This is a genomic window from Mesorhizobium sp. WSM4906, assembly GCF_029674625.1.
GTDB lineage: Bacteria > Pseudomonadota > Alphaproteobacteria > Rhizobiales > Rhizobiaceae > Mesorhizobium.
The window spans coordinates 1008359-1063898 of the sequence record NZ_CP121355.1; the positions used below are offsets into that span (position 1 = coordinate 1008359).

Consider the following 55540-nt stretch of genomic DNA (forward strand, 5'->3'; position numbering starts at 1 on the left):
GACGGCGACGACGAAGCCGCGCACGACGCCTTGCGGCACGCGCTTGGCCATCCACACCCCGGCATAGCCGCCAAGCGCCACGCCCGGGATCATGACGATCGCCTGCGGCCAGGCGACGACGCCTCCGGAAACGAAAACCAGGATGGCGACAATCGCGATCACGATGGACAGCATGTTCTTCAACGCGTTCAGGCGGTGATAGTCGCCGGCCTGGGTGATGCCGAGGGTGGCCAGCATCATCACGCCCATGCCGGCGCCGAAGAAGCCGCCATAGACCGCGGTTGCGAACTGAGCGAGCGAACCGGCAAGCGAGCCGACCGAGGCCTGATGCTCCGGCCCGGCCGCCGGCTTCAGCCATGGCCCGGCGGCAAACAGGGCGGTGGCGGCGATGAGCAGCCACGGCACCAGGGCCCGGAACGATGGATTGTCGAGCGCCAGAAGGATGAGCGAACCGGCCAGCGCACCGCCAGCCGAGATCAGGCAAAGCAGCAGGGCGCCGCGCCAGAAATGCCGGATATCGGTCCAATAGGCGAGCGTCGAGGTGATGTAACCCGGCAGCTGCGTCACCGAGGAGGTGGCGTTGGCGACGATCGGCGGCAGGCCGACCAGCGTCATGGCGCCGAAGGTGAGGAAGGTGCCGCCGCCGGCGACCGCGTTGGCGGCGCCCGAGGCAAAACCCGCGAGGAAGAGCAGGACGGCATCGAAGAACGTCATTGAGGGGAGGCCCAGAAAGATCACTTTTCCGGCTTAGAAAGCTCGCTGGCTTCGCGCAACCCGGCAGGGCGGCAATAAGATGGTGCCATGGCCGCAAAAAATACGCCTCAAAGGCGTGACAAAGCGGCGAAATAGCTGTATGTCGCCGTCCGAACCGGAAGAACGATCTTCTGGACCCGTCAACAATGGCGGTGTAGCCGTCCCTGCCCAATGCCTGCGGCAAAGGGCATAGCCGAGCGGTCATTGGAACTGCAAGGCGAGCCGAGGACGCTCTGACTGTCGGAAGAACAAGAAGTGGATATTTGAGATGGATCTCATCCGTCAGCTCGAGGCCGAGCAGGCCGCCAAGATCGAAGCCAAGCGCAAGCTTCCCGAATTCCAGCCCGGCGACACCGTGCGCGTCCAGGTGCGCGTCACCGAGGGCAGCCGCACCCGCGTCCAGGCTTATGAGGGCGTCGTCATCGCCCGCTCCGGCTCCGGCTTCCAGGAGAATTTCACCGTCCGCAAGATTTCCTACGGCGAAGGCGTCGAGCGCGTTTTCCCCGTCTACTCGCCGATGGTCGAGGGCGTCGAGATCGTGCGCCGCGGCAAGGTGCGCCGCGCCAAGCTCTATTACCTGCGCGACCGTCGCGGCAAGTCGGCCCGTATTTCGGAAAACACCGGCGTGCGCGCCCGCAAGCTGAACGATGAAGAGCGCGACGCGCTGAACGCCGAACGCGCCCGCATCGAGGCCGAGAAGGTCGCCGCCGCCGAGGCGCTGGCCGTCGAGAAGGCCGCGCAGGACGCCGCCGAGAAGAAGGCCGCCGAGTCCGCGTCGGCCGAGTAAGGTTCTTCAACAGACATGTTTTGGAAAGGCGGCTTCGGCCGCCTTTTCATTGTGCGGTACCCAACGTCGTCATTCCAGGGCGAAGCAGCAGCGAAGCTCCGTCGCGGAGACCCTGGAATCCATTCCGTGACCATGATCGTAGAGTGCAGCGGAGCAGAATTCTGCACCGTTGCGGCGTTTCGAAGTCACGGCATGGATCCTCGGGTCTGCGCTGCGTCGCTTCGCTCCTTGCTCCGCCCGTGGATGACGAAGACAGGTTGACAGCCGTTTAGCTTGTACACTAAATAATCGCGTACAAGATATATGGAGATCGATATGTCCGCACTCTACACTACCCAGGCTCGCGTCGTCGGTGGCCGCGCGGGCCATGCCGAGACCAGCGACGGTCTACTCAAACTCGATCTGGCGATGCCGAAGGAGCTCGGCGGGCAGGGTGGCGCCACCAATCCCGAGCAGCTTTTCGCCGTCGGCTATGCCGCTTGCTTCGAAAGCGCCATCCGCTTCGTGGCGCGCAAGAAGAAGCTGCCGCTCGAGGACGCGGCGGTGACGGCCACCGTCAGCCTCCATCCGAACGACCAGGGCGGCTTCAGGCTGGGTGTCGCGCTGGCGGCGGAGACGAAAGGCCTTGATCAGGCGAGCGCGGAGGCGCTTGTATCGGAAGCGCACCAGGTCTGCCCCTATTCCAACGCCATCCGGGGCAACATCGACGTGGCGCTTTCCACGGTGGCGCTTGCGGCAAAGGCGGCATGACGACGAAGATCGAAACCAGACCCGGGGATGTCCCGGCGGATACCGCCGGGACGATTGCCGTTCCGCGTCTCGACCAGCAGCTCTGCTTCGCGCTCTATTCGGCAAGCGGGCTGATGACCAGGCTCTACCGGCCGCTGCTCGATCCGCTCGGCCTCACCTATCCGCAATATCTGGCGATGCTGGCGCTGTGGCAGCGCTCACCCATGACCGTCGGCGAGCTCGGCGAGGCGCTGGGTCTCGATTCGGCGACGCTGACGCCGCTGATCAAGCGGATGGAGGCGGGCGGCCTCGTCACCCGCCGGCGCGATGCCGCCGACGAGCGCCGGGTGCTGGTCGAACCGACCGCCAGGGGCCAGGCGCTGCGCGCCAGCATGAAGGATGTCCAGGCGGCGCTTGCCTGCAGCATGCCGCTGGAACGCACCGAGCTCAAAGCGCTGCACGGCACGCTTACCCGGCTGGTCGCGGGATTGCGCGAGGCCGCCGCCGATCAGGACTGATCCCGGCAACGTCCGTTCTCGAATTCACCTCTCGGAAGCACTGGGATCCACATCGACGCGGGAATGCGCAGCGGACCGGCTTGCAAGGCGCTTGCGGCAAGCTAAAGTCGGCGCCGGTTTTTCTCTTGGCGCACCGGGATCGTGCGGCCAATCACGTTCGGGGAGTTTGTCATGATCAAGTCGAAACTGCTTCTGGCCGGCCTGCTGGCCTGCCTTCTCGCGCCTGTCGCCGCGCTCGCCGATACGCTGCCCGATCTCGGCGGCAAGAAGGTCGTGGTGGTGACGGAGAACGCCTATCCGCCGCTGCAGTTCATCGATAAGAAGACCGGCAAGCAGATCGGCTGGGAATATGACGCCATGGACGAGATCGCCAAGCGGCTGAACTTCAAGGTCGAGTACCAGAACACCTCCTGGGACGCGATGATCCAGGCGGTTTCCGACAACCAGTACAACATCGGCATGACCGGCATCACCATCAAGGATGACCGCAAGCAGAAGGTGGACTTTTCCGACCCCTATATGCGCTCGGAACAGTTCATGCTGGTGCGCGGCGATGAAAATCGCTTCACCGACGCCAAGACTTTCGGCGCCTTCAAGGACGGGCTGATCGGCGCCCAGCCGGGCACCACGCCCTTCTACACCGCGGTCTACAGCGTTCTCGACGGCAACGAGCAGAATCCGCGCATCAAGCTGTTCGAGACCTTTGGCGCGACCGTACAGGCGCTGAAGTCCGGCGACGTCGACGTGGTGCTCACCGACGGCACCGCCGGCAAGGGTTATGTCGACGCCTCCGAAGGCAAGCTCAAGCTGATCGGCGGGCCGCTCGGCACCGAGGATTTCGGCTTCATCTTCCCGAAGGGCTCCGACCTGGTGAAGCCGGTCAACGCCGCGATCGCCGCGCTCAAGGCCGACGGCACGCTGGACGCGCTGAACAAGAAGTGGTTCCTTGACTACAAGATGGGGCAGTAGGCGCTTTTGCTGGCGGCAGTGGTTGTGCAGGAAATCGCGCCGGCTTGGCGCTTGAGCACCCCCCTCTGCCCTGCCGGGCATCTCCCCCTCAAGGGGGGAGATCGGACGTCGCGCCGGCTTTCGCCAATCTCCAACGCTGCAGAATGGGCAGTGAGGCCGAAGCTGCCAATCTCCCCCCTTGAGGGGGAGATGTCCGGCAGGACAGAGGGGGGTCTCATAGAGCGCTGCCGCCGCAAAAACGGCCGCGATTGCATCGCCTGATGCCAGCGCCCGCATCCACCGCCAAACCCGAATTCCCCTGGTGGCTGGCGGTCGCGGCCGTCCTCGCCTTGGCCGCGGCGCTGGCGATCGCCGCGAGCAACCTCTATGCCGAGGTGTTCGCCACCGTCGCCAAGGGCATCGGCATCACCGTCTTCGTCACGGTGGTTGCTTTCGCGCTGGCCTCGGCGCTCGGGCTGGGCATCGCGCTGATGGCGTTGTCCGGCTCGCAGTGGCTGCGGCAGATCGCCCGCTTCTATGTCGAGATCATCCGCGGCGTGCCGATCCTGGTGCTCCTGTTCTGGATCGCCTTTGCCGGCGCGCCGGCCTTCGTCGCGGCGTGGAACGCGTTGACGGCGCCGCTGCAAAGCGCGGGCTTCCTCGGCGAGCTTCTGGTGCGCGACATCTCGCTTCTGTGGCGCGCCATCATGGCGCTGACCATCGGCTATTCGGCCTTTATCTCGGAGGTGTTCAGGGCCGGCATCCAGTCTGTCGAGAAGGGTCAGATCGAAGCGGCCAAGGCGCTCGGGCTGACGCGCGTCCAGCGTTTCCGGCTGATCGTCTTTCCGCAGGCGATCCGCACCATCCTGCCGCCGCTCGGCAACGACTTCGTCGCCATGGTCAAGGATTCATCGCTGGTCTCGGTGCTGGGCGTCGCCGACATCACCCAGCTCGGCAAGATCTATGCCGCCGGCTCCTTCCGCTTCTTCGAGACCTACTCGATCGTCGCCTATATCTATCTCATCCTGACCGTCGGCCTGTCGCTGGCGCTCAGGGCGCTGGAGCAGCGGCTGCGCCGGCAGCATGAGGAATAGCCGTCGGGCAAAGACCGCGCTACTTTTGGTATGGCATGCATGCGGCGGGGAGGAGCCGACCCATGAATTTGGACAAGGCCAATGCGGCGCTCGATTCCGTCTACACGGCCGAGACGCCGGAAGCGCTCGCCAAGGCCTATGCCGAATGGGCGGCGACCTATGACAGCGAGACCGCCTCGCTCGGCTATCTCCTGCCTTTCCTCATCACCGCCTGGGTGGCGCGCCACGTGCCTTCGGACGAAGGCCCGTTGCTCGACGCCGGCTGCGGCACCGGCCTGTCAGGGCCGTCGCTCAAGGCGCTTGGCTATGGCGCCATCGCCGGCCTCGACCTTTCCGACGACATGCTGAAGCTCGCCGGCAGCCGCCAGGCATATGACGAGCTGAAGAAGGCGATGCTCGGCGGCCCGCTGCCCTGGCCCGACGGGCATTTCCGTGCCTTCTTCTCGACCGGCGTCTTCACCATCGGCCACGCGCCGGCCGCCGGCCTGCACGAGCTGGTGCGCATCACGAAGAGCGGCGGCCACGCCATCTTCACCGTGCGCGACCAGGTTTTCGAGAGCGGCGGGTTTCAAGCGGTGTTCGACGAGTTGGAGCGTGCAGGGAAATGGCGTCTCGTCGAGCAAAGCCCGTGGTTCCGCTGCTACGCGATCGGCGACCCGGAAGCGCTGGTGAAGACGTTTGTGTTCGAGGTGATGTGAGCGGTGGCCTTTCCTTCCCCCCTTGTGGGGGAAGGTGGATCGGCGCGATAGCGCCGAGACGGATGAGGGGTGTTCCAGCGGAGTGAGACGTTGGCATTCCCTGGAGCACTCCTCATCCGTCGCCTTCGGCGACACCTTCTCCCACAAGGGGAGAAGGAGGGCGCGCTGCGCTAATTGCCGAAAAGCCAAAACATTGCTATCTACCCCGCCATGGAAGAGCTTTTCGGCGATCCGGCCTATAAGGGTTTCGTGCTGCAGGACAGGAAGCGCCTGCCGTCGCGATTTGCCGCGCGCGTCTGCGGCGCGCTCACCAGCCGACTTAGCTGAGGCCGACTGATCAAGTCGCTTCGCCAGCTTTCAGCCCCGGCGCCAGCTTTTCCCATTCTCGTATCGACGGATTTACGCACATGAGCGCACCGCGCACCCTCTACGACAAGATCTTCGACGACCATGTCGTCGACCGCCAGGACGACGGCACCTGCCTGCTCTATATCGACCGCCATCTCGTCCACGAGGTCACCAGCCCGCAGGCCTTCGAAGGCCTGCGCATGAGCGGCAGAAAAGTCCGGCATCCGGAAAAGACGCTCGCCGTGGTCGACCATAACGTGCCGACCTCGCCCGAGCGCAAGTTCGGCATCAAGAACGAGGAAAGCCGCATCCAGGTCGAGGCGCTGGCCAGGAACGCCAAGGATTTCGGCATCGACTATTATTCCGAGAACGACGTCCGCCAGGGCATCGTCCATATCATCGGGCCGGAGCAGGGTTTTACGCTCCCGGGCATGACCATCGTCTGCGGCGACAGCCATACTTCCACCCATGGCGCGTTCGGAGCGCTGGCGCATGGCATCGGCACGTCGGAGGTCGAACATGTGCTGGCGACGCAGACGCTGATCCAGCGCAAGGCCAAGAACATGCTGGTGCGCGTCGACGGCCAGCTTCCGGAAGGCGTCACCGCCAAGGACATCATCCTCGCCATCATCGGCGAGATCGGCACCGCCGGCGGCACCGGCTATGTCATCGAATATGCCGGCGAGGCGATCCGCTCGCTGTCGATGGAAGGCCGCATGACGATCTGCAACATGTCGATCGAGGGCGGGGCGCGGGCCGGCCTGATCGCGCCGGACGAGACCACCTTCGCCTATGTGAAGGACAAGCCGCGCGCGCCGAAGGGCGCTGCCTGGGATGCGGCGATGGCTTATTGGAAGACACTGCATTCCGACGAAGGCGCGCATTTCGACAAGGTGGTCGTGCTCGATGCGCAGAAGCTGCCGCCGATCGTCTCCTGGGGCTCTTCGCCCGAGGATGTCGTCTCGGTGCAGGGCGTGGTGCCCAATCCGGAAGAGATCGCCGACGAGAACAAGCGTTCCTCGAAGCTGCGCGCGCTCGACTATATGGGGCTGACGCCGGGAACCAGGATCACCGACATCGCGCTCGACCGCGTCTTCATCGGCTCCTGCACCAATGGCCGCATCGAGGACCTGCGCGCCGCCGCAAAGGTGGTCGAGGGCAAGAAGGTCAATCCGCGCGTCAATGCGATGATCGTGCCGGGCTCCGGCCTGGTGAAGGAACAGGCCGAGGCCGAGGGTCTCGACAAGATCTTCGTCGCCGCCGGCTTCGACTGGCGCGAGCCTGGCTGCTCGATGTGCCTGGCCATGAACGACGACCGGCTGAAGCCGCACGAGCGCTGTGCCTCGACCTCGAACCGCAATTTCGAGGGCCGGCAAGGTTTCAAGGGCCGCACCCATCTGGTGTCGCCGGCCATGGCGGCAGCCGCCGCGATCGCCGGCCACTTCGTCGACATCCGCGACTGGAAGTAACGGCCAGCCTGGAATACAGGAAATCAGCGCAGGCGCTGGAGAATAGCTGAAGCCGCCCCAACCTCGTCATCCCAGGGCGAAGCAGGAGCGTAAGCTCCGTCGCGGAGACCCTGGGATCCATGCCGTAACCTTGATCGAAGGGTGCAGCGGAGCAGAATTCTGCACCGTTGCATCGCTCGTATTTCACGGAATGGATCCTCGGGTCTGCGCCGCATCGCTTCGCTCCTTGCTTCGCCCGAGGATGACGATCGCGATGGCCGTTCCGGCTAATCACCAAGGCGTGCGACCTGCCAACGCAAACATACCCCGACCTGTCGAAATTTCTCGCCAGGGAACTTATCTCTCTCCCCTTCGGATGATCTGATGGAACTCCTCGCGTCGGCCGGGCTCGTCCGTGGCGACCACCAGCGCCAGTTTCTGCTCGTCGAAAATCCTGAACCATTCGTCCCATTCGACCAATTCGTAGCCGCCGGCGTTGAACGGCCGCTCCGGACGATCGTTGTCTTCATAGGCGGTCTGGCCAAAAACCAGGCGCAGCATGGGTTGCGTTCCGGCCTCGGGCGACACGTCGACGACGGCCGGAAATCCGGCGCGCGCGGCCGCCCAGGAACGGATCGCATCGTGATCGGTCAGGGTGATCGTACCGGCCATCGGCGTTCTCCTTTTCGTTGAAAACGCCGGCCTTGCGGAGCCGTTCCGTAGCCTGGCTTAACGGCTTGTTTGCGCTTGCGTACTAGCATCTCCCCCTGGGTAAAGTTGGGGAAAGTCGCAGTCGTTTGGACACCGGTCTGCTCATAGCGCTGCTCAATCCCACGATAGCGCTGGCGCTCGGCGCTGCGTTCCTCGTGCTGTGGTTTCATCAGCGCCACCGCCCGTATCTGGCGGCGCTGGCGGCGAGCTATTGCCTGTCGGCCGTGGGCTTCCTGCTGCAATATTTCACGCTTCCGGTCGGCGTCGTGGCGACCAAGCTGATCTCCAACATATGCTTCACGATCGCCGCCTGCTGTCTTTCCAGCGCGATCGTCGTCCGCTACGGCCGGCGTGTGCCCTATATCGGCATCGGCATCATGACCGGCGGCGGGCTCGCCGCCTTCGCATGGTTCATGTTCGTCCAGCCGGATCTCACCTGGCGCGTGCTCAGCATGAATTTCGGCTTCGGCGGCTTGAGCCTGCTCGTCGCGGCCGAGCTCAGGCCGGTGCGCAACAATGGGCCGACCGAAAAGATCCTGTTCGTGCTGTCGTTGCTTTCGGCGCTGAACTTCACCGCCCGGACCCTGATCGTCGTCATCGCGCATGGGCCGTTCCCGAGCTATGTCGGTTTCTACGGTTCGTCCTACTGGACGACGGCGCTGCTGTCGCACGCGCTTTTGTCGCTCCTGATCGCGCTCTGTCTGTTCACGGCGGCGGCGCTCGACGTGATGAAGGCGCTGAAGGCCGAGACCCAGACCGACCCGCTGTCGGGGCTCCTCAATCGCCGCGGCTTCGAGGATCGGGCAGCATTTCTGCTCGATCGATGCGCCAAGGCGGGATCTCCCGTTGCGCTCGTGCTTGCCGACCTCGATCATTTCAAGGCGCTGAACGACCGGCACGGGCATGAGGCGGGCGACAGGGTGATTGCCGATTTCGCCGCCAAGCTGCGTTTCGCCACGGGCACGCGGGGCGCTGCCGGCCGCATCGGCGGCGAGGAGTTCGCCGTCCTTCTGCCGCTCAGCGATCTCGCCTCGGCGCGCCTGTTTGCCGAAGCGATCCGCAGCTACTATTCGGCTGGCGCGATCGACGGGCTTCCTTCCGGCGTCAGGGTGACCGCGAGCTTCGGCGTCGCCGCCCGCACCGGGAATGAAGGCCTGGCGCCGCTGATGCGGCGCGCCGACGAGGCGCTCTACAAGGCCAAGAGGAACGGTCGCGACAGCGTCCGCCTCTCCTACGAGCGCCCCGAAACCGTCTTCGTGGCTGAAGCGGTCAGCGTCGGCTGAGGCGGGCTGACCCCCCGCGACTTCGTCGTCCTCGGGCTTGACCCAGGGCTTGACCCGAGGATCCATGCCGTGTCGACTGCCTTAGAATGCAGCCCATCAGATTCTGCACCGTTGCGGCGCTCCAAAGTAACGGAATGGATTCTAGGGTCTGCGCGCGTCGCTCCGCTCCTTGCTCCGCCCTAGAATGACGACCGAACGGGCCTTGCAGCTAATCGCCAAGGCCTGCGGTTCCGCACCATAGCCCGCGTTAACGTGTTTTTCGCTCGTCGATGGTTTTCTGTCCGGGGGACTCAAGGAACATGGGCAGCGCTGATTTCATCCTGGTGATCAATCTGTTCGTCGCCGGGCTTCTGGCGGCGGCCTTCATGGCGATCGCCATCTATGACGTCGGGCGTGTGCCGGCGCGCTGGCTGGCCTTCGGCTATGTGCTTGGCATGGCCTATTTCGCCATCGAATTCAGTATCCCCGCCTTTGCCGATGCCCGGCTGCCGGTTGTCGTAGCCTTCGCCGTCTTCCTCGGCGCAACCATCGCCTTCAATGGCGGGCTTGCCCACAAATACGGCGTGACGCCGCCTTGGGCGCCGATGCTGTTCTTCCTGGCTGTGTCCTCGGTCGCCGTCTATTTGGTGCAAGACCTGCCGCGCCAGTCGCTCACCCGCATGATGGCCTATCAGCTTCCCTATGCCGCCATGCAGTTCACCGCTCTCGGCATCGTGCTGTCCTCCAGGCAGAGGCTCGGGCGGCTCGACCACATATTGATGCTCGTGCTCGCGGCGAGCGCCGCGCAGTTCGCCTCGAAACCTTTCATCGCCGGCGCTTTGGGCGGCTGGGGTGCCAATCCGCAATCCTATGTCGGGACGAGCTATGCGCTGGTGTCACAGTCGCTCGGCACCGTGTTCGGCTTGGCGGTGGCGCTGCTTGCGCTCGCCATACTGGTGCGCGACGTGCTCGCCGAAGCCACGTCGAAGTCGGAAACGGACGCGCTGTCGCGGCTCTTCAACCGTCGCGGCTTCGAGCGGCATGCCGCACTTGCGATGCGCGACGCCGTGCGCCAAGGCGTTCCGGTGGCGCTGCTCATTGCCGACCTCGACTACTTCAAGAGCATCAACGACAGCTACGGTCATGCCTGCGGCGATCGCGTCATCGAGACCTTTGCGGGCTTCCTGCGCGAGGCAGCGGCCGAGCACCATGTCGCCGGCCGCATCGGCGGCGAGGAATTCGCCATCATCCTGCCCGGCACCAATCTTGCCGCGGCGCGGCTGTTCGCCGAGGGTGCGCGCAGCGCGTTCAGCGCTCTGCCGATCGACGGCCTGCCCGTCGATCATCGCTGCAGCGCAAGCTTCGGTGTTGCCGAGCTTGCCGCGGATGAGAGTTTTTCAGATCTTCTTCGTCGCGCCGACGATGCGCTCTACGCAGCCAAAAATGCCGGTCGCGACTGCGTCCGGGTCTCGACCGGGCGAGGCCGGCGGCAAGGTCCGGTGCTGTTCAACGGCAGGGGCTGAGATTGGGCATCTCGCCGTCGGAAAGCCCGTACATATAGGAGCGGCCCTTGACGAAAACCGGCGGCTGATAGCAGCCGGGCGCGCCGGCATCGTCCGAATCGTAGATCACGTCGGGCTGCCCGGCGCCGGTGTAGTCGGAAAGCTGCTTGGCGAGCCTGCCCTGGCCGACGATGATGCGCTTGTAGCCGGCGGCGCTGTCGATAACGAGATTGCCGAAGGAATCGGCATAGACGCGGTCGTGATGGCGCAGACCTGCCTCGGCCGGCGTGGCGATCGCGATGGCAAGAGCCGCCAGAGTCACGGCGGCGAAGCTTGCCCGCGCTGATTTCGAACGCATGTCGCTCTCCCTTATGCGCGCGACCCCTGGATCGCGCCCCAAACGTGGTTCGAATCAGAAATTAACCCTTTCTTAACCTTTGTTAAGGGGCTGACGCCCTGCAGGGCCGGAACTTAATGAACATGGTTAATTTCGGCGGCTGTTCTGCGCATCGCCCCCCCCAGGCCAATCCAATCGTCTCCAGGCGAGCTTGATCTTGGCGCATCGCGTGGCTGGAGCGGTTCACCGTTTTCCGGAAACGGTAACCCGCTCTATCTCTTTGTTTTCACGCAATTCCGGACGGAAAACCGTTTCCACTTTTCCTGGAATTGCTCTAGCGTGCCGCGCACGAAAGGGGCAGCGCATGAGGTTTGACCGCGCGGTTCGGGTGTCGCTCGTTATTCCGGTGCTTTTAGCGGTCGCTGCCTGCGTGCCGCAGGACGGCGCGCCGAACGCGGCGAACACGGTATCGCCGGCAGTCTCGCCTGGTCCAACGCAGCAACCCGCCGCGCCAGCCGCAGGAACTGCTGCAACGCCCAAGACACCCACGACCAAGATCATCACCGACTTGACCGCGCCGCGATCCGGCGTCGGAACGGCCACCTACAAATGCGGCAATGGCGGCATGATCACCATCCAGAATCTCGGCACGTCGCTGCGTGTGGTTGGGGCGGATGGCGGGACCGAGGAGTTCGCGGCGTCGCCCGCCAACCAGAGCAGCCGCTACCAAGCGGCGACGCATGACGCGATCGTGATCGACGGACGCGAAGCGCTGGTGATGAAGAAGGGGTCGACGCCGCAGACCTGCGCAAGATAACCTCAGCCTATCGCACTGCAGCGACGTTGCGCCGGCTTCGCGCCGCCCGCTAATCGATTGAAGCGAAATTTCCCCTTTTTGTCAGACTAAATGACGTTTCCAAAACGATTTTCCGGCTTTGACGCGGTGCAAAAAGCGCATTAGAAACCGCCTATCCGAAGCCATATATGGAGACGGCAAATGCCGCACCTGTCGCAGCTCCGGAACGCCGAACTGGGGGAGCCATGAGCAAATCACCAGCCACCCGCGCAATTGCCAGACATGAGCGGCCGCTTTCGCCGCATCTGACGATCTACCGGCCGCCGATCACGATGACGATGTCGATCATCCATCGCATCACCGGCGGCGCGCTCTATTTCGGCACGCTTCTGGTGGCGGCATGGCTGATCGCTGCGGCAAGCTCGCAGGCCGCGTTCGACTGGGTCGACTGGGCTTTCGGCTCCTGGCTCGGCCGGCTGGTCCTGTTCGGCTACACCTGGGCGCTCATGCACCACATGCTGGGAGGAGTGCGCCATCTCGTCTGGGACACGGGGGTGGGCCTCGAAAAAGGCACCGCCTCGAAGATCGCCTGGGCGACGCTCGCCGGCTCGATCGTGCTCACGCTCTTGATCTGGATCGCCGGCTACATGGCGCGGGGAGCTTTCTGATGAGCGCGAAGAACACCGACATGCGCACGCCGCTGGCCAAGGTCCGCGGCCTGGGCTCGGCCCGCGAGGGCACGCAGCATTTCTGGCGGCAGCGGCTGACGGCGATCGCCAACATCCCGCTCATCCTGTTCTTCGTCGGCTTCCTGATAGCGGTCAACGGCCACGGCTATGCCGACGTGCGGGCTTCGCTCGCCAATCCCTTCGTGGCGCTGGTGCTGGCGCTGGTGCTCATTTCCGGGCTCTACCACATGCGGCTCGGCATGCAGGTGATCATCGAGGACTATGTGCATGGCGAGGGCATGAGGCTGGCGCTGATCGCGCTCAACACATTCTTCACAGTGGCTGTCGGCGTCGCCTCGCTCTTCGCCCTGCTCAAACTGGCATTCGGAGGCTGAAGTCTTGGCCAAGGACGCATCGACCGCCAAAGCGGCTTCCGCCTATACCTTTATCGATCACAAATTCGATGTGGTGATCGTCGGCGCCGGCGGCGCCGGCCTGCGCGCCACGCTCGGCATGGCCGAGCAGGGACTGCGCACCGCCTGCATCACCAAGGTGTTCCCGACGCGCTCGCATACCGTCGCGGCCCAGGGCGGCATCGCCGCCTCGCTCGCCAATATGGGGCCGGACAATTGGCAGTGGCATCTCTTCGACACCGTCAAGGGATCGGACTGGCTGGGCGACATCGACGCGCAGGAATACATGGTGCGCGAGGCGCCTGCGGCGGTCTACGAGCTGGAGCATTACGGCGTGCCGTTCTCGCGCACGGAAGAGGGCAAGATCTACCAGCGGCCGTTCGGCGGCATGATGATGAATTTCGGCGAAGGTCCGCCGGTGCAACGCACCTGCGCGGCCGCCGACCGTACCGGCCATGCCATGCTGCACACGCTCTATGGCCAGTCGCTGAAGAACAACGCGCAGTTCTTCATCGAGTATTTCGCGCTCGACCTGATCATGGAGCCTGACGGCACCTGCACCGGCGTCGTTGCCTGGAACCTCGACGACGGCACCATCCATCGCTTCTCGGCCAAGATGGTGGTGCTGGCGACCGGCGGCTATGGGCGCGCCTATTTCTCGGCCACCTCGGCGCATACCTGCACCGGCGACGGCGGCGGCATGGCCGCACGTGCCGGGCTTGCGCTGCAGGACATGGAGTTCGTGCAGTTCCACCCGACCGGCATCTATGGCGCCGGCTGCCTGATCACCGAAGGCGCGCGCGGCGAGGGCGGCTATCTCGTCAATTCCGAAGGCGAGCGCTTCATGGAGCGCTATGCGCCGTCGGCCAAGGATCTTGCCTCGCGCGACGTGGTCTCGCGCTGCATGACGCTGGAGATCCGCGAAGGCCGCGGCGTCGGGCCGAAGAAGGACCACATCTTCCTGCATCTCGACCATCTCGACCCGGCCGTCCTGCACGAAAGGCTTCCGGGCATTTCGGAATCGGCAAAAATCTTCGCCGGCGTCGACCTGACCAAGGAGCCGATCCCGGTGCTGCCGACGGTGCACTACAATATGGGCGGCGTGCCGACCAACTACTGGGGCGAAGTGCTCAATCCGACGGCAAGGAGCCCGGATCGCGTATCGCCCGGGCTGATGGCGGTGGGCGAGGCCGCCTGCGCTTCGGTGCACGGCGCCAACCGGCTGGGCTCGAACTCGCTGATCGATCTGGTCGTTTTCGGCCGCGCCGCGGCGATCAGGGCCGGCGAGGTGATCGACCGCAATTCGCCGATCCCTTCGCCCAACGCGGCTTCGGTCGAGAAGATCATGGATCGCTTCGACCGGCTGCGCCATGCTAACGGCTCGACGCCGACGGCCGTACTGCGAGAAAAGATGCAGAAGGCGATGCAGGAGGACGCGGCGGTGTTCCGCACCCAGGAATCGCTCGACAATGGCTGCAAGCGCGTTTCCGCGATCTGGGGCGAGCTCAAGGATCTCAAGGTGTTCGACCGCTCGTTGATCTGGAACTCCGATCTCGTCGAGACGCTGGAGCTGGAGAATTTGATGGCGAACGCCATCACCACGGTCCACGGCGCCGCGGCGCGCAAGGAGAGCCGGGGCGCGCACGCGCGGGAAGATTTCGCCGGCCGCGACGACGCCAACTGGCGCAAGCATACGCTGGCCCGCGTCAGCGAGGATGGCAAGGTGACGCTCACCTACCGGCCGGTGCATACCGACACGCTGCTGCCGGAAAAAGACGGCGGCATCAGCCCGGCCAAGATCGCGCCGAAGGCCAGGGTGTACTGACCATGGCGTCGGCGGCGGCAGGATATTCCGGCACGCCCCTTCCGGCCAAGCTCGGCCTGAAGGACGGCATGATCGCCGCCTTCATCGCCCTGCCGCCGGAGCTCGACGAGCTTGCCAGGGCCATGGCCTTCGCCAAGGTCGATCGATTGCCCGAATGGGCGGCAATCTCCGGCACCGGGAAATACGATGCCGTGCACGCCTTCACTCGCCAGCGCGCCGAGATCGAGGATCGTCTTGGCGATATCGAGACCGCGATCAAGCGCGACGGCATGGTCTGGGTCTCCTGGCCAAAGAAGGCATCGAAAGTGGCGACGGACGTCACCGAAGACGTCGTCCGCGCCGAGGCGCTAAAGCGCGACCTCGTCGACGTCAAGGTCGCCGCTGTGAACGAAATCTGGTCCGGGCTGAAGCTCGTCATCCGAAAGGACCGCAGGTAATGGTCGAACTTACGCTTCCGAAGAACTCGCAGATCAAGCAGGGCAAGACCTGGCCGAAGCCGGAGGGCGCGACGAACCTGCGCGAATACCGGATCTACCGCTGGTCGCCGGACGACGGCGAGAACCCGCGCATGGACACCTATTTCGTCGACATGGACGATTGCGGGCCGATGGTGCTCGACGCCCTGCTCTGGATCAAGAACAAGATCGACCCGACGCTGACGCTGCGCCGCTCCTGCCGCGAGGGAATTTGCGGTTCCTGCGCCATGAACATCGACGGTTCCAACACGCTGGCCTGCACCAAGGGCTGCGACGACATTTCAGGCGCGATCAAGGTCTATCCGCTGCCGCACATGCCGGTGGTCAAGGATCTGGTGCCCGACCTCACCAATTTCTACGCCCAGCATGCCTCGATCGAGCCGTGGCTGAAGACGGTCTCGCCCGAGCCGGCCAAGGAATGGCTGCAAAGCCATGAGGACCGCGAGAAGCTCGACGGGCTCTATGAATGCATCCTGTGCGCCTGCTGCTCGACCTCCTGCCCGAGCTACTGGTGGAACGGCGAGCGCTATCTCGGCCCGGCGACGCTGCTGCAGGCCTATCGCTGGCTGATCGATAGCCGCGACGAGGCGACCGGCGAACGGCTCGACAATCTCGAAGACCCGTTCCGGCTCTACCGCTGCCACACCATCATGAATTGCGCGCAGACCTGCCCGAAGGGACTCAATCCCGCGAAGGCGATCGCGGAGATCAAGAAGATGATGGTGGAGAGAAGGGTCTGAGGCCTGGCGGCTCAGCTTCGTAAGCAGCGATCCTTCGCGCCCCCCTCTGTCCTGCCGGACATCTCCCCCACAAGGGGGGAGATTGGCTGTTTCGCTGGCGGCGCTCGTCCTTCAACATTGGAGATTGGCGAAAGCCGACGTGACGTCCGATCTCCCCCCAAGTGGGGGAGATGTCCGGCAGGACAGAGGGGGGCGCTGTCCCGCCGACTTTTCGAAGGTTCTGCCTTGTAGCACTGCTTCGATGTCTGCCAAAATCGCCGTTCAGAGAACCGACAGAAATAGCCCAACCCAATGACCGATCTCCCCGTCCTCTCCCCCGCCGAAGCCCGCGTGCTCGGCTGCCTGATCGAGAAGAAGGAGCTGACGCCGGACGTCTATCCGCTGACGCTCAACGGCGCGCACGCCGCCGCCAACCAGAAGACGGCGCGCGAGCCGGTGATGGCGCTGGAGCTGACGGAGGTTCGGCGGGCGCTGAGCTCGCTCGAGCAGAAGGGCCTGGTGCGGCAGGCGTTTGCCTCGCGCGTCGAACGCTACGAGCACCTGATGGCGCAGCGCTTCTCGCTGACCACGCCGCAGATCGCGATCGTCGGCCTGCTGCTCCTGCGCGGCGCGCAGACCGCGCATGAGCTGCTCGCGCGCTCGGAACGCATGGCGCGCTTTGGGTCGATCGAGGAGCTTCGCGACAATCTCGACCTGATGATCGGCCGCCGGCCGCCGCTGGTGCAATTGCTCGAACGCGCCCCCGGACAGCGCGAGGAGCGTTATGTGCATCTGCTGAGCGGCCCGGTGGAAATGACGGCGGTCGCGGCACCGTGGCAGCCGCCGGCGACATCTTCGGATTCCGGACTTGAGGCCCGCGTTAAAGCACTGGAGGAAGAGGTTGCGGCGCTGCGGGCGAAGATCGAGGCGCTGGCTGGGCTATAGCGTTTCAGCACGGTCGGGATAATTGCCAAAGCCGGCGCTGCCCCTCATTGCCCTGCCGGGCATTTCTCCCCGTATAGTGACGGGGAGAAAGAGCTGGCCGCAACGCTGGCGCCATTTCTGCCACGCAGATGGTTGGCGAAACCGACGATGAGAGCGCCCCTCTCCCCGTCACTATACGGGGAGAGGATGCCGGCAGGCAGGTGAGGGGCGGCGCCGACGCCAGATCAGGATGCCAATCACCCAAGCTTCGCGTCGAGCGACACCTTGATCGCGCCGAGCGCCTTCGAGACCGGGCATTCGGCCTTGGCTTTCTCGGCCAGCTCCTTGAATTTCGCCGCATCGATGCCCGGCACCTTGCCGATGAGCGTGATGGCGCTGCCGGTGATGCCGGTGCCGGGCACCAGCGTCACGACCGCCTTGGCGTCGAGCTCGGCGGCCGGCGTGCCGTTCTCGGCCAGGAAATGCGAGAGCTGCATGGCGTAGCAGCCGGCATGGGCGGCGGCGATCAGCTCTTCCGGATTGGTGCCGGATTTGCCGCTCTCGTCCTCGAAGCGCGCCTTGAAGGAATAGGGCGTGCCCTTCAAGGTGCCGCTCTGCGTGTCCAGCGTGCCTTGGCCCTCTTTCAGATTGCCTTTCCAGACGGAGTTTGCGGTGCGGTCCATGAAGTCCTCCTGGCTTGTCGGGGTTCGCCGGCGGGGCGCCGGCGTTCTTCTGAACTATAGCGCGGGCGCGCGGGAAGACCATGGCGCGATGTTATCCGCCCAGGCGGCGCCTGCGAAAAAATTCCCGAAAAAAATGCGCGTGCAAAAATGTCGACTTCCAGAGGGCCTGACCGTCCTGCGGGCGGCCACGGAATTTGCGGCCGATGGAGGTTCAGGATGGACAATCTGTTTTTCGCACTTTGGAGGCGCCCCGGCCACAGGGCGCAGCAGCTGGAAGAGTTCTGGCTGGAACCGCCGCCACTCGGCGTCGGCCGGCTGGTGGCGGCGGTGGCCATCATCGACGTGGCGGCATGCCTGCTCGACCATGCGGCGGCCGTCAGAGGCAAGGCTGACAGCGTCGCTGTCGCCCCCTATGGTTCATCACAGGAAGGGAACTGACAATGAGATATGTCCTGCTGGTCTATGGCGAGGAGAAAGACCTTCTCGCGCTCACGCCAGAGAGATCGGCCAAGCTCGACGCCGACTCGCTCGCTTACGACAGATTGCTCGACCAACAGGGCAAGCTGATCATCGCGCAGGCGCTGCAGACGGTGAAGAAGTCGAAGTCGCTTAGGCGGCGCAAGGGCAAGCGGCTGGTCACCGACGGCCCGTTCGCCGAGACGAAAGAGCAGCTTCTCGGCTTCGTCATGGTGGAGGCTGCGGATCTCGACGAGGCGCTGGCGATCGCGGACGGCATTCCGCTGGCCGAGCTCGGCACCGTCGAGGTCAGGGCGATCTACGACATACCGGGGTCATGATGCCGTCGTATGGCGATCAGGCACATTAGGGGTTTCTTCATCGCCGCAATTGTCGCGTGTTGAAGCGATGCTGCACTTCTCCTATCGTTGCCGGGATTCGGGGGAATTCGGCATGCCTTTCTTGATCGCTGTCCTTGGCGTGCTGGGCGCCGCGGCCATCTGGTGGTACCGGATGAAAGCCATGAACGAGGCCGCGCGCGAGGTCGCCGATGTCGTCGGGCGCGTGCAAGGCAATATCCGCCGCAAGAAGCTGCGCAAGCAGGCAGCGCTCTCGCCGCTGACGGCGATCGACGAACCCGTGGTGGCGGCGGCGACGCTGATCACCGCGATCGTTTCGGAACATGGCCCGATCCTGCCGCGGCGCGAGGCCGTCATCCGCGAGGTGATCGCGCAGATTGCCGAAAGCCAGAAAAAGACCGACGAGGCCGTCGTCTACGCCAAATGGGCGGCGTCGCAGATCGACGACACGACGATCGTCATCGACAAGCTGGCGCCGTTCCTGCGCGAACGCCTCGACCCGCACGAGCGCGACGATCTGCTCAGGATGCTGAGCCGCGTCGCGCAGGGCGGCGAGCAACGGCTGCGGATCGCCGACCAGCGGATGGTGAGGCTGAGGCAGAAGCTGGGCTTCGAGGTGAACTAAAGCGCGTCGCGTTGAGATGGACTCAGGCGACGCGCTTTAAGTTCTTGTTTTGATGCATGTCGTTTTCCCAAAACCGCTACGCACTTTTGGGCGACATGCATTAAGCTGAAGCTGTGGCAGCCGGATCGCCTGCCTTCGTGATCAGCCGAAACGCCCCTCACGTCGTCATTCTATGGCGGAGCAAGGAGCGAAGCGACGCGGCGCAGACCATAGAATCCATTCCGTTACCTGTAAGCGTTGCGGCGGTGCAGAAATTTTGCTCCGCAGCACCCTACGATTGACGCTACGGAATGGATCCTCGGGTCTTCGCGTCCGCTTCGCTCCCGCTCCGCCCGTGGATGACGACGTCATGCAGGCCTCGGCCAATCGCCAAGCGCTAGATCGCCTCGCCCTTCAATAGCCGTGGCGTGTCGCCGGACAGGCCCGACGCCTGGCGGATGAAGAAATCCTTCAGTTTCGGCATGCGCTCGACAAGGCCGAGGCCGATATCGCGCACGGCGCGCAGCGGGCCGATGTCGTTCGAAAACAGCCGGTTCAGCACGTCGGTGGTGACGCCCATCTGCAGCGTGTCGAAGCGGCGCCACTGCTGGTAGCGCTCGAGCACGTCGAGCGCGCCGATGTCCTGGCCGAGCCGATCGGCCTCGACCACCACTTCGGCAAGCGCCGCCACATCCTTGAAGCCGAGATTGAGGCCTTGGCCGGCGATCGGGTGGATGCCGTGCGCGGCATCGCCGGCGAGCGCGATGCGCGGCGCCACGAAGGCGCGGGCAAGGGTCAGACCGAGCGGCCAGGCGCGCGGCTTGTCGGCGACACGGATCTCGCCGAGCTTCAAGCTGAAGCGCTGCTCCAGCTCGTGCTCGAAGACGAACTCGTCGCCATCGACGAGTTTTTGCGCGTCTTGCGAGCGCTCGACCCAGACGATCGAGGAGCGGTTGGTCCCGTCCTTGTCGGGTTTCAGCGGCAGCGTGGCGAAGGGCCCGGCCGGCAAGAAATGCTCCTCTGCGCGGCCGTTGTGCGGGCGCTCGTGGGCCACGGTGCAGACGATGCCGGACTGGCCGTATTCCCATTTCACGGTCTTGATGCCGGCCATGTCGCGCAGCTTCGAATTGACGCCGTCGGCGGCGATCAGCAGTCGGGCCTTGAGCGCGGCACCGTCCGCCAGATGAACGGTGATACCGGCGCCGTTCGTGTCGAAGGCGCTGACAGCCATGCCTTCGATGATGTCGATGCCGAGCTTTGCGGCGCGGCGGCGCAGCGCCCCGTTCAGCTCCCGGTTGGCGACCATATGGGCGAAGGGCTCGCCGGGAGCCACCTCACCGTCAAAAGTGAGGAACACCGGGCGCACCGGATCGGCGGTGTGCGAGTCGGTGATGACCATCTCGGTGATCGCCTGCGCCTCCGGCGCGATCTCGTCCCAGACGCCGAGCTGCTCCAGCATGCGGCAGGCCGCGGCGGCGATCGCCGAGGCACGGCCGTCCTTGTGCCAGACGCCGGCGGGCGCGGCATCGACGATGGCGACGCCGAGGCTGGGGCGTGCCTGCTTCAGCGAGACGGCGGCGGCAAGGCCGACATAGCCGGCGCCCGCCACCAGCACATCCACGGAGGCTTTGTCTGGCCCATTCACCCTGCGGTCGACCATCGCACTTTCCTTTCGCGGCTTCCGGACGCGGCGGCGGCCGTTGCAGCTTGACTGCCCGCCCGTCCTGTCCGAAACCCGCCATGACACATCTTCGAGGGACGTGGAACATGACGGCGGCCATGGACGAGCTTCTCGACATTCTCGACCTCGAGCAGCTCGAACACAATCTGTATCGTGGTCGCAGCCCTAAGCTCGACTGGCAGCGGGTTTTTGGCGGCCAGACCATCGCCCAGGCGCTGGTCGCGGCCCAGCGCACCGTCGAGCCCGAGCGCCATGTTCACTCGCTGCACGGCTATTTCATGCGGCCCGGCGACACCAAGGTGCCGATCGTCTACGAGGTCGACCGCATCCGCGACGGCGGTTCCTTCACCACGCGCCGGGTGGTGGCGATCCAGCACGGGCAGGCGATCTTCTCGCTGGAAGCCTCGTTCCAGCAGGACGAGGTGGGGCTGGAGCATCAGCTGCCGATGCCGCGCGACGTGCCGGCGCCCGACACGCTGCTTTCGCAGCGCGAGCTGCTCGGCAAGTTCGGCGAGGCGGTGCCGGAAGGCATCCGGCGCTACTGGGAGCGCGACCGGCCGATCGAAATGAAGCCGGTGATGCTCAAGCACTATACCAGCCGCGAGAAGCTGGAGCCGGAGCAGAACATCTGGATCCGCACCACCGGTCCGGTGCCGGAAGACCGCGCGACCCAGGCGGCCGTGCTCGCCTACCTCTCCGACATGACGCTGCTCGACACCTCGACCTTCGCGCATGGCCGCGCCATTTTCGACCGCGACATCCAGGCGGCCAGTCTCGACCACGCGATGTGGTTCCATCGCAGCCATTCGCTGGACGACTGGATCCTCTACACACAGGACAGTCCCTCCACGCAAGGCTCGCGGGGCTTCACCCGCGGGTCGCTGTTCGCGCGCGACGGAACCTTGATCGCCTCGGTTGCCCAGGAAGGCCTGATCCGGCTGCGGCGCTGAGCAGGCCAGCTCTTTTCCAGCGTGGGCGCCTTCGTCGCGCAAAAGAAATCGGCCCCGACCCGATTTTGCGCGGAATTTCTTGCGTCAACCCACTGCCGCTGCCCACAGTTGCGCCACAAGCCTGCGAAATAGGCATTTTTGAAAAATTGCCTATTTTTTAAGCAGGCACCCAACCGCCGCTTTGGGCAGACACGGGTTCCAGCAGCGTCGCTCCCTTTGTTTACAATAGGTTAACGCCCTGCCTCGGCAATTGGCACGAAGCTTGAATCCTGTCGGGCACTCTCCGGCTCCCACGGGATCGGCGAAGTCGTGCAATCGCGGGGGACCGCAACAGCAAAGGGTGAAACCTTATGAAAATCGTGATGGCAATCATCAAGCCGTTCAAGCTCGACGAGGTGCGCGAAGCGCTCACCGCCGTCGGCATCCAGGGCCTGACCGTCACCGAAGTCAAAGGCTACGGGCGTCAGAAGGGACATACGGAAATCTATCGCGGCGCGGAATACGCGGTCAGCTTCCTGCCCAAGATCAAGATCGAAGTCGCAGTCGGCGCCGACATGGTCGACAAGGCCGTCGAAGCCATCACCGCGGCCGCCAAGACCGGCCAGATCGGCGACGGCAAGATCTTCGTCTTCGGCATCGACCAGGCGGTGCGCATCCGCACCGGCGAAACAGACACCGACGCGCTCTAAGCGGCGACCAGCCATTCCAACGGAGAGTTCTATGAATATACCTTCTACCTTGAAGACGACGGGACGCGCGGCCGCTTCGCTCGCTCTCGTAGCGCTGAGCACCGCCGCCGCCTTCGCGCAGGAGGCCGCTCCAGCGGCAGCGCCGGCCGCACCCGCCGCGCCGACCCCGGTGCTTGATACCGGCAACACCGCCTGGATGCTGACCTCGACGGCGCTGGTGCTGATGATGACCATTCCCGGCCTGGCGCTGTTCTACGGCGGCATGGTGCGCAAGAAGAACGTGCTCGCCACCATCATGCAGAGCTTCGCCATCACCTGCCTGGTGACAGTGCTGTGGTTCATGTTCGGCTATTCGCTCGCCTTCTCCGACGGCGGCGGCACGAACGCCTACATCGGCGGCTTCTCGAAATTCTTCCACCACGGCATCACCACCGCGACGCTGTGGCTGCCGGGCGTGGCGAACATCCCTGAACTCGTCTTCTCGATGTTCCAGCTGACCTTCGCCATCATCACGCCGGCGCTGATCGCCGGCGCCTTCGCCGAGCGCATGAAGTTCTCGGCGCTGCTGATCTTCATGGGCCTGTGGCTGGTCTTCGTCTATGCGCCGATCGCACACTGGGTGTGGGGCGGCGGCTTCCTCGGCTCGGCCGGCGTTCTCGACTTCGCCGGCGGCACGGTCGTCCACATCAACGCCGGTGTCGCGGGCCTGGTCTGCGCGCTCGTCCTCGGCAAGCGCGAGGGCTACGGCACCACCAACATGGCGCCGCATAACCTCGTCTATTCGGTGATCGGCGCCTCGCTGCTGTGGGTCGGCTGGTTCGGCTTCAACGCGGGTTCCGAGCTCGCCGCCGACGGCCTCGCGGGTGCGGCGATGATGAACACGCAGGTCGCCACCGCCGCCGCGGCGCTGGCCTGGATGTTCGCCGAATGGATCATCGCCAAGAAGCCCTCGGTGCTCGGCATCATCTCGGGCGCCGTTGCCGGCCTGGTCGCGGTGACGCCGGCTTCCGGCTTCGTCAACCCGACCGGCGCCTTCATCGTCGGCATCGTCGCCGGCGTCGTCTGCTACATCTCGGCCGTCAAGGTGAAGCACATGTTCGGCTATGACGACTCGCTCGACGCCTTCGGCGTGCACGGCGTCGGCGGCGTCATCGGTGCGCTGCTCACCGGCGCGCTCGCCGATCCGGAGATCAACGCGCTCGGCAAGGGCGCGTCGGTCGGCACGCAGATCTACGGCATCGTCTTCACCATCCTGTGGACGGCGATCGCCACCTTCGTGATCCTCTTCATCGTCAAGGCGCTGGTCGGCCTGCGCCCGAGCGCTCAGGAAGAGGTCGAAGGCCTCGACGTCACCCAGCACGGCGAGGTGGTGCCGTAAGGCCGGCTCAGCCTATCTCCTTGTCGGCGCAATTCCGGACTTTTCCCGGAATTGCCCCAGGGGCCGGCGGATCCTCCTCCCGCCGGCCCCGGATTACCCAAAGCCGCTAAGCGGTTTGCGTGGATTTTACTCCCAAGATCCCGTCGTGACGCTCTCGAAAGGGGCTCACGCCTTGAGGCCCGGAACGACCTTCCGGGCCTCTTTTTTGTCGGCGGATGAGCACGCGGCGTTTCGATCACATTCACTTGATCGCGCACGCGTGAAACACCGGTCTTTCCGGTTCCGTACTGGGACTGCGACCGCCTCGTGGCGTTCGCCAAATAACAGGGAAGGAACCAACCGATGAACTTCAAGAATATCTTCCTGGGAGCAATGGCTCTGTCGATGGTCAGCGGCGTTGCACTCGCCGGTGCTCTCGACGAGCCTGACAATATGGCTCCGTTCTTCACCGATTCCAGCATGAAGACCATGAAGTCCGAGGCCGATTTCAAGGCGGCCTGGGCCTCGACGGCGAAGGACAAGCAGGACGCGATGATGAAGGAGTGCCAGGATGCGGCGATGAGCAAGCCTCATGCCGAATTCTGCGCCAGCCTGATGATGTACGCCGGTCACAAGTGATCGCAGAAGGTCGGGCCCCGAACGGGCCTGATCGTTTTGTCTTTTGAAAAGAAGGATGGCGGGCGCGACGGCCCGCCATTTCCTCTCCGAGGTGCATCTCGGTGAAAGGCCATGGTTAATGCGGCCTTAACCTTCCCACAGATAGTCTGGCAGCCGAATCTGCCGGGGTGCGCCGTGCGCCCGGGCCAGGCAACGACTTACGGGGAAGAGCATGCGTTCAGGCGCTTCAGCACCGCTCGCGCTGACCGATACCGGGCACGGCATCCACGCATTCGCGAGGCGGCAGGTCGGGCGGCTGGTCGGCGCCGGCCTGTTCGTGTTCACCGCCTTCGGCGTCGCCAGCCTCGCCACCTGGAACGTCGCCGATCCGAGCTTCTCGCACGCCACCAACAATATCGTCACCAACGCCATGGGCTATACAGGCGCGGTTTTCTCCGACCTCGCCATGCAGTTCTTCGGCCTTGCCGCCGTCGCCGGCTTGGTGCCGACGGTGATCTGGGGTTTCCTGCTCTTCTCCGCGCGCGGCGTCGACAGCTTGGCGAAGCGCGAACTGGCCTGGTTCGGCTTCGCGCTGCTTGCGGCCGCGATCGCCGGCTGCGTCACGCCGCCCAACACCTGGCCGCTGCCGACCGGCCTCGGCGGCGTATTCGGCGACATGGTGCTGAAGATCCCTGGCATAGCCGTCGGCGGCTATCCGAAGGGTCTTTTCGCCAGCATCATCGCAGTTGTGCTTGCCGCGCCGGCCTTGTGGCTGTTTGCCTATGGCTCGGCGCTGATTGCGCGCAAGAACGGCTTTGCCGTCATGGAGCGTGCCGCCGAGCCTGACCCGCGCGAGCAGGACGAGCTGCTGTTCGACGAAGATGAGGACGAAGGCGACGAAGGCATTCTGGCGCTCGGCGCCGTCACCCATTGGTGGTTGTCGTTCCGCGCCTTCCTGCATCGTCGCGCCGCGCGCCGCAGGCAGGAGCGCGACGAGTTCGAGCCTCCGATGGAGCCGCGGGCGAGCGCCTGGCGGCGCGCCGCCGAACGGGTCGAATCGGCCGAGTTCGCCGAGTCCAGGATGAGCCCCGGCGGCCGCGCCCGCGTCGAGCCGGAATTTTTCGCCGCCATGGTCAACGACCGCAGCGCCTCGGTCGATCCGGTCGACGACGATGACTTCGCAGACGAAGAGGACGAAGACATCGATTTCGACGACGAGCAGCCTGTGCCGCGCCGCGCCAATGTGCGCAACTTCCGCTCCGACGCGGCGACCCGAGTCGAGGCCCCGGGACCTCGCCCGGCCCCGGGATCGCGCGCCCAGCGCGAGGCGCAGACCTCGCTGATCGGCTCGGACAAATTCGAGATGCCGTCGCTGCATTTCCTGTCCGAGCCGAAGAACGTCGCGCGTGACCCGAGCCTGTCGAAAGACGCGCTGGAACAGAACGCGCGGCTTCTGGAAGGCGTGCTCGAGGACTTCGGCGTCAAGGGCGAGATCATCCATGTCCGCCCGGGTCCGGTCGTAACGCTCTATGAGCTCGAGCCCGCGCCCGGCATCAAGTCCTCGCGCGTCATCGGCCTCTCCGACGACATCGCCCGTTCGATGAGCGCGATCGCCTGCCGCGTCGCCGTCGTGCCCGGCCGCAACGCCATCGGCATCGAATTGCCGAACGCCAAGCGCGAGACGGTGTATCTGCGGGAAATCATGGCGAGCCGCGACTTCGAGACGACCAAGGCGAAGCTGGCGCTGGCGCTCGGCAAGACCATCAACGGCGAGGCGGTCATCGTCGACATCGCCAAGATGCCGCACGTGCTGGTCGCCGGCACCACCGGCTCGGGCAAGTCGGTCGCCATCAACACCATGATCCTGTCGCTGCTCTACCGGCTGACGCCGCAGGAATGCCGGCTGATCATGATCGACCCGAAGATGCTCGAACTCTCGGTCTATGACGGCATCCCGCATCTTTTGACGCCGGTCGTCACCGATCCGAAGAAGGCGGTGGTGGCGCTGAAATGGACCGTGCGCGAAATGGAAGACCGCTACCGCAAGATGTCCAAGGTCGGCGTGCGCAACATCGACGGCTTCAACGCACGCGTCAGCCAAGCCGAGAAGAAGGGCGAAAAAATCTCGCGCACCGTGCAGACCGGCTTCGACCGCCAGACCGGCGAGGCGATCTACGAGACCGAGGATCTCGATCTCGAGCCGATGCCCTACATCGTGGTCATCATCGACGAGATGGCCGACCTGATGATGGTGGCCGGCAAGGACATCGAAGGGGCGGTGCAGCGCCTGGCGCAGATGGCGCGCGCCGCCGGCATCCATGTCATCATGGCGACGCAGCGCCCGTCGGTCGACGTCATCACCGGCACGATCAAAGCCAATTTCCCGACCCGCATTTCCTTCCAGGTGACGTCGAAGATCGACAGCCGCACGATCCTTGGCGAGCAGGGCGCCGAGCAGCTGCTCGGCATGGGCGACATGCTCTACATGGCCGGCGGCGGCCGGATCCAGCGCGTCCACGGCCCCTTCGTGTCGGACGACGAGGTCGAGAGGATCGTCGGCCATCTCAAGCTGCAAGGCGTGCCGGAATATCTCGACGCCATCACCGAGGACGATGACGAAGACGACGAGGACGGCTCCTCGAGCAGGGGCGGTTCCGGCGGCGGTGGCGGCGGCAATTTCGAGGATTCCGACGATCCCTACGACCAGGCGGTGGCCGTGGTGCTGCGCGACGGCAAGGCCTCGACCAGCTATATCCAGCGCCGGCTCGGCATCGGCTACAACCGCGCCGCCTCGATCATCGAGAAGATGGAGAAGGAAGGCATCGTCGGCCCGGCCAACCATGCCGGCAAACGCGAAATCCTGGTGCCGACGGAAGACGACAAATTCTAGCCGGCGGTGTCCGCCGGCGCCGGCCGGCTTTGAACCTTCCGGCGCGGTCATGCAACCAAGCGCCGTGCGATCCGCCAAACTTAGGCCCAACTGGGGGTCCAGATACAGCCACGACACGAATCACAGGAAGCGACCGGCATGAAGACCCAGACAGATTTCGCCCCGACCCGCCGGCAGGTGCTCGGCCTTGGCCTGGTGCTCGCGGGCGCGGCAGCCATCAACGTCGTGCCGGGCTTCCAGCTTCTGGCCCGGGCGCAAGCCGCGATTCCACCGGCGGCGCAAAAGATCGCCGACCATTTCTCCTCGGTCAAATCGATGAGCGGCGAATTCGTGCAGTTCGGGCCGAAGGGCGAACAGACCGGCGGCAAGTTCTTCCTCGAACGCCCGGGCAAGATCCGCTTCAACTATGACGGATCGTCAAATTTCCGGGTGATCTCGGACGGCAAGTCGGTGGTGATCCTCAACAAGAAGCTGAACACTTCCGACCTCTATCCGCTGTCGAAGACGCCGCTGAAGCTTCTCCTCGACGACCGGATCGATCTCTCCGGCGGGCGCGTGAAGGCGGTCAAGGAAGAGGACGACCTCACCACCATCCAGCTCTCGGACAAGTCGGTGTTCGGCAATGCCCGGATCACCATGATGTTCGATCCGAAGAGCTACGAGCTGCGCCAGTGGACGATCACCGACGCGCAGGGCAAGGACACGACGGTGATGATCTTCAACGTCAAGGAAGGTGTCTCCATTCCGCCCGACACTTTCGATATCGACTACACGGCGAACAGAGAGCTGAATACGAAGACGCGGTAGATCCAGCTGTTGCGAAGGTTTCCCGGCGTCGGCGCTGCCCCTCATCCGCCTGCCGGCACCTTCTCCCCGTAACGACGGGGAGAAGGGACAAGCTCAAGCGCTGGCGTCCCCCTCTCCCCGTTCTTCACGGGGAGAGGGTAAGGGTGAGGGGCAGCGCCGACGCCGACGATCGTCGCCCGACTTGTGTTTGCGGCGCGCGGCTGGCAGTAGTTCGGCGATCTTTGCCGGACCTGCCTGAATGCCCTTCACCATCGCCACCTGGAACATCAATTCGGTTCGCCTGCGCATGCCGATCGTCGAGCGGCTGCTCGCGGAGCACGCGCCGGACGTGCTCTGCCTGCAGGAAACCAAGGTTCCGGACGAGCTCTTTCCCGAAAAGGCCTTCCGCAAGGCGGGCTACGAGCACATCCTCTTCCATGGCCAGAAGGGCTATCACGGCGTGGCGACCGTGGCGCGCCAGCCGATCGAGCTGGTCGAGAAGCGCCGCTTCTGCGAGATCGACGACAGCCGGCACCTTTCGGTCAAAGTGCAGGCCGGCGGCAGGTCGATCCTGCTGCATAATTTCTACGTTCCGGCCGGCGGCGACGAGCCCGATCCGGAGATCAACCGGAAATTCCGCCACAAGCTCGATTTTATCTATGAGATGAACGGCGTGCCGGCGAGCCAGGATGAGGCGTCCGCCTCGATCCTGGTCGGCGATCTCAACATCGCGCCGCAGGAGCATGACGTCTGGTCGCACAAGCAATTGCTCAACGTCGTCAGCCACACGCCGGTCGAGACGGAAAGCTTCGAGGCGATGCGGCAAGCCGGCGGCTGGGTCGACCTGATGCGGCTCGACGTGCCCGCCGAACGGAAGCTCTATACTTGGTGGAGCTATCGCGCGAAGGATTGGGAGGCTTCGGACCGCGGCCGCCGGCTCGACCATGTCTGGTCGTCGGCCAATCTGGTGCCGAGCTTCAAAGGCTACGAGATCCTGAAGGCGGCGCGCGGCTGGGAGAAGCCGTCCGACCATGTGCCGGTGATTGCGCGGTTCGATCTGGAGTAGGGTTCGACGATGGCGGTTAACGCGCGCAAATCTTGCGTTCGTCCTAGGGCGGAGCGTCGCGAAGCGGCGCGCAGACCCTAGGATCCATGCCGTTACCTGTGCCAAAGGATGCAACGACGCAGAACTGAGGAGAAAGCCCGGGGGCGGGTCGGTTGGGTCAGAACCCTCATTTCTGCAACGCGGCGAAGCGTCGACGTCACGGCATGGATTCTAGGGTCTGCGCGCGTCGCTTCGCTCCTTGCTCCGCCCTAGAATGACGACGCTCATCGAGCCGCCCCTTGTGCCTCACCCCATGAACCGCGGCGCGAGCTCCTCGATGCGGGCGATCATCTGCTGGAATTCTTCCAGGATGCGGTCGTGCAACTGCGCCGCCAGCTCGGGATATTCCTCGAGGATGCGGCGGAACATCTTGCGGCTCAAGCGGATCACTTCCGAATCGACGGCGGCGGAGGCGCTGGTCAGCCGGTTGGTGTCGGCGATCAGCGCCAGTTCGCTCAGCATGGCGCCAGGGCCTGCCGTGCCGATCGGGATGCGCTCGCCGCCTTGTTCACGATAGAGCACGATGCGCCCGCTGACCACGACATATGCCGAGTCAGCCACGTCATCTTCGCGGTAGAGCTTATGGTCGGCCTGCAGGAAGGTGTTCTCCGCGCCGAAGGCGAGCAGGCGCAACTGTTCCTGCGTAAAGCCCTGAAAGAGCTTCACGGCGGACAGGATGCGGATGTCGTCATCCAGCGCCATCCTAGCTGTGTCCCCGAGCGGTCAGTCCAGTCCCTCCTTTGGAGCCGCGTCCTCCCGGACGCACAAGCGAATGCTCCAACCTTCCAATCGCGCATCGTGCGATGCGTCCAGCGAGCCGATCCATCACCCTCCAGCACCAGGATCGTACCCGAAGCAGTCCCGCCCGACCGCTCTCTTTCTAGATCATGAAATGTTTAAGGAACCAGCTTGTAGCCGCCGCTTTCTGTCACAAGAATTTCGGCATTGGAAGGATCGCGCTCAATCTTCTGGCGTAGCCGGTAGACATGGGTCTCCAGCGTGTGCGTGGTGACGCCGGAATTGTAGCCCCACACCTCTTCCAGGAGCACGTCGCGTGTCACCACTTTCTGGTCGGCCCGGTAGAGATATTTGATGATCGAGGCCTCCTTTTCGGTCAGCCGCACCTTGGCGCCGCGCGGATCGATCAGAAGCTTCTGGCTGGGCTTGAACGTGTAGGGACCGACCGAGAAGGTGGCGTCCTCGCTCTGCTCGTGCTGGCGCAATTGCGCACGAATGCGCGCCAGGAGCACGGCGAAGCGGAAGGGCTTGGTCACATAGTCGTTGGCGCCGGCCTCGAGGCCCAGGATCGTGTCGGAATCGGTATCGTGGCCGGTCAGCATGATGATCGGCGCCTTGTAGCCGCCCTTGCGCAGGATCTTCACCGCCTCGCGGCCGTCCATGTCGGGCAGGCCGACATCCATGATGAGCAGATCGACGAGACCGCCGCGCGCCGCGGCGACGCCTTTCGCGGCGGTGGATTCCTGCTGGACGTCGAATTCTTCGTAAAGCGCCAGTTGCTCGACGAGCGTGGCTCGCAGGTCGTCGTCGTCGTCAACGATCAGAATGGTGCGTGATGTCATGGATCAATCCGTTGTTTTAAAAAGAATATTCAGTTGACCTCCCCCCATTTATGCGGAAGCTCACCGGCGCAACAGCCGATCACAGTGATTTGTTCCGTGAGACAATCATACAAGAAAAAACGCGCGCGCAATGAGGCGGGTGCATTTTTGCCGAAAGGCCTGCGTGTCGTGGTTGTGCGGGCAAGACCCGGCAACCGGGCACAGGGGTTCCTGCAAGCCGGTAAAACCGTGTTCCCCTGCGCGCTGGGACGCGGCGGCATCTCCGCCAACAAACGTGAGGGCGACGGCGCGACGCCTCTGGCCGCGATGCGGATATTGTCGGGGTATTTTCGCAACGACCAGTTTGCCGGCGGGCGCAGGACGAGGCTGGCAATGGCGCCGATCGGCCCGGATCTCGGCTGGTGCGAAGTGCCGGACGACCGCAACTACAATCGGCCGGTGAAGATCCCCTATGGCGCGAGCCATGAGCGGATGCGGCGCGCCGACAATCTCTACGACGTGTGCCTGGTGCTCGACTGGAACATCGCGCCGCGCCGGCGCGGGCGCGGCAGCGCGATCTTCTTCCACCTCGCCCGCCCAGGCTTCACGCCGACACAAGGCTGCGTGGCGGTGACCGTGCGCACCATGGCGAGGCTCTTGCCACTGCTGTCGGATAGGACGGTGGTGAAGGTGGTGAGGTAGGGGAGTAGGGGAGTAGGGGAGAATATCTACTGCCTACTGCCTACTGCCTATTGCCCAATCCCTACCATTTCGGTTTCTGCCACCCGGCGTCGAGCAGCCCGATCCGGCCAAGCTCCCGGTCCATCGCCTTCGCGATGTCGCGGCGCTTGGCGCCGATGTCGCGCAGCTGGCTGTCGGAGAGGTCTTCGACGGACTCATGCGGAATCCGGGCGGCGATCCGCGCCTGACGCAGCCAGTCGATCGCGGTGCGCAGCCAAAGCGTGATGCCGGAGCGGGATTTCGGGGCGGCGTGGGGCTTCAGGGCGATCTCGGTCATGGCTCTATCCGTGTTCTCCGGACATCAAATCCGGTTTGATGTTGTTTCGATGAGGCCATCTTGCCGGATTGAAAAATAAACGGGAAACGAGTAGTTCTTGTCTGATCATCAAGTTTTATTTGGAGATCGGATGGCCCGCCTGCTGCCCGGAACGCGCGCGTTGAGGACGTTCGAGGCGGCGGCCAGGCATCTCAATTTCACCCGCGCCGCGGACGAGCTCGGCCTGACGCCGGCGGCGGTCAGCCATCAGATCAAGGAAATCGAGGATCAGCTCGACCTGGTGCTGTTCACGCGCACCAGCCGCACCATCCGGCTCACCGAAGCGGGCAACGTTCTGTTCGAAGCCTCGGTCGATGCGCTCGACCTGCTTGGCCGCGCCGTCAGCCGCGCGCGCAAGATGAACAGAGGCACGGCCTTGCTGAAAGTGACGATCGACGCGCAGTTCGCGACGAAGTGGCTGATGCGGCGCGTGGACGGCTTCCGCCGGCAGAAGCCGGGCATAGAGTTGCGCTTCGATATCACCTATGAGGTCAGGGACTTCGAACGGGACGATGTCGATATCGGCATCCGTTTCGGCGCCGGCAAATATCCGGGGCTCTGCGCCCACCGGCTGTTCGAAAACATCATCATCCCGGTCTGCAGCCCGGCGCTGCTTGCCTCGGGCCCGCCGCTGAAGGAGCCGCGCGACCTCTTCCACCACACGCTGGCTCACATCGAATGGTCGCGACAGGGCGTGACATGGCCGAACTGGAGGATGTGGATGCAGGCGGCCGGCGTCGACGATTTCGACGACAGCCGCACGCTCGTCTTCGGCTCGGCGACCGATGCCACGCAAGCAGCGCTCGACGGCCATGCCGTGGCGCTGGCCGACTTCGCCATGGTGGCCAACGACCTTTCGCAAGGGCGGTTGATCAGGCCCTTCGAGCTTGGCATCAAAGTCGCGCCGGAATTCGCCTATTTCGTCGTCTATCCGGAAGCCACGAAGGATGACGCGCGCATCGTCGCTTTCCGCGATTGGCTCCTCGAGGAGGTCGCGAAAGACGCAGACGCTGGTTAGTTTGGCACGCTTTCTGGGAATTAGCCTGCTGATGCAGCCGGCGCGCCGAACCAGCCGATGATCGCACCCATGATGAGCAGCACGCCCAGCCAGTGGCCGGCGTCGATCAGGGTGAGGTCCCAGCCGAAGCCTTCATAGCGGTGGTTGACCGAAAGCGTGGTGGCGACGAAGCCCAGCCAGAGCACGAAACCGAACAGCAATCCTGCGACCGGGCTCGGCTCGCCGCCGGTTATCGCGCCGACCACCAATGTCAGGATCAGGGCCATCACCAGCTCGGCGATGAAGCTGACGACGAACGGGACGGGCGAGCGCTTCATCGTCGCCGGGTCGAGTTTCGCCGCTTTCAGCCACGGCTTGCTCAAGCCCATGTACCAGACGGCGCCGAAGAGCCACGCCATGACCGCGGCGACGATCACCGCGACCCAGTTCACGACCGAAAAATCCATGAAATCCCTCCCCAAATGCATGCCGCCCAGGCGCAGAGCGATCCCGGGACAACGGCATGCCTTTCGCCGGGCGATGGAATCCCTGTTCGCCGGCCGCGTCAAGCCGGAGCCGCGGTAGCCCACCGCCAGACAGTGGTGCGCTTCACCTCCGCATCCTCCAGCACACGCGTCACCGGCACTTGGTAGACGGCGAGCGATTGCAGCCCCTTCTTCGGCAGATAGGCGCGGCCGGGATCGCCGACGAGGATGTCGGCGCCGCGCGCCGTGAGCGCCGTGAACCACGGCGTCAGCCTGTCCGCCAACGGCTTGTCGTAGAAGACGTCGCCGGCGAGCACGACATCCCAGCCGTCATCCGTTCCGATGCAGTCCGCATCGAGGAATTCGGCCTTCACGCCATTGGCCTCCAGGTTGAGCGTGATCACCGCCTCGCAAAACGGGTCGATATCGGCGGCAATCACTTGGCTCGCGCCGGCCTTCAGGGCAGCGATGGCGACCATGCCGGAGCCGGAAGCGAAATCGAGCACGCTTTTTCCCCGCACCGTCGCGGGATGGTCGAGCACATAGCGGGCAAGGCCCTGGCCGCCGGCCCAGGCGAAGGCCCAGAAGGGCGGCGGCAGACCGATCTCGGCCAGCTCCTCCTCGGTGCGCAGCCACAGGTCGTGCGCTTCATCGGCCAGATGCAGCAGCACTTCCGGCACATGCGGCGGCGCCATCAGCGCCGTATTGTCGAGGATGAATGTCTTGGCGCTTTTCGGCGTGAGCCTGGTCACGGCGCCGGGTTGAGATCGGCCATGCGGCAGACCTCTTTCCACTCTGCCGGCGTCACCGGCTGCACGGAAAGCCGGCCAAGCCGAACCAATGCCATCTCGGCCAGCTTCGGATTGGCCTTGACCTGTTCCAGCGTCACCGGCTTCGGCACGTCCTTCCAGGCGCGGATGTCGACGCATTCCCAGCGCGGGTCGTCGGTCGTGGTGTCGGGATGGGCGAGCGCGCAGACCTCGGCGATGCCGACGATGTCGAGGCCTTCGTTGGAATGATAGAAGAAGCCGAGATCGCCGATCCGCATGGCCTTCATGTTGTTGCGGGCGGCGTAGTTGCGCACGCCGTCCCACTGCGTGCCGGCCTTGCCTTTGGCCTTCAGCGCCTCGAAGGAAAAGACCGAGGGTTCGGATTTGAACAGCCAGTAGTTCATCTCAGTTGTCCCATTGCCATTGTCGGTGAGCCATTATCCAGCGCTGGCGCTGCCCCTCACCCTACCCTCTCCCCGTAAGGACGGGGAGAGGGGTCGCCAGCGTTGGAGCTTCTATCTTCTCCCCGTTCTTACGGGGAGAAGATGCCGGTCCACCCTGCGCAGCTGCTGCGGAGGACGGGCAGGCGGATCAGGGGCAGCGCAAACGAACCTCATTCGGTCGCGGGCTTCTGGAAGACCCAGTTCCATGCACGGATCTCGACGTTTTCGAACAGGCCTGCCTTGGCATAGGGATCGGCGGCAGCCAGGGCTTGCGCGCCGGCCATGTCAGGCGCTTCGATCATCACCAGGCTGCCTTCGGGCTTGCCGTCGGCGTCGAGGAAGGGGCCGGCAAAGGCAAGTTTGCCTTCGCCGATCAGGCCTTCGAGGAACGCCGCATGCGCCGGCCGCGTGTCGGCGCGCAGCTGCAGGCTGCCGGGCTTATCCTTGCAAATCAACGCAAACAGCATCTCTTCAAGCTCCGATGTTCAGATGTCGGTTTCGGTTTTGAGCGGCCGCGTCATCAGCGCCGTCACGGCCTGGCCGATGGTCACCTTGCCGTCGAGGATGGCGGCGACGGCGGAGATGATCGGCGCATCGATGCCGCGCTCGGCGGCGATGCGGGCGGCGATGCCCGCCGTCGGCACGCCTTCGGCGAGCGGCAGGCCGGCAAGCGGCTTGCCCTGGCCGAGCGCCAGGCCGTAGGCGAAATTGCGCGATTGCGCCGAGGAACAGGTGAGCAGCAGGTCGCCGAGGCCGGAAAGCCCCATCAATGTCTCCGGCTTGGCGCCGAAAGCGGCGCCGATGCGGCGCAGCTCGACGAAGCCGCGCGTCACCATGGCCGCCTGGGCGCTGGCGCCGAGCCCGGCACCGGTAACGGCGCCGGCGGCGATAGCGAAAACGTTCTTCAGCGCGCCGCCGATCTCGACGCCGATCAGGTCCCCGCTGGAATAGCAGCGCAGGTTCTCGGCCGAGAAGCGGGCGGCAAGGTCGGCCGCCAGTTCTCCGTTGCGGGCTGCTACCACCACCGCCGTCGGCAGGCCGCGCGCGACGTCGGTGGCGAAGCTCGGACCGGAAAGCGCCGCGACCGGATTGTTCGGCAGGCTTTCCTCGACGATCGCCGACAGCAACGCGCCGGTGTCGCGCTCGATGCCCTTGGCGCAGAGGACCAGCGGCACGCCGGCCGGCACATGGCCGGCGGCGGTGGCCAGCACCGCGCGCAGCGACTGCGCAGGCGTCACCGCCAGCACGCAGTCGGCGCCGCTGAGCGCGGCGCCGATGTCGCTCGTGGCGACGATGCCGGGCTCGATCGCGATGCCGGGCAGGTAGCGCGGATTCTCGCCGTGGTCGATCGCGGCCACGGTCGCGTTGTCGCGCGCGTAAAGCCGCACGAAATGGCCGGCACGCAGCATCGCCAGCGCCAGCGCCGTGCCCCAGGCGCCGCCGCCCAGCACCGCGACGCGCCAACCGGTGGCAGGCGCCTTGCCGGTCGTGGCTTTCTTGGCCGTGTCTTTCTTCGTCATGCCTTTTTTGATCATGCCTTGGCACCGCGCCGGCCAGAGCCGACCAAGGGGGCGGAAACGCTGTCCAGCGGCCAGCGCGAGCGCGGCGCGAAATCGGCGGCGTTCTCGCCGGCCATGCCGGCGCGCAGCCGCTCGATGCCGGCCCAGGCGATCATCGCCGCATTATCGGTGCAAAGCTTCTGCGGGGGCGCCACGAATGCAAAGCCGGCTTCAGAACAGAGCGCCTCGAGCGTGGCCTTGATCGTCCGGTTGGCGGCCACCCCGCCGGCGACGACCAGCGCCGGCTTTGCCTTGCCGGGAAATTCCTTGCGGAAACGGGCGAGCGCACGCGCGACACGATCGCCCAGCGCATCGGCCACCGCCGCCTGGAAAGAGGCGCAGATGTCGGCGACGTCCTGGTCGCTGAGCGGCGCGATCGCGCTCGCCGCCTGGCGCACCGCCGTCTTCAGCCCGGAGAAGGAGAAATCCGGCTGCGCCGAGCCCTTCATCGGACGCGGGAAGGCAAAGCGGCCCGCGTCGCCGCTTGCCGCCGCCTTCTCGACATTCGGCCCGCCCGGATAGGGCAGGCCGAGCATCTTGGCCGTCTTGTCGAAGGCCTCGCCCAGCGCGTCGTCGATGGTCGTCGCCCAGCGCTGGTAGTCGCCGACGCCGCGCACCGCGACGATCTGGGTGTGGCCGCCGGACACGAGCAGCAGCAGATAGGGGAAATCGAGGCCGTCGGTCAGCCTTGCCGTCAGCGCATGGCCTTCGAGGTGGTTGACGGCGATCAGCGGCTTGTTGGCGGCGGCGGCGATCGCCTTGGCGGTCATCAGTCCGACGATCAGCCCGCCGACCAGACCCGGCCCGGCCGTTGCGGCTATCGCATCGACCTGGTCGAGCGAAACATCCGAATCGGCAAGCGCTGCCTCGATGATCCCGTCCAGCGCCTCGACATGAGCGCGCGCGGCGATCTCCGGCACGACGCCGCCAAAGGCGGCGTGCTCCTCGATCTGACTGAGCACGACATTGGAGAGGATTTCAGGCGCGGAGCCGCCGTCCAGCGCCACAACGCTGGCCGCCGTCTCGTCGCAGCTCGTCTCAATGCCCAGAACGCGGATCAATTCGTCGCTGTCCATGAAGATTGTGTCATCGGTCATTCCCAATTAGGAAAAGGCCCGACAGACCTCGTATGCCGGGGGTTATCACGGACCGCGCGCCATGCAAACAACCTTGAAGATCGGAACCCGCGGCAGCCCGCTGGCGCTCGCCCAGGCACATGAGACACGGGCGCGGCTCATGCAGGCGCACGGCCTTCCCGAACAGACGTTCGAAGTGGTGCCGATCTCGACCAGCGGCGACCGCATCCAGGACCGGCCGCTGTCGGAGGCGGGCGGCAAGGGCCTGTTCACCAAGGAGATCGAGGAAGCGCTGCTCGACGGCCGCATCGACATCGCCGTGCATTCCTCGAAGGACATGCCGACGGTGCTGCCCGCCGGGCTGGAGCTCTCCACCTTCCTGCCGCGCGAGGACGCGCGCGACGCCTTCATCGGCAAGACGGCGAAGCGGATCGCCGACCTGCCGCACGGCGCTACGGTCGGCTCGTCGTCGCTCCGGCGCCAGGCGCTGATCCGCCGGATGCGGCCGGACCTCGATGTGGTGATCTTTCGCGGCAATGTGCAGACGAGACTGCGCAAGCTGGACGAGGGCGTCGCCGAAGGCACCATCCTCGCCTATGCCGGGCTGAAGCGGCTCGGGCTCGAAGGCGTCATCACCGACCTGATGCCGCTGGATGTCTTCCCGCCGGCGCCGGGGCAGGGCGCGATCGGCATCGAAAGCCGCATCGGCGACGGCACGGTAGAAAAATTGCTTGCGGCCATCCGCGATGTGGCGACCGGCCAGGCATTGGCCTGCGAGCGCGCGTTCCTCGCTGCGCTCGACGGCTCCTGCCGCACGCCGATCGCCGGCCATGCGACGATATCGGGTGAAAAACTGTCTTTCGCCGGGCTGATCATCTCGCCCGACGGCACCGAGTCGCATGAGGTCAGATTGGACGGCCCGGCCCAGGACGCGGCGGCGATAGGCGCGGAAGCCGCGCGGACGGTGCGCGCCAAGGCCGGCGCAACATTCTTCGACGGCTGGGCCTGACATGCTCCGCGTCCTGGTGACGAGGCCGGAACCGGGCGCCTCGCGCACGGCCCGGCGGCTCGAAGCCCAGGGATTTCAGCCCGTTCTGCTGCCGCTGACCGAAACGGCGGCGCTGCCGGTCGAGGCAAGTGTCTTGCCCGCGGCTGCCGCCGTCGCCGTCACCAGCGCCAATGCGGTCCGTCATGCGCCCAGGGAACTGGTCGCGGCGCTTGCCGCATTGCCTTGCCATGCGGTCGGGGAAAGGACGGCCGAAGCCTGCCGCGCGGCCGGATTTGCGTCCGTCTCAGAAGGTCCGGGCGACGCCGAGGCGCTGGCTGCCGCCATAGCCGGCGAGCTCGCAGACAAGGAGATGGTCTACCTTTGCGGGCGCGTGCGCTTTCCAGTGTTCGAGGAACGGCTGACGGCAGCCGGAGTGCGTGTGTGGCCCGTCGAGACCTACGACACGGTCGAGCTGGACTATGGCGATGACGACGTCATTGCCCGGTTGTCGGGCACGGCTGTCGAGGCGGTGCTGCTCTATTCGGCCAAGGCGGCCGCGGCGATGATTGGCCTCGCCAGCCGCCCAGCGCTGCGGCATCTCTTTAAAAGGACGGAGTTTCTCACCCTTTCAGGCCGTGTCGCCAAGGCCTTGGACGGAATCGGCGGGCAGAACGTCCGTATCGCCTCGCAACCCGACGAGGACGCGCTGCTGGCGCTTTTGTCGCTGCCGGGCTGAGCCGCGTCATCACACCGCCCCTTTTCACCGCTTGGTGATGTGCTAGAGCATCCCCTAGACCCTTTGAACCATCCTCAAGCCAATTCGCGGAGCCCAAGCATGGTCAAGACGCCTAAGGTGCGGCATTCGAAGAGCCGCCGCGAGCCGGTGACGATCGAGCTCGAGCCAGGCGCCGTCTCGCGAATCGCCGACGAGGATGCCGCCAAGGCCGAGACCAGTACCGGGCAGACCGACGAGGCGAAGGCGGAGGAAGCCGCCGCCGCTTCTCAGCCGGAGGCTCCGGAAGAGCCGATCCATGCCGAGCAGGCCGATATCGAGCCCTGGGAGCACGCCGATTCGGCGCAGGCCGGGACTGGCGGGTCCGAAGCGAAGAGCAAGGACGAGGCGGAAGCGCCCTATCCGGGCGGTGAAGAGGCTCCGAAAAGCGAGCCAAAGGGCTTCGGCTACGATTTCGAGGATGCGTCCGGCGCCAGCGCTGCCGCAGCGGCGCCAAGGCCGAGCGCGGCAAGCAGCAACGATCGTGTTGCGGCGCCATCCGGGCGTGCCGGAGTGCGCACCATCGCCGCCGGTGTCATCGGCGGCGTGATCGCTCTTGCCGGCGCCGGTCTCCTGCAGGCGGTCGGCTTGCTTGGCTCCCCGGCCTCCAGTGGACCATCGCTCGATGGCGTCAACGGCGAGATCGCATCGCTCAAGGGTGAAATCGCGGCGCTGAAGCAAGCGGGCGACACCGGCGCTTCGGCCAAGGTGGACGGCCTGTCCTCGGCGCTCGACCAGGTGAAGTCCGATATAGCGGCACTGAAATCCTCGGCCGGACAGAGCGGCGATGGCACCACGATCAAGGCGCTCAACGACAAGGTCGGCCAGATCGAGACGGCCGTCGCGGACCTGCAGAAGGCGAGTGGCGCCGCGCCTGTGGACCTTGGACCGCTCAACGAGAAACTCGCCGGGCTCGACGCGCTGGTCAAATCGGCCGGCGACGCGGCCAAGGCCGAGGACGGCCGGATCGCGGCGCTGGAACAGTCGGTGCAGCAGCTCTCCGGCAAGGTCGAGGCACAGGCCTCGCAGCCGAAGATCGCGCTGGCGATTGCCGCTTCGGCGCTGAAGGCGGCCCTCGATCGCGGCGCACCGTTCGCGACCGAGCTCGATACTTTCGCAGCGATCGCGCCGGACGCGCCGGAGATCGCGGTGCTGCGTTCCTATGCCGAAAAGGGCGTGCCGACCCGCGCCACGATCGCCTCGGAGGTCGAGGCCGCCGCCAACGCCATGGTCGAGGCCGCGACGCCGGTCGACCAGAATGCCGGCTTCTTCCAGAGCCTGGTGTCGAGCGCCGAATCGCTGGTCAAGGTGCGGCCGGTTGGCACCGTCGAGGGCAAGGGCGCGCCGGAGACCGTGGCGCGCCTGGAGGTCGCGGTCAACCAGGGCGACTACGCCAAGGCGCTCGGCGAATATGACACGCTGCCCGACGCGGCGAAGTCGGCGGGCGCCGATTTTGCCGGCAAACTGAAGGCGCGGCTGGAGGTCGAGAAGCAGATCGACGCGCTGATTGCCGGCGCGACGAAGGCGTGAGGACCGTCCGATGATCCGCATCCTCATCTTCCTCGCCGTCGTCTTCGCGCTCGGGCTGGGCTTCGCCTGGCTGGCCGACCGCCCCGGCGAGATGCTCGTCACCTTCAACGGCTACCAGTACCAGGTCACGCTGATGGTGGCGGCGGTGGCGATCGTCGCCGTGGTCGCCGCGGTGATGATCCTGTGGTGGCTGGTCAAGTCGCTGTGGAACAGCCCCTATACGATCTCGCGCTATTTCCGGGTGCGCCGCCGCGACCGCGGCTATCAGGCGCTGTCGACGGGCATGATCGCGGCCGGCGCCGGTGACGGCGCGCTGGCGCGCAAGAAGACCAAGGAAGCGGCCAAGCTGATCAGCTCCGACCAGGAGCCGCTGATCAACCTGCTCGACGCGCAGGCCTCGCTGCTGGAAGGCGACCATGAGGGCGCGCGGGAGAAGTTCGAGCGCATGCTCGACGATCCGGAGATGCGGCTGCTCGGCCTGCGCGGGCTCTATCTCGAAGCCGAGCGGCTGGGCGACCGCAATGCCGCGCGCCACTATGCCGGCCGCGCGGCGGCGGTGGCGCCGCAGCTTGCCTGGGCGGCGGAATCGACGCTGGAAGAACTGACCGAGCGCGGCGACTGGGACGGCGCGCTGAAGCTGGTCGAGGCGCAGAAATCGACGAGACAGATAGAGCGCGATGCCGCCAACCGCCGCCGCGCCGTGCTGCTCACGGCCAAGGCGCAGGCGCTGGCCGACAGCGACCCGAACGCCGCCAGGACCGCGGCGCTCGAAGCCAACAAGCTGGCGCCCGATTTCGCGCCGGCGGCGGTCATCGCCGCCAATATGCTTTTCCGGCAGAACGACGTTCGCAAGGGCTCCAAGGTTCTCGAAATCGCGTGGCGGGCGGAACCGCATCCGGACATCGCCGAGCTCTACACCCATGCGAGGCCGGGCGATGCCGTGCTCGACCGCCTCAACCGGGCGAAGAAGCTCCAGGAGATGAAGAAGAACCACGCCGAATCGTCGATGGCCGTGGCGCGCGCCGCGCTCGATGCGCAAGATTTCGCCACCGCGCGGCGCGAGGCGGAGGCCGCGATCCGCATGGATCGCCGCGAGGGCGCCTATCTGCTTCTGGCCGACATCGAGGAGGCCGAAACCGGCGACCAGGGCAAGGTTCGGCAGTTGCTGTCGAAAGCCGTGCGTGCACCGCGCGATCCGGCTTGGGTCGCCGACGGCGTCGTCTCCGAACGCTGGGCGCCGGTGTCGCCGATCACCGGCAAGCTCGATGCCTTCGCCTGGCGCGCGCCGATGGAGCGGCTTGGCCAGCTGATCGACAGCGACGCGGACGTCGCGGCAGTGCCGGCAATTCCTGCGGCACCGTCCGCCGTACCGAGCGAGAAAGCGATCGAAATCGTCCCCGATCGCCCGACCGACAAGCCGGCGGTCTCGAACGGTGGCGAGAAGGACGCTGCCGAGGCCGCGACCGATGCAGAAACCATCGGGCAGGCCAAGGATCTGCCGCGCCTGCCGGACGATCCGGGCGTCGCGCCGGAAGACGAGGCGGAAAAATCGCCGCGCCGGTTTCGTTTGTTTTGAGGCTGGTCTTGGCGGACAGGGAAAAAGTGTCGATGTTCGAACGCGTATTGTCCTTCCTGAGGGATTTGCCGGCCGGCGAGGTCAAGCCGAGCGCCGACGATCCGCGCGTCGCGGCCTCGGCCCTGCTTTACCATGTGATGAACGCCGACGGCGTGCGCCAGGATGTCGAGTGGGAGCGCTTCAAGGAGATTCTCTCCGAAACCTATTCGATCAGCGGCGACGAGCTCGACGCGCTGGCGGCGGCCGGCGAGCGCGCCGACAACGAGGCGATCGACCTCTACGCCTTCACCAGCGTGCTCAAGCGCCATCTCGACGCCGAGGCGCGCAAGGCCTTCATCGGCCTGATGTGGGAGATCGTCTACGCCGATGGCGAGCTGCACGAGCTCGAGGACAACACCGTCTGGCGCGTCGCCGAACTGATCGGCGTCGAGCGGCATGACCGCATCGAGGCGCGCCGCAAGGCGGCGGCCGAGGCGCCCGGCGCGCGCGGAACGTCGAGCGACGAATAGAGGAAACTTCTCCTTCCATGCCACCCAGACCGAGGCCGAGACCCAAGATTCTGATAGTGCTGCATCAGGAGACTTCGAGCCCCGGCCGCGTCGGCCATATGCTTCTGGAGGAAGGTTTCGATCTCGACATCCGCCGGCCGCCGCTCGGCGACGAATTGCCCTCAACGCTGGACGGCCATGCCGGCGCGGTGATCTTCGGCGGACCGATGAGCGCCAATGACGAGGACGAATTCGTCCGCCGCGAGACCGACTGGCTGGAGATACCGCTCAAGGAAAACCGGCCCTTTCTCGGCATCTGCCTGGGCGCGCAGATGCTTGCCAATCATCTCGGCGGTAGGGTCGACGGCCATGACGAAGGACTGGTCGAGATCGGCTGGTATCCGCTCAAGGCAACCGAAGCCGGCAAGAAGCTGCTGCACTGGCCGGAGATGGTCTATCAGTTCCACCGCGAGGGCTTTTCGCTGCCGAAGGAGGCGACGCTGCTCGCGACCGCCGAAACCTATCCCAACCAGGCTTTCCGTTATGGCGAGAACGCCTGGGGCATCCAGTTCCATGGCGAGCTGACCAGGGTGATGATGCAGCGCTGGGTGGTGCGCGGCGCGCATCGCTTCGAATTGCCCGGCGCCCAGCCTGGCCGCGATCATCTCGGCGGCCGGCTGATCTGGGACATGCATTTGAAGCGCTGGCTTGGCGAATTTTTGGGCCTGATTTTTGGCAGGCCGGTGGTGGGGTAGGGCAAAAGCCAATTGCCCTGAGTGGCTGAGCTTGACCGGAGACGACTTGCGCCTGCCGAGGTGTGGACGACGGCTCTGCGCCTCATGTCGGTCGTTCAGGTGAACTTTGCCGCCCCCTCAGAGCGGACGTCGTGACACGCGCCCGCATTATAGGCTTGGGACGCGAAGGACCGCTTACAGTAGCTGAACGGCAGCTTGTCGAAGGCTCCGACCGATACCGGACCGTCGGTTGCCGGCCTCATCTCGTCCGTAGAGATCAGCCGCGTCCTGAAAGCAGACATCGCAAGCGAGGACTCCGGAGGTCGCGGTTGCGCTACTCGGCAGCCGTCTCCGATGGCGCCTCTGCCGGCCCCGAAGGCCCGGCCTCGGCATGCGGCTTGCGCCGTGAAAACAGCGACCTGAGCGTGACGTAGAACACCGGCGTCAGGAACAGGCCGACGAAGGTGACGCCGAGCATGCCGGAGAACACCGCGGTGCCGAGCGACTGGCGCATTTCTGCGCCCGGGCCTGTTGCGATCATCAGCGGCACGACGCCGAGGATGAACGAGAAGGCGGTCATCAGGATCGGCCGCAGCCTGAGGCGGCAGGCTTCGACTGCAGCCTCGGCGGCCGACAGGCCGCGTTCCTGCGCCTGCCGCGCGAATTCGACGATCAGGATCGCGTTCTTGGCGGCAAGCCCGATCAGCACGATGAGGCCGATCTGCACGAGGATGTTGTTGTCCAGCCCTCGGAAAGTCACGCCGAGCAACGCCGCGAGCACGCCGAGCGGCACCACCAGCACGATGGCGAACGGCAGCACCCAACTTTCATATTGCGCCGCCAGCGCCAGGAACACGAACAGCACCGACAGTCCGAAGATATAGACAGCGGCATTGCCGGTGTTGCGCTCCTGATAGGCGAGCTCGGTCCATTCATAGGAGGTACCGGCCGGCAGCGTCTTTGCCGTGATCCCCTCCATCAATGCCAGCGCGTCGCCCGTGGAAACGCCGGGCGCGGCGTTGCCCTGCAACGGCACCGAGACGTACATGTTGTAGCGCTGGACCAGCGCCGGACCGGTGACATCGCGGATCTCGATCAACGTGCCGAGCGGAACCAGCGCGCCGGTCGCCGAGCGCACCTTCAGTTTCAAGATATCGGCGCGATCGAGGCGGAACGCCTGATCGGCCTGCGCCCGCACCTGGTAGACGCGCCCGAAAGCGTTGAAGTCGTTGACATAGGCGGTGCCCAAATTGATCGACAGCGTCTCGAAGATGTTGGGGATCGGCACGTTCAGGATGCGCGCCTTGTCGCGATCGATCGCCAGGAAGAATTGCGGGCTCGAGGCGGAGAACGTGGTGAACACGCCCGTCAGCCCCGGCGTCTTGTTGGCTTTGCCGGCGATTTCGTAGGCAAGCGCCAAGATCTGCCGCATGTCGGCGCTGTTGCGCTCCTGGATTTGCAGCTTGAAACCGCCGGCATTGCCGACGCCGCGGACTGGCGGCGGTGGCAGTGCGATAATGAAGGCTTCCTTGATGCTTTGCAGGCTGCCGAACAGATTGCCGATGACCTTGGTCGCCGACTGGCCGGCCTTCAGCCGCTCGTCAAACGGCTTGAACCTGGCGAAGATCACGCCCGCGTTGCTGGCATTGGTGAAGGTCGCGCCGGAGAAGCCGGCGAAGGCGACTGCGTAGTCGACGCCAGGCGTTTTCTGGATGATCTGCGACGCCTGCTGGATGACCGCATCGGTTCTCGACAGCGAGGCGCCGTCCGGCAACTGGACGACGACGATCGCATATCCCTGGTCGAGCGACGGAATGAAACCGCGCGGCACCGTCTGCACCATGTAGACGGTGGCGTAGATGAGGGCCGCGAAAACGGCTAGCATGGCGCCGATCGCTATCCGCGAGCCGACCAGCACGCGGATGATGCTCGAATACCAATGCGCGACCCTGTCGAAGCCGCGATTGAAGCCGTCGGCGAGCGCCCGTCCGAACCGCGCCAGGAAAAAGCGCGGCGGCGCCGCCGCAGCGTGGTGCGGCTTGAACAGCAGTGCGGCCAGCGCCGGCGAAAGCGTCAGCGAATTGAATGCCGAGATCGCCGTTGACACAGCGATGGTGATCGCAAACTGCAGGTAGAACTGCCCAGAAATGCCGGGGATGAAGGCTGTCGGTACGAACACGGCTATCAGCACCAGCGAGATCGCGATGACCGCCGTTCCGACTTCGTCCATGGTTAGGTGCGACGCCGGATTGGGCGCCAGCCCACTAGCGATATTGCGCTCGACGTTCTCGACCACGACGATCGCATCGTCGACGACGATGCCGATCGCCAAAACGAGGCCGAACAGCGTCAGCATGTTGAGTGAGAAGCCGGCGGCGTAAAGCACCGCCAGCGCGCCGATCAGCGACACGGGGATCGCCACGATCGGCACGATTGCCATGCGCCACGATTGCAGGAAGACGATGATGACGATGATGACCAGCAGCATCGCCTCGAGGATCGTCTTGTAGACCTCGTGAATCGACTCGGCGACGAACTCGGTCGGATTGTAGACGATGTCGTAGCTCAACCCCTTCGGGAAGTCGCGGGAAAGCTCCTTCATCTTGTCCTGGATCTCCGCGGCTGCGGCGAGCGCATTGGTGCCCGGCCGCTGGAAGATGGCGAGCGCCACCGCCGGCTTGCCGTTGAGATAGGAGTTGGTGACGTAATCCTTGGCGCCGAGCTCGATGCGCGCCACGTCCTGCAGCGAGATCAGGCGGCCGTCGTCGGTCGATTTGACGATCACGTATCTGAAGTCGCGTGCGTCGTTGAAGCGGCCTTGCGTGGTGACCGTATACTGGAACGCAGTGCCGGTGCCGGTCGGCGGCGCGCCGATCGACCCGCCCGACACTTGGACGTTCTGGTCGCGCAGCGCCTGCACCACATCGCCCGAGGTCATCCCCAGGGCGGACAGTTTTTCCGGATCGAGCCAGATGCGCAGCGAATATTCGCGTTCGCCGAAGATGATGAGGTCGCCGACGCCGTCCAGTCTGAGCAGTATGTCGCGCACCCGCGAGCGGGCGTAGTTCGAGACGTAGAGCTGGTCGTAGGTATTGTCGGGCGACAGCATGTGCACGACCATCATCAGGTCGGGCGAGCTCTTGGTGGTGGTGATGCCGAGGCGGCGGACTTCTTCGGGCAGGCGCGGCTCGGCGACCGACACGCGGTTCTGCACCAGCACCTGCGCCTGGTCGAGATCGGTGCCCAGCTTGAAAGTGATGGTCAGCGCCATCGCCCCGTCGCCCGACGAATAGGACGACATGTAGAGCATGCCCTCGACGCCATTTATCTCCTGCTCGATCGGCGTTGCCACCGTCGCCGCGACCGTCTCGGCGTCGGCGCCCGGATACTGCGCGCGAACGACGATGGTCGGCGGCGCGATCTCGGGATATTGCGCGACCGGCAGCTGGGTATAAGCAATCCCGCCGAGGATCAGCAGGACGATCGAAACGACCGATGCGAAGATTGGGCGGTCGACGAAGAAATGTGCGAACCTCATTGCTGCAACCCGGCGGTCTCGGTCTTGGGCGGCAACGTCACCATCTCCACCTTCACCTTGGTGCCAGGCCTGGCGTGCATCAGCCCGTTGACGATGATTGTCTCGGCGCCGGTCAGGCCCGAGCGGATCACCCGATAGCCATCGAGAAGCGGTCCGGTGCGCACGGGCTTCGCCGACACCATTCCGGTCTCGTCCACCAGCAACACGATGCGCCGATCCTGATCGGCGCCGATCGCCTCGTCAGGCACCAGCACGCCGCTATGCGGCAGCGACCCCGGCACGTTGATGCGCCCGAACATGCCTGGCTGGAGAATGCCGTCGGGGTTGGCAAACCTCGCACGCACCCGCATGGTGCCGGTCGCGTTGTCGATCCGGTTCTCGGCAAAATCGAGCTTGCCCTTGAATACCGCCTGCTCGCGGTCGGCGACATGAACCTCCACATCGAGCCCGCCGCCGCCTTCCTGCATGCTGCCGCCACGCGCCTTCGCGTCGCGGGCGTAGCTGAAATACAGGCGCTCATCGACGTCGAAATAGAAGTCGATCGGATCGCGCGTGACGATGGTCGTCAGCAAGGTGGAATCCGGCTGCACGAGGTTGCCGACCGACACCAGCCGGCGGTCAATGCGTCCCGACAAGGGCGCCTTGATCTCGGTGAATTCCATGTTCAGGCTGGCCGTCGTCAGCGCAGCCGTCGCGCCCTGCATCTGCGCCTGCGCCGAAAGGTATTCCCGCCGGCGGTCGTCGACCGTGGCGGGCGAGATGTTGCCGGTCCTGGCAAGTTCGTTGGCGCGATCCAGCTGCATCTTGGAGAATTCGAGCAGGCTCTTGGCGACGTCCACTTGCGATTTGGCGGCATCATAAGCCGCCTGGTACGGACGCTGGTCGATGGTGAAGAGCAGGTCGCCCTTGTTGACCAGTGCGCCGTCCTGGAAGCTGACCTTGTCCAGATAGCCGCTGACGCGCGAACGGATGGCGACCTGGTCGACGGCTTCGAAGCGCCCGACGAACTCGTCGTCTTCGACGATTTCACGCACCACCGGCTTGGCCGCTGTCACCACGGGTAGCTGCTGGTCCTGCGCAAACGCAATGCTGCTGAAAGCCGTGCCGAGCAGGAATGCCGCCGACACGGCGGCGCGGGCAAGCCAACCGGGCGATCGACGGGGTCGCCCGGCCGCGTCGCGATGCAATTGCCCATTCCCTGGGGTGTCCATTTGCGTCCCCACTCGCTGGACCCGGAGGTCGGTTGATCCGCTTCTACGCTAAGGCTTGTCGTCGAGATCAGAGCACTGCAGTGTTGTGCATGGCAACATGATCATTTTCCATGTGGGCTGAAATGTCCACCCTGTGGCTGCCCCGCCACCCGTCGTCGTTGCCGCCAAGATGGGGCGCCAGCGGAATGGCACCTTTCTGGCCAGTTCGTCCCAGAACCGGACCGCCCGCTTCCGGCCTCATATCAGCGTCGAATCCTGCGGCTTGGATCGGGCGCCCAATCAATTCCGGCTGTTCAGATGCCTCACCTGCCGCAGCGCCGGGAACAGGTAAGCCCACAGCCCGGCAACCGCGACGGCGCCGATGCCGCCGATCACCACCGCCGGCACGGTGCCGATCAGCGCCGCCATGGTGCCGGCGCGGAACTCGCCGACCTCGTTTGAGGCGCCGACGAAGACCTGGTTGACGGCATTGACGCGGCCGCGCACCTCGTCCGGCGTCCAGAGCTGGATCAGCGTCTCGCGGATATAGACGCTGAACATGTCGGTGGCGCCGAGCAGGGCGAGCGCCGCGATCGACAGCCAGGTGATGGTCGAAACGCCGAACAGCACCGTGAAGGCGCCGAACAGGCCGACAAAGCCCAGCATGATCTTGCCGGCATGGTCGCGGATCGGATGGCCGGCGAGCCAGACCGCCACGGCGATGGCGCCAATGCCGGGCGCCGAGCGTAAGAGGCCGAGGCCCCAAGGGCCAAGCTCCAGTATGTCGCGCGCATAGACCGGCAGCAGCGCCGAGGCGCCCGACAGAAGCACGGCGAAAAGGTCGAGCGAGATGGCGCCGAGCACGATTTTCTCGCTCCAGATATAGCCGAATCCGGCAAACAGCGTCTGCATCGTCGGCTTGTCGGTGGCGGTCTGCTGGGCGGGCTTGGGAATGGTGAAGACGAGCAGCGCGGCGACGAGCATCAGGATCGCGGCGGTGGCGTAAGCGATCTCCGCCGAAAGGCCGTAGAGCAGGCCGCCGGCGACCGGGCCGACGATGGTCGCCGTCTGCCAGGCGGACGAGTTCCAGGCGATCGCATTGGCGAAATGCTCAGGCGGCACAAGATTGGCGACCAGCGAGGACGATGCCGGCCCGTAGAAGGCGCGGGCGATGCCGAACAGGGCGAGCACGATGAAGATTGGCAGCGGGCCGCCAAGGCCGCGCAGCGTCAGCAACAGCAGCGTGAGCGCGCAGCCGGCCTCGACGAGCGACGACAATGTCATGATCAGGCGGCGGCCGAAGCGGTCCGCGACGACGCCGGTGACGAGCACCAGCAGCAGCGACGGCAGGAACTGGACGATGCCGACGATGCCGAGGTCGAAGGGATTGCGCGTCAGATCGTAGATCTGCCAGCCGACAGCCACAGAGACGATCTGGGTGGCGAAAGTCGTGAGGAAGCGCGCCGTCCAGTAACTGAGGTACGGTCGGTGCCGGAAGGCGGCGTATCGCTGTTCGGGTGAAGTTGCTTCGATGGTCATGATTCAAGGGCCCCGTTGCGGCATTGGCCGGCGGGGCACTTCCACGGCGGGCGCTGGTCCGGCGGAAAACCCTTTAGCCCAGTTCGTCCTGCCGCGCGCGCAAAAAATCCGCGCCGGATGAAGGAAAATCCGGAATTTTCGTTCGCGACGGAAAGGGCTCAGCCTCTCAACGCGACCGAGATGGCCTCCAGTCCGCCGCGCAGCTCCGCCTCCTTCGGCCAGCCGAAGCCGACGCGGAAGAAGCGCTTCGGCATTTCGAACCAGTGGCCGGGGCCGACATAGGTACCGTGATCTTCGAGGAGCCTGGCGTAGAAGCGGTCGAGGTCGAAGCCGGCGTCGACGTTCAGCCGCGGAAAGCCGACGACACCGCCCTGCGGCCGCACCCAGTCGACCAGCGGCTCGCCGTCGATCCAGGCCTGGACGATGTCGCGGCGTTTCGCCATGTCCGGCAGCAGCGACTTGAGGAACGCGTCGCGGCGTTCCAGCACGGCGCGGGCGATCGCCTCGTCGATGACGCTGCCGCAGATGCCGATCTGCTCCTTGGCGGCGAGGAAAGTCTCCTGCAGCGCCTTGTCCCTGGTGACCAGCCAGCCGATGCGGATGCCCGGGATGCCGAAGGCCTTGGACAGGGAGGAGACGCCGATGGCGGCGGGACTGAGCGATGCCGCCGAGGGCAGCCGCTCGCCATAGGACAGATCGCGATAGGTCTCGTCGACCAGCAGGCGGCATTTGCAGCCCTCGGCAAGCGCGACCAGCGCGTCGAGATCGGCGCGGCTCATCATCGTGCCGGTCGGGTTGTGCGGGCAGGTGACGCTGATCAGCCTGGTGTTCGGCCGCACGGCTGCCGCGACGCGTTCGACGTCGATCGCGAAGCCGCTGTCGAAATCGAGATCGACATAGCCGATGGCGCAGCCGATTGCCTTGGGCGTCTCGATGTTGGTGGCGTAATTCGGCCGCACGACGACGAGATGGTCGTCGGCCGAAAGCAGCGAGGTGGCGATGATGAACAGCGCGCCGGCGGCGCCCGCGGTCACCAGCACGTCGTCAGGGGACAGCCCTTCGTCCTGGCCGGCGATCAGCGCGCGCAGTTCCTTGTCGCCGCGATGCTCGCCGTAGAACAGGGTGAGATCGGGCAGCGACAGCCCGATGTCGGAGAACTTCCGGTCGGCGATCGAGCTTTCGGAGAGATTGTAGCGGATCCGGTCGTAGCCGTATTCCTCCGGCGCTTCCTTCTCGATCACCATCCTTGCGTAGTTCATGGCCTGCTCCCCAATTGTTCGGCCTATCCAAGCCATAAAAGTGAGAAGCCTGCCAAGGCGCATTCGCCGGCAGGCTTCTCAACCATCGTTTCAGGCAATCCCTGGGCGGAAGGCTGCGGCGAAGGCGCCGAGCCCAACCGTTACGCACTTTTCCTGGAATTGCGCCGACGCAGCGGCGGAGGCAGGTTCTGCTTCAGGCGGTGGCTTTCGCCCTTCTTCCCCTGGCAGGCCTGGCGGGCGCTGCTTCCGCCTTGCGGCCGAGGCCGATCGACTTGGCGAGCTCCGAGCGCGAGGCCGCATAGTTGGGGGCGACCATCGGGTAGTCTGCCGGCAACCCCCATTTGGTGCGGTAGGCTTCCGGCGTCAGCCCGAAATGAACGCCGATGTGGCGTTTCAGCGATTTGAACTTCTTCCCGTCCTCGAGGCAGATGATGTAGTCGGGTGTCACCGAGCGGCGGGGATTGACCGCGGGGGTGGGCGGTGGCGCGGCCGGTGCCTGCGGCTGAGCAAGTCCGCCGATCGAGGCGGCGACGCTGGCAATGAGCTCGCTCAGACCTGCTACGGGCAGGCTGTTCTTCGCGACATAGGCCGATACAATATGAGCGGTCAGCTCGAGCAGGTCGGCCGCCTTCGGTGTGTTGGTGTCCTCGTCCACGTCATTCCTCCGTCTATGCCGCATGGTTCCGAAAATCAGGATATATATCGAGGCGTTGCCGCATCCCTTTTCTGCGTCCAGGCGACGCAACATGCGGCAGGCCGGCGAATTCCTAGTCGGCAAATCTGACCAGCGCAACGATCAGTCGCGCGGTTACACGTTATTTTGAACAACTATACTGGAATGAAATAATATCAGACGATCAGCGCCTTGTCGCGCCATAGTCGAAATCCGCCTTCGAAGGCGCGGGTGTTGTCGCCACGCCTGGATTTTTCCGGCAATTCATCGAGTTTTTCGACGTTGCCGCCGCCGATAACCACATAGTCGGGCTGCAAGGCGGCACGAAGCCTGTTTACGACGTCGAAAACGTATTTGCGCCATTTTTTCTTGCCGTGCTTCACCAGTCCGCGTTCGCCGACATAGTCCTCGAAGCTGCAACCTTTCTTGTAGGGAAGATGGGCAAGCTCCATCGGCTGGCCGACATGGTCGAGGATCATTGCCGCGCCCAGGCCCGTTCCCAGGCCGAGGAACAGCATGCGGCCGCCCTCGTAGCTGCCGATCGCCTGCAGCAGCGCGTCATTGACGACCTTGACCGGCTTGCCGAAAGCGGCGGCGAAATCGTAGCCGTTCCAGCCCTTGCCGAGATTGAAGGGATCGAGCGAAGGCTTGTTGTCCTTGACCGGGCCGGGATAGCCCATCGAAATGACGTCGTAGTCCAGCCCCTCGGCCAATTTCTTCACCGACGCGACGACCTGCTCGGGCGTCAGGCCCGGCCCTGACTCGGTGCGGCGCACCTCGCCGCCGGCGCTGGTGAGGATCTTCACGCGAGAGCCGCCGACGTCGATGGTGAGCACGATCTGCTCGTTTGCTGCCGCGGCCGGTTTTGTTGCTTTCGCCATCCGTTGCCTCCGAATTATTTCGTCGGGTTGATCCAGCCGTTGGGCGGGCCGAAGCCGTTCATGGCGTCAGCCGGTCCCCAGCTCTTCGGCTCGTAGATTTGCGGCGGCGTGGTGTCGCCAAGCACGGGGCCGACGATGCGCCAGGCGAGCTCGGCCGCGTCCTGGCGCGTGAAGAGCTGGCCGTTGCCGTTCATCGCGTCGCCGATCAGCCGCTCGTAGGGAGGCATGTCGCCCTTGGTGTCGTCGAGCGCGGTGAGCTCGACCTGCTCGCCGACCATGTCGTCGCCGGCGATCTTGCGCTGCGCGCCGATCGAGATCGCCACCTGCGGGTCAATGCGGAAACGGACATAGTTGGCATCGCCCGGCTTGATCGGGTCGAAGACGTCGAGGGGCGGCCGCTTCATCCGCACGATCACTTCGGTGGCGTGCACCGGCATGTTCTTTCCGGCGCGAATGAAGAAGGGAACGTCCCGCCAGCGCCAGGTGTCGACGAAGAAACGCACGGCGGCGAAGGTCTCGACCGGGGAGTTCGGCCGCACGCCGGGCTCCGCCAGATAGCCGTCGAACTGGCCGCGCACGACATCGTCCTTGGTCAACGTGCGGATGGCGCGGAGCACCTGCACCTTCTCGTCGATCAGGTCGTCGGCCGAGCGGCCGACTGGCGGCTCCATGGCTAAAAGCAAAAGGATGTTGAGCAGATGGTTCTCGATGACGTCACGGATGCAGCCGACATCGTCATAGAATTTGCCGCGCCCTTCGATGCCGAAATCCTCGGCCATGGTGATCTGCACGCTCTCGACGAAATTGCGATTCCAGATCGGCTCGAGGAAGGAATTGGCGAAGCGGAAATAGAGCAGGTTCTGGATCGCTTCCTTGCCGAGATAATGGTCGATGCGGAAGATCGACTGCTCGTCGAACACCAGATGCAGCACGCGGTTCAGCCAGCGCGCCGACTGCAGGTCGTGGCCGAACGGCTTTTCGATCATCAGCCGCGCGCCGCGCGCGGTGCCGGACTGCTCCAGCCCCTGGACGACGGTCTCGAACATGGTCGGAGGGACGGCCATGTAGTGCAGCGGATGCTGCGCAGGGCCGAGCGCGGTCTTCAATCTCTCGAAGGTGGCCGGGTCTCGATAGTCGCCGCTGACATAGCGCAGCAGCGAGGCGAGCTTGGCGAACACCTTGTCGTCGACGGCGCCCAGCGTATTGACGATGCCGTCGCGGGCACGGTCCACCAGCTTGCCAACGTCCCAGGGGTCGAAGGCGACGCCGATCACCGGCTCGGACAACGTCCCCTTGGCGACCATATGGTACAGCGCCGGAAATATCTTCTTGTGCGCAAGGTCGCCGGTCGCCCCGAAAAGCACCAGCGTGTCGGACCTCTCCTGGCTCATGCCGCCTCTCCCCTCACGCGCCGGTCTTCGGCTTCTCGACATGGCCGCCGAAGGCATAGCGCATGGCGGACAAAAGCTTGTCGGCAAAAGCGGATTCACCCTGCGAGGAGAAGCGGTCGAACAGCGCCGAGGAGAGCACCGGCGCCGGAACGCCGGTGTCGATCGCCGCCTTGAGCGTCCAGCGGCCCTCGCCGGAATCGGAGACGCGACCGCCGAACTGGGCGAGCGTCGGATCATTCTTCAGCGCGCCGGCGGTGAGATCGAGCAGCCAGGAGCCGATGACGCTGCCATGCCGCCAGACCTCGGCCACGGCGGGCAGATCGATGTCGAACTGGTAATATTGCGGATTTTCGAGCGGGCTGGTTTCCGCGTCCGCCGTCCGGTCGCGTTTGCCGGCGTTGGCCGATTTCAGGATGTTGATGCCCTCGGCATAGGCGGCCATGACGCCGTATTCGATGCCGTTGTGAACCATCTTGACGAAATGGCCGGCGCCGCTCGGACCGCAATGCAGATAGCCGAACGCCGCGGTTCCGGCGTCCTTCGGCGGGTTGGAGCCCGAGTCGGCGCCAGGCGCCAGCGTGGCGAAGACCGTATCGAGGTGTTTCACCGCTTCATCAGGCCCGCCGATCATCAGGCAGTAGCCGCGTTCCAGCCCCCAGACGCCGCCGCTGGTGCCGACATCGACAAAGCTGATGCCTTTGGTGGCAAGCTTCGCGGCCTGGTCGACGGCGTCATGGTAATAGGAATTGCCGCCATCGATGATGATGTCGCCAGGCTCCATGAGCGCCGCCACCTGGTCGACGATCCTGCCGGTGATCGCGGCCGGCAGCATCAGCCAGGCGCAGCGCGGCTTGGCAAGCTTGGCGACGAACTCCTCCAGCGAGGCGGCGCCGATGGCGCCGTCCTTGACCATGCCGGCGACGCTTGCCGAATTGATGTCGTAGACGACGCATTCGTGGCCGTCGCGCATCAGGCGCCGCACCATGTTGGCGCCCATCCTGCCCAGTCCCATCATTCCGATCTGCATGGTGTCATCCTAATAGCTTGAGGAAAGAATCTTACTGGCTGTCCGAAAGATCGATGCCGACGGTGAAGTCGACATTCTCCCAGCGGCTGGCTTCGGGCCAGAAAAAAGTGAAGACGATCGTCGATCCCGCCTGTAAACCGGCGACGGCCAGGTCGACCAGATGGACGCCGAAGGCGTTTTCGGCCGTCTTGTCGTCATGCACCGTCAGCCATTTGTCGCTGCTCCAGCGGACCACGCCGCGGGCGGCGAGCTCGACGCGCAGCACCTTGCCGGCGGGGATGGAGCGGATCTTGTTGTTGAAGCGCCAGATCCTGAAGGGCGACACTGTCTTGCCCTTGATGTAGCGCTCGACGCCTTGCGGCGGCAGGTCGAAGACCGCGCCGTCACGCAGCGAGCGCAACAGCTTGACGTGCTCGGCATGCGCCCAGACCAGCGGCATGGCGCTGCCGGAAGGCGCGCCGAGCCGCAATTCGCGCTCCGCTATGTCGGGTTTGTCCCAGACCTGCTCCGGCAGAAGTCCGCCCACACCCGCCGAGCGCTCGAAGGTATCGAGCAGTTCGGCCGCCTTGTCGGCCCGCCCCGCGGCCAGCTCGTAATGGGCGCGTTCGCCCGTGAGCAGCGGCCATGGCCGGCCTTGGCCGGTGCCGTCGAAAGGCCAGCCGTCCTCGTGCTCGCCATAGCCGTCGCCGGTGTAGCGGTACCAGAGCGGACCTTGCGGCAGAGCGCAGCGCAGCGTGGCGTCGATTGCCTTGACGGTGCTCAGGATGCGCGGATCGTCGGCGGCTCTCAGGCCGAAGCGGACCAGCGCCAGGGCGTCGGGGCTTATGATGGCCTCGGCCGGCCTGTCGCCCTCGCCGGGCGGCCGGTTCTTGAT

At 65.1% G+C, this 55540-nt stretch carries 58 protein-coding genes (2 of these 58 cut by a window edge); 35 read left to right on the forward strand and 23 right to left on the reverse strand.

Annotation, left to right across the window (positions count from 1 at the left end; translation table 11 throughout):
* Positions 1-714: the 5' portion of a sulfite exporter TauE/SafE family protein gene (locus QAZ22_RS04790; protein ID WP_278205842.1), read on the reverse strand. 39 nt of this gene lie to the left of the window's left edge; 714 of the gene's 753 nt are visible here — the first part of the coding sequence; it begins with the start codon at positions 712-714; its stop codon lies off the left edge, out of view.
* A 307-nt stretch (positions 715-1021) separates the two neighbouring features.
* Between QAZ22_RS04790 and rplS the strand changes: the two genes are divergently transcribed.
* From rplS to leuC, 8 genes are all read left to right on the forward strand, one after another.
* A complete protein-coding gene (gene rplS / locus QAZ22_RS04795) occupies positions 1022-1540 on the forward strand; it encodes a 50S ribosomal protein L19 (protein WP_278077800.1) in 519 nt (172 codons plus the stop codon).
* A gap of 315 nt (positions 1541-1855) precedes the next feature.
* A complete protein-coding gene (locus QAZ22_RS04800) occupies positions 1856-2290 on the forward strand; it encodes an organic hydroperoxide resistance protein (protein WP_278205844.1) in 435 nt (144 codons plus the stop codon).
* Positions 2287-2787, forward strand: coding sequence for a MarR family transcriptional regulator (locus QAZ22_RS04805; RefSeq protein ID WP_278205845.1), 501 nt, complete (start codon positions 2287-2289; stop codon positions 2785-2787). The genes QAZ22_RS04800 and QAZ22_RS04805 overlap by 4 nt, the downstream gene beginning before the upstream one ends.
* 171 nt (positions 2788-2958) lie before the next feature.
* A complete protein-coding gene (locus QAZ22_RS04810) occupies positions 2959-3756 on the forward strand; it encodes a transporter substrate-binding domain-containing protein (RefSeq protein ID WP_278205846.1) in 798 nt (265 codons plus the stop codon).
* Between the two features lie 260 nt (positions 3757-4016).
* Entirely contained in the window at positions 4017-4829 is an 813-nt protein-coding gene (locus tag QAZ22_RS04815; RefSeq protein ID WP_278205848.1) for an amino acid ABC transporter permease, read from the forward strand.
* Between the two features lie 62 nt (positions 4830-4891).
* Positions 4892-5527, forward strand: coding sequence for a class I SAM-dependent methyltransferase (locus tag QAZ22_RS04820; RefSeq protein ID WP_278205850.1), 636 nt, complete (start codon positions 4892-4894; stop codon positions 5525-5527).
* A 174-nt stretch (positions 5528-5701) separates the two neighbouring features.
* Entirely contained in the window at positions 5702-5854 is a 153-nt protein-coding gene (locus QAZ22_RS04825; protein WP_189523815.1) for a hypothetical protein, read from the forward strand.
* Positions 5855-5934: 80 nt separating this feature from the next.
* Positions 5935-7344 (forward strand): 3-isopropylmalate dehydratase large subunit, encoded by a 1410-nt coding sequence (leuC, locus tag QAZ22_RS04830; RefSeq protein WP_278205851.1) that lies wholly within the window; start codon positions 5935-5937, stop codon positions 7342-7344.
* 336 nt (positions 7345-7680) lie between these two features.
* Here leuC and QAZ22_RS04835 read toward each other — a convergent pair whose 3' ends face one another.
* Positions 7681-7995: a hypothetical protein gene (locus tag QAZ22_RS04835; protein ID WP_278205852.1), complete on the reverse strand. Its 315-nt coding sequence runs from the start codon at positions 7993-7995 to the stop codon at positions 7681-7683.
* A 125-nt stretch (positions 7996-8120) separates the two neighbouring features.
* On the opposite strand from QAZ22_RS04835, the gene QAZ22_RS04840 reads away from it, so the two are divergent.
* Together QAZ22_RS04840 and QAZ22_RS04845 are read left to right on the forward strand one after the other, a co-directional pair.
* On the forward strand, positions 8121-9317 hold the full coding sequence (locus tag QAZ22_RS04840) for a GGDEF domain-containing protein (protein ID WP_278205853.1): 1197 nt from the start codon (positions 8121-8123) through the stop codon (positions 9315-9317).
* Between the two features lie 299 nt (positions 9318-9616).
* Positions 9617-10819, forward strand: a complete 1203-nt coding sequence (locus QAZ22_RS04845; protein ID WP_278205854.1) for a GGDEF domain-containing protein — start codon at positions 9617-9619, stop codon at positions 10817-10819.
* Here the strand turns inward: QAZ22_RS04845 and QAZ22_RS04850 are convergent.
* Positions 10803-11156 (reverse strand): hypothetical protein, encoded by a 354-nt coding sequence (locus QAZ22_RS04850; RefSeq protein WP_278205855.1) that lies wholly within the window; start codon positions 11154-11156, stop codon positions 10803-10805. The two genes, QAZ22_RS04845 and QAZ22_RS04850, sit on opposite strands and share 17 nt — an antisense overlap.
* 343 nt (positions 11157-11499) lie before the next feature.
* On the opposite strand from QAZ22_RS04850, the gene QAZ22_RS04855 reads away from it, so the two are divergent.
* The 7 genes from QAZ22_RS04855 (at position 11500) to QAZ22_RS04885 (ending at position 16977) form a co-directional block, all read left to right on the forward strand.
* Positions 11500-11952 (forward strand): hypothetical protein, encoded by a 453-nt coding sequence (locus QAZ22_RS04855; RefSeq protein ID WP_278205856.1) that lies wholly within the window; start codon positions 11500-11502, stop codon positions 11950-11952.
* 224 nt (positions 11953-12176) lie between these two features.
* Positions 12177-12599, forward strand: a complete 423-nt coding sequence (sdhC, locus tag QAZ22_RS04860; protein WP_278205857.1) for a succinate dehydrogenase, cytochrome b556 subunit — start codon at positions 12177-12179, stop codon at positions 12597-12599.
* Positions 12599-12994 carry a succinate dehydrogenase, hydrophobic membrane anchor protein gene (gene sdhD, locus QAZ22_RS04865; RefSeq protein ID WP_278205858.1) on the forward strand — a complete coding sequence of 132 codons (396 nt, stop codon included), beginning with the start codon at positions 12599-12601 and terminating at the stop codon, positions 12992-12994. The genes sdhC and sdhD overlap by 1 nt, the downstream gene beginning before the upstream one ends.
* Before the next feature lie 4 nt (positions 12995-12998).
* Positions 12999-14837 carry a succinate dehydrogenase flavoprotein subunit gene (gene sdhA / locus QAZ22_RS04870; RefSeq protein ID WP_278205860.1) on the forward strand — a complete coding sequence of 613 codons (1839 nt, stop codon included), beginning with the start codon at positions 12999-13001 and terminating at the stop codon, positions 14835-14837.
* A 2-nt stretch (positions 14838-14839) separates the two neighbouring features.
* Positions 14840-15274 carry a DUF3052 family protein gene (locus tag QAZ22_RS04875; protein ID WP_278205861.1) on the forward strand — a complete coding sequence of 145 codons (435 nt, stop codon included), beginning with the start codon at positions 14840-14842 and terminating at the stop codon, positions 15272-15274.
* Positions 15274-16053: a succinate dehydrogenase iron-sulfur subunit gene (locus tag QAZ22_RS04880; protein ID WP_278076027.1), complete on the forward strand. Its 780-nt coding sequence runs from the start codon at positions 15274-15276 to the stop codon at positions 16051-16053. Before QAZ22_RS04875 ends, QAZ22_RS04880 begins: the two co-directional genes overlap by 1 nt.
* A gap of 291 nt (positions 16054-16344) precedes the next feature.
* Positions 16345-16977 (forward strand): DUF480 domain-containing protein, encoded by a 633-nt coding sequence (locus tag QAZ22_RS04885; protein WP_278205862.1) that lies wholly within the window; start codon positions 16345-16347, stop codon positions 16975-16977.
* 236 nt (positions 16978-17213) lie between these two features.
* Here QAZ22_RS04885 and QAZ22_RS04890 read toward each other — a convergent pair whose 3' ends face one another.
* Entirely contained in the window at positions 17214-17639 is a 426-nt protein-coding gene (locus QAZ22_RS04890; protein WP_278205863.1) for an OsmC family protein, read from the reverse strand.
* A gap of 216 nt (positions 17640-17855) precedes the next feature.
* Here QAZ22_RS04890 and QAZ22_RS04895 point away from each other — a divergent pair, with 216 nt between their 5' ends.
* From QAZ22_RS04895 to QAZ22_RS04905, 3 genes are all read left to right on the forward strand, one after another.
* A complete protein-coding gene (locus QAZ22_RS04895) occupies positions 17856-18077 on the forward strand; it encodes a hypothetical protein (protein ID WP_278205864.1) in 222 nt (73 codons plus the stop codon).
* A 2-nt stretch (positions 18078-18079) separates the two neighbouring features.
* Complete coding sequence (locus QAZ22_RS04900) at positions 18080-18436, forward strand: YciI family protein (protein WP_278205865.1); 357 nt, start codon at positions 18080-18082, stop codon at positions 18434-18436.
* A gap of 112 nt (positions 18437-18548) precedes the next feature.
* Positions 18549-19079 carry a hypothetical protein gene (locus QAZ22_RS04905; protein WP_278205866.1) on the forward strand — a complete coding sequence of 177 codons (531 nt, stop codon included), beginning with the start codon at positions 18549-18551 and terminating at the stop codon, positions 19077-19079.
* Between the two features lie 376 nt (positions 19080-19455).
* Here QAZ22_RS04905 and QAZ22_RS04910 read toward each other — a convergent pair whose 3' ends face one another.
* Entirely contained in the window at positions 19456-20718 is a 1263-nt protein-coding gene (locus QAZ22_RS04910; RefSeq protein ID WP_278205867.1) for a ubiquinone biosynthesis hydroxylase, read from the reverse strand.
* Positions 20719-20825: 107 nt separating this feature from the next.
* Here QAZ22_RS04910 and tesB point away from each other — a divergent pair, with 107 nt between their 5' ends.
* The 7 genes from tesB (at position 20826) to QAZ22_RS04945 (ending at position 29095) form a co-directional block, all read left to right on the forward strand.
* Positions 20826-21689, forward strand: coding sequence for an acyl-CoA thioesterase II (tesB, locus tag QAZ22_RS04915; protein WP_278207789.1), 864 nt, complete (start codon positions 20826-20828; stop codon positions 21687-21689).
* 350 nt (positions 21690-22039) lie between these two features.
* On the forward strand, positions 22040-22378 hold the full coding sequence (locus QAZ22_RS04920) for a P-II family nitrogen regulator (protein WP_006327120.1): 339 nt from the start codon (positions 22040-22042) through the stop codon (positions 22376-22378).
* A 31-nt stretch (positions 22379-22409) separates the two neighbouring features.
* Positions 22410-23756, forward strand: coding sequence for an ammonium transporter (locus tag QAZ22_RS04925; RefSeq protein WP_278205869.1), 1347 nt, complete (start codon positions 22410-22412; stop codon positions 23754-23756).
* Between the two features lie 342 nt (positions 23757-24098).
* Positions 24099-24374 carry a hypothetical protein gene (locus QAZ22_RS04930; RefSeq protein WP_278205870.1) on the forward strand — a complete coding sequence of 92 codons (276 nt, stop codon included), beginning with the start codon at positions 24099-24101 and terminating at the stop codon, positions 24372-24374.
* Positions 24375-24585: 211 nt separating this feature from the next.
* Entirely contained in the window at positions 24586-27243 is a 2658-nt protein-coding gene (locus tag QAZ22_RS04935) for a DNA translocase FtsK (RefSeq protein ID WP_278205871.1), read from the forward strand.
* Positions 27244-27381: 138 nt separating this feature from the next.
* On the forward strand, positions 27382-28050 hold the full coding sequence (locus QAZ22_RS04940) for an outer membrane lipoprotein carrier protein LolA (protein WP_278205872.1): 669 nt from the start codon (positions 27382-27384) through the stop codon (positions 28048-28050).
* 238 nt (positions 28051-28288) lie between these two features.
* Positions 28289-29095 (forward strand): exodeoxyribonuclease III, encoded by an 807-nt coding sequence (locus QAZ22_RS04945; RefSeq protein ID WP_278205874.1) that lies wholly within the window; start codon positions 28289-28291, stop codon positions 29093-29095.
* Positions 29096-29380: 285 nt separating this feature from the next.
* Here QAZ22_RS04945 and QAZ22_RS04950 read toward each other — a convergent pair whose 3' ends face one another.
* Positions 29381-29836 (reverse strand): Crp/Fnr family transcriptional regulator, encoded by a 456-nt coding sequence (locus QAZ22_RS04950; RefSeq protein ID WP_278205875.1) that lies wholly within the window; start codon positions 29834-29836, stop codon positions 29381-29383.
* Positions 29837-30030: 194 nt separating this feature from the next.
* Positions 30031-30714, reverse strand: coding sequence for a response regulator transcription factor (locus QAZ22_RS04955; RefSeq protein ID WP_040974579.1), 684 nt, complete (start codon positions 30712-30714; stop codon positions 30031-30033).
* A 147-nt stretch (positions 30715-30861) separates the two neighbouring features.
* Here QAZ22_RS04955 and QAZ22_RS04960 point away from each other — a divergent pair, with 147 nt between their 5' ends.
* Entirely contained in the window at positions 30862-31395 is a 534-nt protein-coding gene (locus QAZ22_RS04960; RefSeq protein WP_278205877.1) for a L,D-transpeptidase, read from the forward strand.
* Between the two features lie 61 nt (positions 31396-31456).
* On the opposite strand, the gene QAZ22_RS04965 is transcribed toward QAZ22_RS04960, so the two are convergent.
* Entirely contained in the window at positions 31457-31711 is a 255-nt protein-coding gene (locus QAZ22_RS04965) for a hypothetical protein (protein ID WP_278205878.1), read from the reverse strand.
* Positions 31712-31841: 130 nt separating this feature from the next.
* On the opposite strand from QAZ22_RS04965, the gene gcvA reads away from it, so the two are divergent.
* Positions 31842-32768, forward strand: coding sequence for a transcriptional regulator GcvA (gcvA, locus tag QAZ22_RS04970; protein WP_278205879.1), 927 nt, complete (start codon positions 31842-31844; stop codon positions 32766-32768).
* Positions 32769-32788: 20 nt separating this feature from the next.
* On the opposite strand, the gene QAZ22_RS04975 is transcribed toward gcvA, so the two are convergent.
* From QAZ22_RS04975 to tsaD, 6 genes are all read right to left on the reverse strand, one after another.
* Positions 32789-33214, reverse strand: a complete 426-nt coding sequence (locus QAZ22_RS04975) for a DUF1761 domain-containing protein (protein ID WP_278205880.1) — start codon at positions 33212-33214, stop codon at positions 32789-32791.
* A 98-nt stretch (positions 33215-33312) separates the two neighbouring features.
* Complete coding sequence (locus tag QAZ22_RS04980) at positions 33313-33984, reverse strand: methyltransferase (RefSeq protein ID WP_278205881.1); 672 nt, start codon at positions 33982-33984, stop codon at positions 33313-33315.
* Positions 33981-34406: an EVE domain-containing protein gene (locus QAZ22_RS04985; protein WP_278205882.1), complete on the reverse strand. Its 426-nt coding sequence runs from the start codon at positions 34404-34406 to the stop codon at positions 33981-33983. Before QAZ22_RS04985 ends, QAZ22_RS04980 begins: the two co-directional genes overlap by 4 nt.
* Before the next feature lie 209 nt (positions 34407-34615).
* On the reverse strand, positions 34616-34912 hold the full coding sequence (locus QAZ22_RS04990; protein WP_278205884.1) for a YciI-like protein: 297 nt from the start codon (positions 34910-34912) through the stop codon (positions 34616-34618).
* An 18-nt stretch (positions 34913-34930) separates the two neighbouring features.
* A complete protein-coding gene (locus QAZ22_RS04995) occupies positions 34931-35965 on the reverse strand; it encodes an NAD(P)H-dependent glycerol-3-phosphate dehydrogenase (protein WP_278205885.1) in 1035 nt (344 codons plus the stop codon).
* An 11-nt stretch (positions 35966-35976) separates the two neighbouring features.
* Positions 35977-37062 (reverse strand): tRNA (adenosine(37)-N6)-threonylcarbamoyltransferase complex transferase subunit TsaD, encoded by a 1086-nt coding sequence (gene tsaD / locus QAZ22_RS05000; RefSeq protein ID WP_278207790.1) that lies wholly within the window; start codon positions 37060-37062, stop codon positions 35977-35979.
* A 100-nt stretch (positions 37063-37162) separates the two neighbouring features.
* Here tsaD and hemC point away from each other — a divergent pair, with 100 nt between their 5' ends.
* The 6 genes from hemC (at position 37163) to QAZ22_RS05030 (ending at position 43189) form a co-directional block, all read left to right on the forward strand.
* Positions 37163-38089 (forward strand): hydroxymethylbilane synthase, encoded by a 927-nt coding sequence (gene hemC / locus QAZ22_RS05005; RefSeq protein WP_278205886.1) that lies wholly within the window; start codon positions 37163-37165, stop codon positions 38087-38089.
* Between the two features lies 1 nt (position 38090).
* Positions 38091-38804, forward strand: coding sequence for a uroporphyrinogen-III synthase (locus tag QAZ22_RS05010; protein WP_278205888.1), 714 nt, complete (start codon positions 38091-38093; stop codon positions 38802-38804).
* Positions 38805-38903: 99 nt separating this feature from the next.
* The gene (locus tag QAZ22_RS05015) at positions 38904-40370 is read left to right on the forward strand and encodes a phage tail protein (RefSeq protein WP_278205889.1); all 1467 of its coding nucleotides are present in this window, start codon (positions 38904-38906) and stop codon (positions 40368-40370) included.
* Positions 40371-40380: 10 nt separating this feature from the next.
* Positions 40381-41946: a heme biosynthesis protein HemY gene (locus tag QAZ22_RS05020; RefSeq protein WP_278205891.1), complete on the forward strand. Its 1566-nt coding sequence runs from the start codon at positions 40381-40383 to the stop codon at positions 41944-41946.
* Between the two features lie 32 nt (positions 41947-41978).
* Entirely contained in the window at positions 41979-42455 is a 477-nt protein-coding gene (locus tag QAZ22_RS05025) for a TerB family tellurite resistance protein (protein ID WP_278205892.1), read from the forward strand.
* A 17-nt stretch (positions 42456-42472) separates the two neighbouring features.
* Positions 42473-43189 carry a glutamine amidotransferase gene (locus QAZ22_RS05030; protein WP_278205893.1) on the forward strand — a complete coding sequence of 239 codons (717 nt, stop codon included), beginning with the start codon at positions 42473-42475 and terminating at the stop codon, positions 43187-43189.
* A 313-nt stretch (positions 43190-43502) separates the two neighbouring features.
* Here the strand turns inward: QAZ22_RS05030 and QAZ22_RS05035 are convergent, their stop codons facing one another.
* The 9 genes from QAZ22_RS05035 to QAZ22_RS05075 all read right to left on the reverse strand — a co-directional run.
* Positions 43503-46706 carry a multidrug efflux RND transporter permease subunit gene (locus QAZ22_RS05035; protein ID WP_278205895.1) on the reverse strand — a complete coding sequence of 1068 codons (3204 nt, stop codon included), beginning with the start codon at positions 46704-46706 and terminating at the stop codon, positions 43503-43505.
* A complete protein-coding gene (locus tag QAZ22_RS05040; RefSeq protein WP_278205896.1) occupies positions 46703-47917 on the reverse strand; it encodes an efflux RND transporter periplasmic adaptor subunit in 1215 nt (404 codons plus the stop codon). The genes QAZ22_RS05035 and QAZ22_RS05040 overlap by 4 nt, the downstream gene beginning before the upstream one ends.
* 279 nt (positions 47918-48196) lie before the next feature.
* The gene (locus QAZ22_RS05045) at positions 48197-49435 is read right to left on the reverse strand and encodes an MFS transporter (RefSeq protein ID WP_278205897.1); all 1239 of its coding nucleotides are present in this window, start codon (positions 49433-49435) and stop codon (positions 48197-48199) included.
* A gap of 158 nt (positions 49436-49593) precedes the next feature.
* A complete protein-coding gene (locus QAZ22_RS05050) occupies positions 49594-50694 on the reverse strand; it encodes an aminotransferase class I/II-fold pyridoxal phosphate-dependent enzyme (protein ID WP_278205898.1) in 1101 nt (366 codons plus the stop codon).
* A gap of 193 nt (positions 50695-50887) precedes the next feature.
* Positions 50888-51349, reverse strand: coding sequence for a MucR family transcriptional regulator (locus tag QAZ22_RS05055; protein ID WP_278205899.1), 462 nt, complete (start codon positions 51347-51349; stop codon positions 50888-50890).
* A gap of 194 nt (positions 51350-51543) precedes the next feature.
* Positions 51544-52248, reverse strand: coding sequence for an ROK family protein (locus QAZ22_RS05060; RefSeq protein ID WP_278205900.1), 705 nt, complete (start codon positions 52246-52248; stop codon positions 51544-51546).
* A 14-nt stretch (positions 52249-52262) separates the two neighbouring features.
* Positions 52263-53639 carry a glucose-6-phosphate dehydrogenase gene (zwf, locus tag QAZ22_RS05065; RefSeq protein WP_278205901.1) on the reverse strand — a complete coding sequence of 459 codons (1377 nt, stop codon included), beginning with the start codon at positions 53637-53639 and terminating at the stop codon, positions 52263-52265.
* A gap of 13 nt (positions 53640-53652) precedes the next feature.
* The gene (gnd, locus tag QAZ22_RS05070; protein ID WP_278205902.1) at positions 53653-54666 is read right to left on the reverse strand and encodes a phosphogluconate dehydrogenase (NAD(+)-dependent, decarboxylating); all 1014 of its coding nucleotides are present in this window, start codon (positions 54664-54666) and stop codon (positions 53653-53655) included.
* Between the two features lie 31 nt (positions 54667-54697).
* A protein-coding gene (locus QAZ22_RS05075) for a glucan 1,4-alpha-glucosidase (protein WP_278205904.1) crosses the window boundary here: on the reverse strand, positions 54698-55540 show its final stretch. The gene runs 1575 nt beyond the window's last position; the window shows 843 of its 2418 coding nt (coding positions 1576-2418); its start codon lies off the right edge, out of view — the gene reads right to left on this strand; it ends in the stop codon at positions 54698-54700.

Excerpts from the sequence above, each read along its gene's own strand:
- rplS (WP_278077800.1), top strand. The coding sequence starts at position 1,022 with ATGGATCTCATCCGTCAGCTCGAGGCCGAGCAGGCCGCCAAGATCGAA.
- QAZ22_RS04800 (WP_278205844.1), top strand. The coding sequence starts at position 1,856 with ATGTCCGCACTCTACACTACCCAGGCTCGCGTCGTCGGTGGCCGCGCG.
- QAZ22_RS04805 (WP_278205845.1), top strand. The coding sequence starts at position 2,287 with ATGACGACGAAGATCGAAACCAGACCCGGGGATGTCCCGGCGGATACC.
- QAZ22_RS04810 (WP_278205846.1), top strand. The coding sequence starts at position 2,959 with ATGATCAAGTCGAAACTGCTTCTGGCCGGCCTGCTGGCCTGCCTTCTC.
- QAZ22_RS04815 (WP_278205848.1), top strand. The coding sequence starts at position 4,017 with ATGCCAGCGCCCGCATCCACCGCCAAACCCGAATTCCCCTGGTGGCTG.
- QAZ22_RS04820 (WP_278205850.1), top strand. The coding sequence starts at position 4,892 with ATGAATTTGGACAAGGCCAATGCGGCGCTCGATTCCGTCTACACGGCC.
- leuC (WP_278205851.1), top strand. The coding sequence starts at position 5,935 with ATGAGCGCACCGCGCACCCTCTACGACAAGATCTTCGACGACCATGTC.
- QAZ22_RS04835 (WP_278205852.1), bottom strand. The coding sequence starts at position 7,995 with ATGGCCGGTACGATCACCCTGACCGATCACGATGCGATCCGTTCCTGG.
- QAZ22_RS04845 (WP_278205854.1), top strand. The coding sequence starts at position 9,617 with ATGGGCAGCGCTGATTTCATCCTGGTGATCAATCTGTTCGTCGCCGGG.
- QAZ22_RS04850 (WP_278205855.1), bottom strand. The coding sequence starts at position 11,156 with ATGCGTTCGAAATCAGCGCGGGCAAGCTTCGCCGCCGTGACTCTGGCG.
- QAZ22_RS04855 (WP_278205856.1), top strand. The coding sequence starts at position 11,500 with ATGAGGTTTGACCGCGCGGTTCGGGTGTCGCTCGTTATTCCGGTGCTT.
- sdhC (WP_278205857.1), top strand. The coding sequence starts at position 12,177 with ATGAGCAAATCACCAGCCACCCGCGCAATTGCCAGACATGAGCGGCCG.
- sdhD (WP_278205858.1), top strand. The coding sequence starts at position 12,599 with ATGAGCGCGAAGAACACCGACATGCGCACGCCGCTGGCCAAGGTCCGC.
- QAZ22_RS04875 (WP_278205861.1), top strand. The coding sequence starts at position 14,840 with ATGGCGTCGGCGGCGGCAGGATATTCCGGCACGCCCCTTCCGGCCAAG.
- QAZ22_RS04880 (WP_278076027.1), top strand. The coding sequence starts at position 15,274 with ATGGTCGAACTTACGCTTCCGAAGAACTCGCAGATCAAGCAGGGCAAG.
- QAZ22_RS04885 (WP_278205862.1), top strand. The coding sequence starts at position 16,345 with ATGACCGATCTCCCCGTCCTCTCCCCCGCCGAAGCCCGCGTGCTCGGC.
- QAZ22_RS04890 (WP_278205863.1), bottom strand. The coding sequence starts at position 17,639 with ATGGACCGCACCGCAAACTCCGTCTGGAAAGGCAATCTGAAAGAGGGC.
- QAZ22_RS04895 (WP_278205864.1), top strand. The coding sequence starts at position 17,856 with ATGGACAATCTGTTTTTCGCACTTTGGAGGCGCCCCGGCCACAGGGCG.
- QAZ22_RS04900 (WP_278205865.1), top strand. The coding sequence starts at position 18,080 with ATGAGATATGTCCTGCTGGTCTATGGCGAGGAGAAAGACCTTCTCGCG.
- QAZ22_RS04905 (WP_278205866.1), top strand. The coding sequence starts at position 18,549 with ATGCCTTTCTTGATCGCTGTCCTTGGCGTGCTGGGCGCCGCGGCCATC.
- QAZ22_RS04910 (WP_278205867.1), bottom strand. The coding sequence starts at position 20,718 with ATGGTCGACCGCAGGGTGAATGGGCCAGACAAAGCCTCCGTGGATGTG.
- tesB (WP_278207789.1), top strand. The coding sequence starts at position 20,826 with ATGACGGCGGCCATGGACGAGCTTCTCGACATTCTCGACCTCGAGCAG.
- QAZ22_RS04920 (WP_006327120.1), top strand. The coding sequence starts at position 22,040 with ATGAAAATCGTGATGGCAATCATCAAGCCGTTCAAGCTCGACGAGGTG.
- QAZ22_RS04925 (WP_278205869.1), top strand. The coding sequence starts at position 22,410 with ATGAATATACCTTCTACCTTGAAGACGACGGGACGCGCGGCCGCTTCG.
- QAZ22_RS04930 (WP_278205870.1), top strand. The coding sequence starts at position 24,099 with ATGAACTTCAAGAATATCTTCCTGGGAGCAATGGCTCTGTCGATGGTC.
- QAZ22_RS04935 (WP_278205871.1), top strand. The coding sequence starts at position 24,586 with ATGCGTTCAGGCGCTTCAGCACCGCTCGCGCTGACCGATACCGGGCAC.
- QAZ22_RS04940 (WP_278205872.1), top strand. The coding sequence starts at position 27,382 with ATGAAGACCCAGACAGATTTCGCCCCGACCCGCCGGCAGGTGCTCGGC.
- QAZ22_RS04945 (WP_278205874.1), top strand. The coding sequence starts at position 28,289 with ATGCCCTTCACCATCGCCACCTGGAACATCAATTCGGTTCGCCTGCGC.
- QAZ22_RS04950 (WP_278205875.1), bottom strand. The coding sequence starts at position 29,836 with ATGGCGCTGGATGACGACATCCGCATCCTGTCCGCCGTGAAGCTCTTT.
- QAZ22_RS04955 (WP_040974579.1), bottom strand. The coding sequence starts at position 30,714 with ATGACATCACGCACCATTCTGATCGTTGACGACGACGACGACCTGCGA.
- QAZ22_RS04965 (WP_278205878.1), bottom strand. The coding sequence starts at position 31,711 with ATGACCGAGATCGCCCTGAAGCCCCACGCCGCCCCGAAATCCCGCTCC.
- gcvA (WP_278205879.1), top strand. The coding sequence starts at position 31,842 with ATGGCCCGCCTGCTGCCCGGAACGCGCGCGTTGAGGACGTTCGAGGCG.
- QAZ22_RS04975 (WP_278205880.1), bottom strand. The coding sequence starts at position 33,214 with ATGGATTTTTCGGTCGTGAACTGGGTCGCGGTGATCGTCGCCGCGGTC.
- QAZ22_RS04985 (WP_278205882.1), bottom strand. The coding sequence starts at position 34,406 with ATGAACTACTGGCTGTTCAAATCCGAACCCTCGGTCTTTTCCTTCGAG.
- QAZ22_RS04990 (WP_278205884.1), bottom strand. The coding sequence starts at position 34,912 with ATGCTGTTTGCGTTGATTTGCAAGGATAAGCCCGGCAGCCTGCAGCTG.
- QAZ22_RS04995 (WP_278205885.1), bottom strand. The coding sequence starts at position 35,965 with ATGACGAAGAAAGACACGGCCAAGAAAGCCACGACCGGCAAGGCGCCT.
- hemC (WP_278205886.1), top strand. The coding sequence starts at position 37,163 with ATGCAAACAACCTTGAAGATCGGAACCCGCGGCAGCCCGCTGGCGCTC.
- QAZ22_RS05010 (WP_278205888.1), top strand. The coding sequence starts at position 38,091 with ATGCTCCGCGTCCTGGTGACGAGGCCGGAACCGGGCGCCTCGCGCACG.
- QAZ22_RS05015 (WP_278205889.1), top strand. The coding sequence starts at position 38,904 with ATGGTCAAGACGCCTAAGGTGCGGCATTCGAAGAGCCGCCGCGAGCCG.
- QAZ22_RS05020 (WP_278205891.1), top strand. The coding sequence starts at position 40,381 with ATGATCCGCATCCTCATCTTCCTCGCCGTCGTCTTCGCGCTCGGGCTG.
- QAZ22_RS05025 (WP_278205892.1), top strand. The coding sequence starts at position 41,979 with ATGTTCGAACGCGTATTGTCCTTCCTGAGGGATTTGCCGGCCGGCGAG.
- QAZ22_RS05030 (WP_278205893.1), top strand. The coding sequence starts at position 42,473 with ATGCCACCCAGACCGAGGCCGAGACCCAAGATTCTGATAGTGCTGCAT.
- QAZ22_RS05035 (WP_278205895.1), bottom strand. The coding sequence starts at position 46,706 with ATGAGGTTCGCACATTTCTTCGTCGACCGCCCAATCTTCGCATCGGTC.
- QAZ22_RS05040 (WP_278205896.1), bottom strand. The coding sequence starts at position 47,917 with ATGGACACCCCAGGGAATGGGCAATTGCATCGCGACGCGGCCGGGCGA.
- QAZ22_RS05045 (WP_278205897.1), bottom strand. The coding sequence starts at position 49,435 with ATGACCATCGAAGCAACTTCACCCGAACAGCGATACGCCGCCTTCCGG.
- QAZ22_RS05050 (WP_278205898.1), bottom strand. The coding sequence starts at position 50,694 with ATGAACTACGCAAGGATGGTGATCGAGAAGGAAGCGCCGGAGGAATAC.
- QAZ22_RS05060 (WP_278205900.1), bottom strand. The coding sequence starts at position 52,248 with ATGGCGAAAGCAACAAAACCGGCCGCGGCAGCAAACGAGCAGATCGTG.
- zwf (WP_278205901.1), bottom strand. The coding sequence starts at position 53,639 with ATGAGCCAGGAGAGGTCCGACACGCTGGTGCTTTTCGGGGCGACCGGC.
- gnd (WP_278205902.1), bottom strand. The coding sequence starts at position 54,666 with ATGCAGATCGGAATGATGGGACTGGGCAGGATGGGCGCCAACATGGTG.